The 57,671-nt window shown below is 37.2% G+C and carries 56 protein-coding genes, 5 pseudogenes, 1 riboswitch and 1 other annotated feature (1 of these 63 running past the window's edge); of the genes and pseudogenes, 49 read left to right on the top strand and 12 right to left on the bottom strand.

Annotated features, from left to right (window positions below; translation table 11 throughout):
- From glnA to HW423_RS02350, 7 genes are all read left to right on the top strand, one after another.
- Positions 1-1,279, top strand: partial view of a type I glutamate--ammonia ligase gene (glnA, locus tag HW423_RS02380; protein ID WP_218930352.1) — the 3' portion only. The gene continues 65 nt to the left of window position 1, outside the view; only the last 1,279 of its 1,344 coding nucleotides appear in the window; its start codon lies beyond the left edge, outside the window; the stop codon is at positions 1,277-1,279.
- Positions 1,280-1,388: 109 nt separating this feature from the next.
- A riboswitch (TPP riboswitch) is annotated at positions 1,389-1,485 on the top strand.
- Between the two features lie 108 nt (positions 1,486-1,593).
- Complete coding sequence (locus HW423_RS02375; RefSeq protein WP_218930351.1) at positions 1,594-1,890, top strand: thiamine-binding protein; 297 nt, start codon at positions 1,594-1,596, stop codon at positions 1,888-1,890.
- Positions 1,859-2,647 carry an ABC transporter permease gene (locus tag HW423_RS02370; protein WP_218930350.1) on the top strand — a complete coding sequence of 263 codons (789 nt, stop codon included), beginning with the start codon at positions 1,859-1,861 and terminating at the stop codon, positions 2,645-2,647. Before HW423_RS02375 ends, HW423_RS02370 begins: the two co-directional genes overlap by 32 nt.
- Position 2,648: 1 nt before the next feature.
- Positions 2,649-3,635, top strand: coding sequence for an ABC transporter substrate-binding protein (locus HW423_RS02365; protein WP_218930349.1), 987 nt, complete (start codon positions 2,649-2,651; stop codon positions 3,633-3,635).
- A gap of 1 nt (position 3,636) precedes the next feature.
- Positions 3,637-4,374 (top strand): ABC transporter ATP-binding protein, encoded by a 738-nt coding sequence (locus HW423_RS02360; protein WP_218930348.1) that lies wholly within the window; start codon positions 3,637-3,639, stop codon positions 4,372-4,374.
- Between the two features lie 66 nt (positions 4,375-4,440).
- A complete protein-coding gene (locus tag HW423_RS02355) occupies positions 4,441-4,989 on the top strand; it encodes a helix-turn-helix domain-containing protein (RefSeq protein WP_218930347.1) in 549 nt (182 codons plus the stop codon).
- Positions 4,990-5,036: 47 nt separating this feature from the next.
- Positions 5,037-5,390 carry an IS3 family transposase gene (locus HW423_RS02350; protein WP_218930346.1) on the top strand — a complete coding sequence of 118 codons (354 nt, stop codon included), beginning with the start codon at positions 5,037-5,039 and terminating at the stop codon, positions 5,388-5,390.
- Between the two features lie 393 nt (positions 5,391-5,783).
- On the opposite strand, the gene HW423_RS02345 is transcribed toward HW423_RS02350, so the two are convergent.
- Complete coding sequence (locus HW423_RS02345; RefSeq protein WP_218930345.1) at positions 5,784-6,890, bottom strand: IS4 family transposase; 1,107 nt, start codon at positions 6,888-6,890, stop codon at positions 5,784-5,786.
- Between the two features lie 301 nt (positions 6,891-7,191).
- Here HW423_RS02345 and HW423_RS02340 point away from each other — a divergent pair.
- The 3 genes and pseudogenes from HW423_RS02340 to HW423_RS02335 all read left to right on the top strand — a co-directional run.
- A pseudogene (locus HW423_RS02340) lies at positions 7,192-8,848 on the top strand (PTS transporter subunit IIBC); the annotation flags it as partial.
- Positions 8,849-8,868: 20 nt separating this feature from the next.
- Positions 8,869-9,375 (top strand): PTS sugar transporter subunit IIA, encoded by a 507-nt coding sequence (locus HW423_RS11510; protein WP_407109079.1) that lies wholly within the window; start codon positions 8,869-8,871, stop codon positions 9,373-9,375.
- A 14-nt stretch (positions 9,376-9,389) separates the two neighbouring features.
- Positions 9,390-10,229 carry an endonuclease/exonuclease/phosphatase family protein gene (locus tag HW423_RS02335; RefSeq protein WP_218930343.1) on the top strand — a complete coding sequence of 280 codons (840 nt, stop codon included), beginning with the start codon at positions 9,390-9,392 and terminating at the stop codon, positions 10,227-10,229.
- A gap of 321 nt (positions 10,230-10,550) precedes the next feature.
- Here the strand turns inward: HW423_RS02335 and HW423_RS02330 are convergent.
- Positions 10,551-10,931, bottom strand: a pseudogene (locus tag HW423_RS02330) (VOC family protein).
- 489 nt (positions 10,932-11,420) lie between these two features.
- Here HW423_RS02330 and HW423_RS11380 point away from each other — a divergent pair.
- The 4 genes from HW423_RS11380 to HW423_RS02315 all read left to right on the top strand — a co-directional run bounded on the left by HW423_RS11380 (position 11,421) and on the right by HW423_RS02315 (position 14,276).
- On the top strand, positions 11,421-11,933 hold the full coding sequence (locus tag HW423_RS11380; RefSeq protein ID WP_328803110.1) for a DEAD/DEAH box helicase: 513 nt from the start codon (positions 11,421-11,423) through the stop codon (positions 11,931-11,933).
- Between the two features lie 21 nt (positions 11,934-11,954).
- Positions 11,955-12,878, top strand: coding sequence for a helicase-related protein (locus HW423_RS11375; protein WP_328803109.1), 924 nt, complete (start codon positions 11,955-11,957; stop codon positions 12,876-12,878).
- Between the two features lie 120 nt (positions 12,879-12,998).
- Entirely contained in the window at positions 12,999-13,634 is a 636-nt protein-coding gene (locus tag HW423_RS02320) for a DUF937 domain-containing protein (RefSeq protein WP_218930342.1), read from the top strand.
- A gap of 108 nt (positions 13,635-13,742) precedes the next feature.
- Positions 13,743-14,276, top strand: a complete 534-nt coding sequence (locus HW423_RS02315; RefSeq protein WP_218930341.1) for a DUF421 domain-containing protein — start codon at positions 13,743-13,745, stop codon at positions 14,274-14,276.
- Positions 14,277-14,380: 104 nt separating this feature from the next.
- Here the strand turns inward: HW423_RS02315 and HW423_RS02310 are convergent, their stop codons facing one another.
- Together HW423_RS02310 and HW423_RS02305 are read right to left on the bottom strand one after the other, a co-directional pair.
- Positions 14,381-14,806 (bottom strand): PPC domain-containing DNA-binding protein, encoded by a 426-nt coding sequence (locus tag HW423_RS02310; protein ID WP_218930340.1) that lies wholly within the window; start codon positions 14,804-14,806, stop codon positions 14,381-14,383.
- Between the two features lie 73 nt (positions 14,807-14,879).
- Entirely contained in the window at positions 14,880-15,359 is a 480-nt protein-coding gene (locus HW423_RS02305) for a nucleoside deaminase (RefSeq protein ID WP_235956238.1), read from the bottom strand.
- Positions 15,360-15,497: 138 nt separating this feature from the next.
- Between HW423_RS02305 and HW423_RS02300 the strand changes: the two genes are divergently transcribed.
- From HW423_RS02300 to gltX, 5 genes are all read left to right on the top strand, one after another.
- Positions 15,498-16,982, top strand: coding sequence for an alpha-amylase (locus HW423_RS02300; RefSeq protein WP_218930339.1), 1,485 nt, complete (start codon positions 15,498-15,500; stop codon positions 16,980-16,982).
- Positions 16,983-17,279: 297 nt separating this feature from the next.
- Positions 17,280-17,840, top strand: a complete 561-nt coding sequence (locus HW423_RS02295) for a dCTP deaminase/dUTPase family protein (protein WP_218930338.1) — start codon at positions 17,280-17,282, stop codon at positions 17,838-17,840.
- A 35-nt stretch (positions 17,841-17,875) separates the two neighbouring features.
- On the top strand, positions 17,876-19,240 hold the full coding sequence (gene radA / locus HW423_RS02290) for a DNA repair protein RadA (protein ID WP_235956250.1): 1,365 nt from the start codon (positions 17,876-17,878) through the stop codon (positions 19,238-19,240).
- A 52-nt stretch (positions 19,241-19,292) separates the two neighbouring features.
- On the top strand, positions 19,293-20,411 hold the full coding sequence (locus tag HW423_RS02285) for a PIN/TRAM domain-containing protein (protein ID WP_218930336.1): 1,119 nt from the start codon (positions 19,293-19,295) through the stop codon (positions 20,409-20,411).
- Positions 20,412-20,444: 33 nt separating this feature from the next.
- Positions 20,445-21,923, top strand: a complete 1,479-nt coding sequence (gltX, locus tag HW423_RS02280) for a glutamate--tRNA ligase (protein WP_218930335.1) — start codon at positions 20,445-20,447, stop codon at positions 21,921-21,923.
- 516 nt (positions 21,924-22,439) lie between these two features.
- On the opposite strand, the gene HW423_RS02275 is transcribed toward gltX, so the two are convergent.
- From HW423_RS02275 to HW423_RS02265, 3 genes and pseudogenes are all read right to left on the bottom strand, one after another.
- Positions 22,440-23,252, bottom strand: coding sequence for an AAA family ATPase (locus tag HW423_RS02275; protein ID WP_218930334.1), 813 nt, complete (start codon positions 23,250-23,252; stop codon positions 22,440-22,442).
- Positions 23,245-24,588: a Mu transposase C-terminal domain-containing protein gene (locus tag HW423_RS02270; protein WP_235956236.1), complete on the bottom strand. Its 1,344-nt coding sequence runs from the start codon at positions 24,586-24,588 to the stop codon at positions 23,245-23,247. Before HW423_RS02270 ends, HW423_RS02275 begins: the two co-directional genes overlap by 8 nt.
- Before the next feature lie 142 nt (positions 24,589-24,730).
- Positions 24,731-25,294, bottom strand: a pseudogene (locus HW423_RS02265) (recombinase family protein).
- A 514-nt stretch (positions 25,295-25,808) separates the two neighbouring features.
- Between HW423_RS02265 and HW423_RS02260 the strand changes: the two are divergent.
- The 21 genes and pseudogenes from HW423_RS02260 to HW423_RS02160 all read left to right on the top strand — a co-directional run bounded on the left by HW423_RS02260 (position 25,809) and on the right by HW423_RS02160 (position 46,085).
- Entirely contained in the window at positions 25,809-26,150 is a 342-nt protein-coding gene (locus HW423_RS02260; RefSeq protein WP_218930333.1) for a YdhK family protein, read from the top strand.
- Between the two features lie 25 nt (positions 26,151-26,175).
- Positions 26,176-26,799, top strand: coding sequence for a reverse transcriptase domain-containing protein (locus HW423_RS02255; RefSeq protein ID WP_218930332.1), 624 nt, complete (start codon positions 26,176-26,178; stop codon positions 26,797-26,799).
- 728 nt (positions 26,800-27,527) lie between these two features.
- Positions 27,528-27,998, top strand: coding sequence for a DUF305 domain-containing protein (locus HW423_RS02250; RefSeq protein ID WP_218930331.1), 471 nt, complete (start codon positions 27,528-27,530; stop codon positions 27,996-27,998).
- Between the two features lie 155 nt (positions 27,999-28,153).
- Positions 28,154-28,747 carry a YdhK family protein gene (locus HW423_RS02245; RefSeq protein WP_218930330.1) on the top strand — a complete coding sequence of 198 codons (594 nt, stop codon included), beginning with the start codon at positions 28,154-28,156 and terminating at the stop codon, positions 28,745-28,747.
- Between the two features lie 401 nt (positions 28,748-29,148).
- Positions 29,149-29,604: a CopY/TcrY family copper transport repressor gene (locus tag HW423_RS02240; protein WP_218930329.1), complete on the top strand. Its 456-nt coding sequence runs from the start codon at positions 29,149-29,151 to the stop codon at positions 29,602-29,604.
- 12 nt (positions 29,605-29,616) lie between these two features.
- A complete protein-coding gene (locus tag HW423_RS02235; RefSeq protein ID WP_218930328.1) occupies positions 29,617-32,082 on the top strand; it encodes a heavy metal translocating P-type ATPase in 2,466 nt (821 codons plus the stop codon).
- An 84-nt stretch (positions 32,083-32,166) separates the two neighbouring features.
- Positions 32,167-32,373, top strand: coding sequence for a copper chaperone TcrZ (gene tcrZ / locus HW423_RS02230; RefSeq protein ID WP_218930327.1), 207 nt, complete (start codon positions 32,167-32,169; stop codon positions 32,371-32,373).
- 138 nt (positions 32,374-32,511) lie between these two features.
- Positions 32,512-34,644, top strand: a complete 2,133-nt coding sequence (gene tcrB, locus HW423_RS02225; RefSeq protein ID WP_218930326.1) for a copper-translocating P-type ATPase TcrB — start codon at positions 32,512-32,514, stop codon at positions 34,642-34,644.
- A 131-nt stretch (positions 34,645-34,775) separates the two neighbouring features.
- Positions 34,776-35,396 carry an adenylate kinase gene (locus HW423_RS02220; RefSeq protein WP_218930325.1) on the top strand — a complete coding sequence of 207 codons (621 nt, stop codon included), beginning with the start codon at positions 34,776-34,778 and terminating at the stop codon, positions 35,394-35,396.
- Between the two features lie 71 nt (positions 35,397-35,467).
- Positions 35,468-36,304 carry a prolipoprotein diacylglyceryl transferase gene (gene lgt, locus HW423_RS02215; protein WP_218930324.1) on the top strand — a complete coding sequence of 279 codons (837 nt, stop codon included), beginning with the start codon at positions 35,468-35,470 and terminating at the stop codon, positions 36,302-36,304.
- 44 nt (positions 36,305-36,348) lie between these two features.
- Positions 36,349-37,032: a NusG domain II-containing protein gene (locus HW423_RS11370; protein WP_328803108.1), complete on the top strand. Its 684-nt coding sequence runs from the start codon at positions 36,349-36,351 to the stop codon at positions 37,030-37,032.
- 216 nt (positions 37,033-37,248) lie between these two features.
- Entirely contained in the window at positions 37,249-38,136 is an 888-nt protein-coding gene (locus HW423_RS02205) for a multicopper oxidase domain-containing protein (protein ID WP_218930323.1), read from the top strand.
- Positions 38,137-38,229: 93 nt separating this feature from the next.
- The gene (locus tag HW423_RS02200) at positions 38,230-38,760 is read left to right on the top strand and encodes a multicopper oxidase domain-containing protein (protein WP_218930322.1); all 531 of its coding nucleotides are present in this window, start codon (positions 38,230-38,232) and stop codon (positions 38,758-38,760) included.
- A 199-nt stretch (positions 38,761-38,959) separates the two neighbouring features.
- A pseudogene (locus tag HW423_RS02195) lies at positions 38,960-39,331 on the top strand (mercury(II) reductase); the annotation flags it as partial.
- Positions 39,332-39,858: 527 nt separating this feature from the next.
- Positions 39,859-40,102: a binding site (T-box leader), on the top strand.
- Positions 40,103-40,182: 80 nt separating this feature from the next.
- Entirely contained in the window at positions 40,183-41,343 is a 1,161-nt protein-coding gene (locus HW423_RS02190) for a 5-methyltetrahydropteroyltriglutamate--homocysteine S-methyltransferase (protein ID WP_218930320.1), read from the top strand.
- Between the two features lie 2 nt (positions 41,344-41,345).
- Positions 41,346-42,086 carry a cyclase family protein gene (locus tag HW423_RS02185; RefSeq protein WP_218930319.1) on the top strand — a complete coding sequence of 247 codons (741 nt, stop codon included), beginning with the start codon at positions 41,346-41,348 and terminating at the stop codon, positions 42,084-42,086.
- A gap of 163 nt (positions 42,087-42,249) precedes the next feature.
- On the top strand, positions 42,250-43,671 hold the full coding sequence (cysS, locus tag HW423_RS02180; RefSeq protein WP_218930318.1) for a cysteine--tRNA ligase: 1,422 nt from the start codon (positions 42,250-42,252) through the stop codon (positions 43,669-43,671).
- A gap of 1 nt (position 43,672) precedes the next feature.
- Positions 43,673-44,077, top strand: coding sequence for a Mini-ribonuclease 3 (locus tag HW423_RS02175; RefSeq protein WP_218930317.1), 405 nt, complete (start codon positions 43,673-43,675; stop codon positions 44,075-44,077).
- Position 44,078: 1 nt separating this feature from the next.
- Positions 44,079-44,885 carry a 23S rRNA (guanosine(2251)-2'-O)-methyltransferase RlmB gene (rlmB, locus tag HW423_RS02170; RefSeq protein WP_218930316.1) on the top strand — a complete coding sequence of 269 codons (807 nt, stop codon included), beginning with the start codon at positions 44,079-44,081 and terminating at the stop codon, positions 44,883-44,885.
- Positions 44,886-44,896: 11 nt separating this feature from the next.
- Positions 44,897-45,430, top strand: coding sequence for an NYN domain-containing protein (locus tag HW423_RS02165; RefSeq protein ID WP_218930315.1), 534 nt, complete (start codon positions 44,897-44,899; stop codon positions 45,428-45,430).
- A gap of 61 nt (positions 45,431-45,491) precedes the next feature.
- Positions 45,492-46,085, top strand: coding sequence for a sigma-70 family RNA polymerase sigma factor (locus HW423_RS02160; protein ID WP_218930314.1), 594 nt, complete (start codon positions 45,492-45,494; stop codon positions 46,083-46,085).
- Positions 46,086-46,319: 234 nt separating this feature from the next.
- On the opposite strand, the gene HW423_RS02155 is transcribed toward HW423_RS02160, so the two are convergent.
- From HW423_RS02155 to HW423_RS02140, 4 genes are all read right to left on the bottom strand, one after another.
- Entirely contained in the window at positions 46,320-48,146 is a 1,827-nt protein-coding gene (locus HW423_RS02155; RefSeq protein ID WP_218930313.1) for an ABC transporter ATP-binding protein, read from the bottom strand.
- Entirely contained in the window at positions 48,146-49,969 is a 1,824-nt protein-coding gene (locus tag HW423_RS02150; RefSeq protein ID WP_218930312.1) for an ABC transporter ATP-binding protein, read from the bottom strand. Before HW423_RS02150 ends, HW423_RS02155 begins: the two co-directional genes overlap by 1 nt.
- A 74-nt stretch (positions 49,970-50,043) precedes the next feature.
- Positions 50,044-50,766, bottom strand: a complete 723-nt coding sequence (locus HW423_RS02145; protein ID WP_218930311.1) for a sensor histidine kinase — start codon at positions 50,764-50,766, stop codon at positions 50,044-50,046.
- Complete coding sequence (locus HW423_RS02140; protein ID WP_218930310.1) at positions 50,759-51,490, bottom strand: LytR/AlgR family response regulator transcription factor; 732 nt, start codon at positions 51,488-51,490, stop codon at positions 50,759-50,761. The genes HW423_RS02145 and HW423_RS02140 overlap by 8 nt, the downstream gene beginning before the upstream one ends.
- Positions 51,491-51,737: 247 nt before the next feature.
- Between HW423_RS02140 and HW423_RS11585 the strand changes: the two are divergent.
- The 9 genes and pseudogenes from HW423_RS11585 (at position 51,738) to rplA (ending at position 57,247) form a co-directional block, all read left to right on the top strand.
- A pseudogene (locus tag HW423_RS11585) lies at positions 51,738-52,817 on the top strand (IS30 family transposase).
- Between the two features lie 232 nt (positions 52,818-53,049).
- Positions 53,050-53,202, top strand: coding sequence for a 50S ribosomal protein L33 (gene rpmG / locus HW423_RS02130; protein WP_138404229.1), 153 nt, complete (start codon positions 53,050-53,052; stop codon positions 53,200-53,202).
- A gap of 14 nt (positions 53,203-53,216) precedes the next feature.
- Positions 53,217-53,390: a preprotein translocase subunit SecE gene (gene secE, locus HW423_RS02125; RefSeq protein ID WP_218930309.1), complete on the top strand. Its 174-nt coding sequence runs from the start codon at positions 53,217-53,219 to the stop codon at positions 53,388-53,390.
- A gap of 128 nt (positions 53,391-53,518) precedes the next feature.
- A complete protein-coding gene (gene nusG, locus HW423_RS02120) occupies positions 53,519-54,064 on the top strand; it encodes a transcription termination/antitermination protein NusG (protein ID WP_218930308.1) in 546 nt (181 codons plus the stop codon).
- A gap of 38 nt (positions 54,065-54,102) precedes the next feature.
- Positions 54,103-54,906 carry a hypothetical protein gene (locus HW423_RS02115; protein ID WP_218930307.1) on the top strand — a complete coding sequence of 268 codons (804 nt, stop codon included), beginning with the start codon at positions 54,103-54,105 and terminating at the stop codon, positions 54,904-54,906.
- 302 nt (positions 54,907-55,208) lie between these two features.
- Entirely contained in the window at positions 55,209-55,340 is a 132-nt protein-coding gene (locus HW423_RS11285; protein WP_268951456.1) for a hypothetical protein, read from the top strand.
- A 55-nt stretch (positions 55,341-55,395) separates the two neighbouring features.
- On the top strand, positions 55,396-55,722 hold the full coding sequence (locus HW423_RS02110) for a hypothetical protein (protein ID WP_218930306.1): 327 nt from the start codon (positions 55,396-55,398) through the stop codon (positions 55,720-55,722).
- Positions 55,723-56,047: 325 nt separating this feature from the next.
- Positions 56,048-56,473, top strand: coding sequence for a 50S ribosomal protein L11 (rplK, locus tag HW423_RS02105; protein ID WP_218930305.1), 426 nt, complete (start codon positions 56,048-56,050; stop codon positions 56,471-56,473).
- An 81-nt stretch (positions 56,474-56,554) separates the two neighbouring features.
- Positions 56,555-57,247 (top strand): 50S ribosomal protein L1, encoded by a 693-nt coding sequence (gene rplA / locus HW423_RS02100; RefSeq protein WP_218930304.1) that lies wholly within the window; start codon positions 56,555-56,557, stop codon positions 57,245-57,247.
- 145 nt (positions 57,248-57,392) lie between these two features.
- On the opposite strand, the gene HW423_RS02095 is transcribed toward rplA, so the two are convergent.
- Positions 57,393-57,671 (bottom strand): transposase (locus HW423_RS02095; RefSeq protein ID WP_218930303.1); only part of this gene is annotated, 279 nt, incomplete at its 5' end.

Here is a 57,671-nt window from a genome sequence, read left to right as displayed (position 1 = left end):
ATTAATGTTTACGGATATTAGAGGAACAATTAAGAATGTTGAAATTCCTTTAACACAGTTAGAAAAGGCATTAGAAAATAATATGACATTTGATGGTTCATCAATTGAAGGATTTGTACGTATTGAAGAAAGTGATATGTATTTAATTCCTGATTACGACTCTTGGATGATTTTTAACTGGGATGTTCCCTCAGATGGTGGACGCATTGCTTGTTTAATCTGTGATGTAGATACAACAAAACGAGAGCCTTTCTTAGGTGACCCTCGTGGGAATTTAAGACGAGTGTTAGATAAGATGGAAGATTTAGGTTTTTCTTCGTTCAACTTAGGCCCAGAACCTGAATTTTTCTTATTAAAACTGGATGAAGATGGTCGACCAACGATGGACTTAAATGATGATGGTGGCTACTTTGACTTTGCGCCAACGGATTTAGGTGAAAACTGTCGACGTGATATTGTGCTTGAATTAGAGCGTTTAGATTTTGAAATCGAAGCGAGTCATCACGAAGTTGCACCTGGGCAACATGAGATTGATTGGAAATATAATGATGCGATTCGCGCATGTGATAAAATTCAATTGTTTAAATTGATTGTTAAAACAGTGGCTCGTCGTCATAATTTATATGCGACGTTCATGCCTAAGCCTATTTATGGTGAGAGTGGTTCTGGAATGCACTTTAATGTATCTTTATTCGATAAAGATGGGAAGAATGCTTTCTATGATGAATCAACTCAAGATCAATTATCAAAGAATGCTCATTACTTTATCGGTGGTTTAATTAAGCATGCGAGTGCTTATACAGCTATTTGTAATCCATTAGTGAATTCTTACAAACGATTAGTTGAAGGATACGAAGCACCAGTATATATTGCTTGGAGTGAGAGAAATCGTTCTCCGCTTATTCGTATTCCATCATCTCGTGGTAATTCAACTCGGGTTGAGTTAAGAAGTGTGGATCCTTCTGCCAACCCATACTTAGCCCTAGCAGTTATCTTGCAAGCTGGTTTAGATGGGATTGAGAACAAGATTGAACCACCTATGCCAATTGACCGTAATATTTATACGATGACTCCAGAAGAGCGTATAGCTGAAGGTGTCTTTGACCTTCCATCATCACTTAGCGAAGCCATTGCTGAATTTGAAGCCAGCCCAATTATGAAAGATGCTCTAGGTCCACATATTTCAGATAACTTTATTGCTGAGAAAACAATGGAATTTGAGTCATATAAAAAACAAGTGACACAATGGGAATTAAATAAATATTTAATGATGTATTAAGCTGTTACAACCAGCTCGAAGATTACCATTTTATTGGGTTCTTCGAGCTTTTTTGATACAAAAATTTGAATCCTGTTGCACATTGCTTATGAATATGCTAAGCTTTCTACTATAACACAAGAGGTGCTTCGGCTGAGATGGGATTACCTGAACTCTATGAACCTGAATGAGTTAAGACTCGCGTAGGGATGTGAATAAGTAAAGTTTATGTATATTGGTGCAGTATGCTTTTTGTACGAATATACCTTTATCAATATCACTCAACCTACCTTGACTCAGACACTTTGTGTTGTGAATATGAGGGAGGTTTTTTTTTGGTTAATTGTAGTATTGCTTTACAAATTTTACCGCTAGGTGCAACACAAGAAGCGACACTTGAAGTGGTTGATTCTGTCATTGCTTTTATAGCATCAAAGACGGATAACTATGAAGTGGCGGCGTTTGAGACAACGATTCAAGGTGATTATGATACTTTGATGCCTATCTTAAAAGAGGCGATCGAAATCGCTTCTCAAACACACCACAAAATTTTTACTAACGTCAAAATTAGTTATGATGCGAAAGGGTCAGTGTTAACGATTGAAGATAAAACTACAAAACATCGCCACTAAATATGCTTCATGGATCCTAGGTCTGGGGCTATTACTGCTTTGGGAAGTGGCTGCTAGAGTTGGTTGGTTACCTGAGTTTATTATTCCCGCACCAAGTGATGTCCTAATCGCTTTGTGGCAAGACCGAGAGAATTTATGGATGAACAGCCGGGTGACGCTGATTCAAGCGTTTATTGGTCTCGCTATAGGAATTTTCCTCGCTTTCTTTTTAGCGATTATTATGGATGTGATTCCTTGGTTGAACCGAGCCTTATATCCAATGTTGGTGGTTACACAAACCATTCCAACTGTAGCAATTGCACCGATATTAGTGCTTTGGCTAGGTTATGACATGACACCAAAGATTGTTTTAGTCATTTTAACGACATTATTTCCCATTATTATTAGTATACTGAACGGCTTTGCTAACGCGGATAAGGATGCGATTCAATTACTCCAATTAATGGGAGCAAATCGTTGGCAGATATTACGTCATGTGAAGTTACCGTCGAGTATGTCATTTTTCTTAAGTGGCTTGAAGGTCAGTGTGTCTTACGCTTTTGTGAGTTCGGTTGTCGCTGAGTGGCTTGGTGGCTTTGAAGGTTTAGGGGTTTATATGATTCAAACCAAACGTGCCTTTAGCTATGACAAGATGTTTGCGGTCATCGTTTTAATTTCGTTATTAAGTCTGTTCTTTATGGGTGTTGTATCTTATATTGAAAAATATTTAACACCTTGGCGTTTTAATCAAAAAAAGAAAATCAGAGGAGAAGAATAATATGATGAATTATTTCAAGAAAATGCTTGTTGCTTTAATCGTCAGTATGTCAGTATTAATTCCTATGAGTGCATCGGCTCAAGCCAGTCAGATTGAGTTTATTTTAGATTGGGTACCGAATACAAATCATACCGGCTTATATGTTGCTTTAGAAAAAGGGTATTTTGAAGAAGCGGGCGTGGAAGTAACGATTCGCCGTCCACCAGAAGGCAGTACGACTGAATTAGTAGGTTTGGGTCAAGCTCAATTTGGCATTAGTTTCCAAGATTCTTTAGCTACACGTCTAGCAGGAGGTTTACCTGTTACAGCTGTCGCAACAATTATCGAACATAATACAAGTGGTATTATTGCTAGAGAAGACAGCCAAATTACAAAACCGGCGGAGATGGAAGGTCATACTTACGGAACATGGAATGATCCCATTGAACTGGGAATGTTAGAGCATATTATTAATAACGAAGGCGGCGATTATTCACAAATTGAATTAGTCCCTAATCAAGCAGATAATTCCATTGTTGGTTTAGCCAATTCGATGTTTGAATCAGCGTGGGTTTATTATGCTTGGGACGGTATAATGGCTGAGAGCCAGGGCGTTCCAACGAACTTCTTTTACTTCAGAGATTACGCAGAAGAATTAGATTTCTACTCACCAATAATTATTGCAAATAACGATTATTTAGCGAATAGTCCTGAAGAAGCGACGCAAGTAGTTCAAGCCATCAAACGAGGTTATCAATATGCAATCGAGAATCCAGAAGAAGCAACCGATATTCTCCTGAAACATGCACCGGAATTAGAAGGGCAACGTGATTTTGTTCTTGCTTCCCAAGAATGGATTAACGAAGCCTATACAAGTAAACCAGAGCAATGGGGTTATATCGATGAAGAGCGCTGGAATGCATTCTACACATGGTTATATGAAAGTAACTTAACGGAAGTTGACTTGACTGAAGGGACATACTTTACGAACGAATTTTTAGGAGAATAACATGTTATCAATTCAAGATGTTGGTTTTCGATACGGGAATCGTCAAGTACTAAAAAATATTAACATTCAACTTCAAAAAGGGGAGACTGTTGCCATTATTGGCCCGAGTGGGGTTGGGAAAACAACTCTTTTTAACCTTATTGCAGGAATCATCGATGTCCAAGAAGGTCAGATTGAGTTGAATGGAACCAAAGAAATCAAAGGTAAGTTAAGTTACATGCTTCAAAAAGATATGTTGTATCCGCATTATACTGTCATTGAAAATATTATGCTGCCGCGGATTATCCAGGGCGAAAGCAAGAAACATGCACGTGAGTATGCGTTAGGATTACTCGATATCTTTCAATTTAAAGAATGGGCGAATTATTATCCCCACGCCCTGAGTGGTGGGATGAGACAACGCGTGGCTTTTATGCGAACAGCTGCATTTGACAGATCGTGGCTATTATTAGATGAAGCTTTTAGTGCTCTTGACGCTATTACAAGACGTCAACTTCATCAATGGTTTATGAATTACCGCGAGAAGATGGGCTGGTCTTCATTAATCATTACCCATGATGTAGATGAAGCTTTAATCTTATCGGATCGGGTTTATATTATTAAAGGGCAACCAGGTGAAATTACATTTGAGTTGCCCGTCGACTTTAAAAGCTTTGATGTTGAGAAAATAATTTTTGAACCTGAGTTTATCGAAGCCAAACGTCAGTTACTTAATCAATTAAAAGAAGTATTAAAATAGCAAGGCAAGGATGAGGTGACCCCCGAAAGTTAGAGTTAAAAATCTAACTTTACGGGGGTCGTTTTTGTGTCACAAAAGTATTCATATGAATTCAAATTAAAGGTTGTCGAAGAGTATCTAAATGGGACATTAGGTTACACCTTACTCGCCAAGAAACATCATATTTCAACGACAAGTTTGATTGAAAAATGGGTTAACCAATTCAAAACCAATGGGAAAGAAGGCCTTAAAACCAAACGACGAAATGCAACCTATCCTTTAAATTTTAAGTTAAATGTTTTAAGATTTAAGCAAGATACGGGTGCGTCCTATATTGACACAGCGAATGCTTTTGGTATAAGTGAGCCATCCATCATAGCCAACTGGCATCGTCAATACGAAAGGTTTGGCACCCAAGGTCTGAATAAACCGCAAGGGAGTCCGCCAAAAATGCCTAAATCGAATCCGAATCAAAATAATAATAAAACGATTCACGATAACAATCATGATGAAATGAAGCAAGAGAACGAATTGTTAAAGAAAGAAAATGAGTATTTAAGGATTGAATTAGAATACTTAAAAAAGTTAAAAGCGCTGGGCTTAGAAGACCCACGCGCAAACAACAAACAGACATAGTCTATGATTTAACCCAAATAGGCTTTAAACTCAAAGATGTCTTATATGTGACAGAATTACCAGAGTCAACTTACCACTATCATATCGCGAAGAAAACCAACCCTCATAAAGATAAAGAGCTTGAAGACCTTATCCAAGCTATCTTTGAGGAACATAAAGAGCGATATGGCTATCGACGCATTACAATTGAATTAAGAGCCAGAGGCTATAAAGTCAATCATAAACGCGTTCTTCGTATTATGAGACAATTAGGGCTACAGTGTCTAAAGTTTACGAATCGATCTCGTCGATACAATTCTTACAAAGGACCTGGTATAGATCCTTTGTATTGGTCTTGGATAAGTCATCCAAGTACTAGTATAAAGGATTTTTTTATGCCATGGAACAGGTTAATATTTTAATGCAACACTAGTGAAATGATAGTTTCTTTATTAATTATACTGAGAAAGTATTTCTTAATGCACTGATTATGTCGCAGAATCTGAAAAAATATATTTAAAATAAATGCAACCGTTTTCGCTATTTTATAGGGTTTTAACTTACAAATACGAAAAATTGAAAGAGTATTTTTAAATTAACTTATTTTTTTAGTAGAATATTTATGTACTTCATGTTATATTTCACTAGTGTTGCATAAAACTGAAAATCACTGTTACTTGTTTATTGTTAATTAAATCACATGTAGTTTTCGTTAAAAATTTCAAAAAAGTCAAATGCTGGCGCAGCGGATGACTTTTCCCAGATTTTTTTTGACTTATTCAGTTGTAGATAAATCGATTTGCGGCTTCTTTCACTTAATCAGGTTCGAATATTTCCTTAAATAATTCGAACGGTTCATACTGTAACGCTCGTAAATGCCTTAAAACGTGGAAAACTGTTTGTTTTAAGTCTAATTCAAGCTTGATGAGTAAGGTCAGTAAGTAGACAATCAGTGCCAGTATGACTTGATTTTTCACACCTTCTTCTGACTTTGAAAAGTAGTTTTTAATCGTCATGTGTTGCTTGATATGCTTGAAAAAGAGCTCGATTTGCCATCGTGATTGATACATTTTACTAATCTCTTCAGCTGATACATCCATGCGGTTGGTGATAATTCTTAAATTGGCTTGCTGCTTTCTTTCTATCGTCACAAGTCGAAAGAGACTCGTCAAGTAGACTTGACTGCCCAATTGAACCAACTGGTCACTGATAATACCCGTTCCTTTAGGAACGTCTAGATGGCCTTGCACATGTACCTTCGTATTCTTCTTAATCCGAGAAACGAAGAAATACCCATCCCAATGCATTTGATCGAATTGAGCGAAATCAAGATACCCACGATCAAAAACGTATGTAGCCAATGGCTCATTGATAAAGACCTCTAAGTGCTCATGATCATGTTCAGAAGCAGGAGATACTTCAAATTGTTCAGGGTGCACCCAACGTTCATTCATGAAGCAGACTTTTAAATGTAACTTTATGCCAGCTTTTGTCGGTCTAAAATGCGCCCATGGATAGGATTTCTTGCTAAATGAAAAGGTTGTGGAATCAATCAGATAGAGTTTTTCTTTCGACTTTACCTTCGTCTTTTTATGCACAAGAGAAAGTAAATGATTAAAAACCTCCAGTAATACACTTGGTTCAAGTGCCCGTAGGGCACGAGAAAGCTGAGAGTAACTGATAGAGTCTATCCCCATCACTTTTTTCAAATTCGGATTGACAAGTTGTTGGTCTAGGTGTCGTAAACTTTCGGTTTCATCGTTAATGGCATACAGAAAGAGCTTTATTACTTTCTTAAATGTCAATTTCTTTGCATAACGATCAAATTGTTCGATGGCTTGACGAGAATCTAAGCTTAATTGTTCTAATTTAATATACGAAAACCATTTATTTATTGTCATTTTTGTTTTATACTTATCCATGCATAGATCCTTTGTATTGGTCTTGGATAAGTCATCCAAGTACTAGTATAAAGGATTATTTTATGCCATGGAACAGGTTAATATTTTAATGCAACACTAGTGAAGTTTTATATATTACTACTAAAATGAACTATTTTATGAAAGCGGTCTTCTAAAAAGTATAATAAATTGAAATCGTTTTTACTGTTTATAGTGTAGTAGTCATTATGATGGGAATAAATGAATAAGATGGAAGGTGACAATACCAGATTCACAATTTTTTTAGAAATATAAAAAATAAAAGAAGACAAGGAGAAGAAAGATGAAAAAAATATTTAATTTTGAATTTTGGCAAAAATTCGGGAAAGCCTTAATGGGCGTTATTGCTGTTATGCCAGCTGCAGGATTAATGATTAGTATTGGTGGATCACTTCCTCTAATTAATCCAGATATGCAAGCTTTGATTTCGATTGGTAGTGTGATTGAGAATATTGGTTGGGCAATTATTGGAAACTTACATATCTTATTTGCATTAGCAATCGGTGGAAGTTGGGCAAAAGATAGAGCTGGGGGTGCCTTTGCTGCCGGGATCAGTTTTATTCTAATTAACCGAATTACAGGAGCGATTTTTGGCGTAACCAGTGAAATGTTAGCTGACCCAAATGCAGTAACACAAACATTATTTGGAGCAGAAATACCAATTGATGGTTATTTTATTAGTGTTTTAGAGGCACCAGCTTTAAATATGGGGGTTTTCGTCGGTATTATTGCGGGATTTATGGGAGCGGTTGCTTACAATAAATATTATAATTTTAGAAAACTACCCGATGCCTTATCCTTCTTTAACGGAAAACGATTTGTACCATTTGTTGTTATCTTATGGTCTTTAATTGCTTCAATTGTATTAGCGATTGTTTGGCCATTTATTCAAAGTGGTATTAATAGTTTCGGTGTATGGATTGCTGGATCACAAGAATCAGCTCCAGTCTTAGCTCCATTCTTATTTGGTACATTAGAGCGTCTATTATTACCATTTGGTTTACACCACATGTTAACTATTCCAATTAACTACACACCTCTTGGAGGAACCTATGAAGTATTAACTGGTGCACAGCAGGGTACTATGGTATTCGGTCAAGACCCGCTATGGTTAGCATGGGTAAGAGATTTAATTAACTTAGATGCTGCTGGTGATACAGCAACTTATCAAGCATTATTTAATAATGTAGTCCCTGCTCGTTTTAAAGTCGGACAAATGATTGGATCATCAGGTATCTTAATGGGTCTATCTTATGCCATGTATAAAAATGTCGATAAAGACAAACGAAAAACACATAAATCAATGTATGTATCAGCTGCTTTAGCTGTATTTTTAACAGGTGTTACAGAACCACTTGAGTTTATGTTTATGTTCGCAGCTATGCCTTTGTATATCGTTTATGCGGTAATCCAAGGAGCAGCATTTGCGATGGCTGATATCGTAAACTTACGTGTTCACTCGTTTGGTAACATTGAATTGCTTACACGTACGCCATTAGCGATTCGTGCGGGACTAGGTATGGATTTAATTAACTTTGTTTGGGTAACCCTTCTATTCGGAATATTGACTTACTTTATTGCAAACTTCTTAATTAAGAAATTCAATTATGCAACACCAGGACGTAATGGAAATTACGAAGGTGGAGAAGTAGCATCTGAAAATGGAGAGCCTGTAGATGCTACACAACAAGTGTATGATATTATTCACTTATTAGGTGGTAAAGAAAACATTACAGATGTAGATGCTTGTATGACTCGTTTACGTGTTTCTGTTAATGATATTGATTCTGTTGGAGACGAAAACGCTTGGAAAAAAGCAGGCGCAATGGGTCTTGTGAAGAAAAATAAAGGAGTTCAAGCAGTTTATGGACCGAAAGCAGATGTCTTAAAATCTGATATTATGGATGTATTGAGCTCTAATGCACCTATTCCAGAATCTAAACTTGATGAAACACCTGAAATGGATGAAAAGGAAGTAGTGGCTACAGATTCAAAAGGACTCGCAACAGCAATTTTCCCTGTAGCAAAAGGTGACGTGCTTCCGATTACTGAAGTAAATGATGAAGTATTTGCTCAGAAAATGATGGGTGACGGCTATGCAGTGAACCCTTCATCAAATACAGTCGTCTCTCCAGTAGATGGTACAATTCAAAATGTCTTCCCAACCAAACATGCAATTGGTATTGAAACAGCAAGTGGAATTGAAGTACTTATTCATTTAGGAATAGATACAGTTGAATTAGAAGGTGAAGGTTTTGAAATCTTTGTTGAAGAAGGTCAAGAAGTCATTGCAGGAGATAAAATAGCTGAAATGGACTTGGCTTCGATTAAAAAAGCAGAAAAAGATACCACTATCATGGTTGTTTTTACGAACTTGACAGAAAATCAAGACTTTGAGTTCATTCAAACGAATGATATCTCCGAAGATACAGAGATTGGTCGAGTGAATGAAAGAAACATTGGTTAGAATGGAGAAATAAATTGAACGTTTTAACACTGAATACGCATTCATGGATGGAAGAGGATCCAGAATTAAAATTAAGACAAATCGTTGATTATATTGCCAAAGAAGATTTTCAAATTATCGCTCTTCAGGAAATTAATCAAACGATGGAAGCGAAAGAAATTGTGGACGATTTATTTATCCAAGCTTCTGGAGAAATGTATCCTGTTGCTATAAAGGAAGATAACTTTGCATATCTCATCGTTCAGTTGCTAAAAGAGCGTGGACTTCATTACTATTGGAGTTGGACAGCCAATCATATTGGCTATGATGTGTACGATGAAGGTGTGGCTATTTTATCCAAAACACCTTTCAGTCCAGAAAGTTTCTTAGTGTCTGAAATATCGGATTATGCGAATCACTACACCAGAAGAGTTCTAAAAGGTAATGTAAGCCTTGAAGGTAAAGAATGGGTAGTCTTTTCATGCCACTACTCTTGGTGGTTAGATCCATCAGGTGATCATTTATTCAAGTATGAATGGGATAATACGCTTCCTCATATTGAAAAAGAGAGTCAGAAGATTCATCTTTTTATGGGTGATTTTAATAACGAGGCGAGGCTTAGAGATGAAGGTTATGACTATATAAAAACGACGGCTCCTCAATTAAAAGATGCCTATGTTCAGGCAGAAGAAAAGATTGGATCTGCAACCGTTTTGAGTGCTATTGACGGATGGGAAGGCCATACGGATGAAAAAAGAATCGATTATATCTTTACGGATTACCCGGGAGAAGTTAAAAATTGCCGAGTTGTTTTTGATGGCAAAAAAGAACCCGTCGTGAGCGATCACTTTGGAGTAGCAGTTGAATTTAATTAAGTGTAATGAAGAAACCCGCCAGCAAATTTCTGCTAGCGGGTTTTTGAGTATCTATTAACTTCACTAGTTATTAAATATCTAGCCAGGCACCTATAAAGAAAGTAAGGATAAGTGGGATTGGTATTAAAATTGAGTTATTAATTATAGTTAAAAAAGTTATTTGTCATTTGTTTGATTTCACCTAATAATATATGTTTCATTGATAACGTATTGGGTTTTAAAATTTCCATAGAGTTTGTTTTAGTTTATGAAGAAATAGACAAACTAAAAAAGTAAGTCTGTTGGCTAGAGCCGACAGACTTACTTTTTAAAACAATTAACTTATTTTGCGCGTTTAACTTCAATTCGGTAACCATCTGGACCTGTTACGAAGAAGTAAGAAGGTGTGCCACCTGCTAGACCTCGTAAATCTCCTGTTTCGTAATCTGAAGCCTTACAAATTTCATGCATTTTTTCTAAATAATTCACTGTTACACCTAAGTGGCTAAAACCATCTCCAATTGTGTATGGTTCTGCATCGTAATTGTATGTTAACTCAATTTGTACAGATGACCCAGGAGAATTTAGATAAATTAAATCAAATTTATCTTCTGGAAATTCTCGACGACTAGCTATTTCAAAATCGAATAAATTCGTATAGAAGTCTTAAGTCGCATCGATATCTCTAACACGTAAACAAATCTCAACAAGTACTTGGTCCATAATATCATCCTCCAATGTATTCTTCTTATAGTCTAGCATAAATTGTACTTAGAGGCATTTTATGTAATCGGGAATTTGTCGGGAGCTAAGTGATTAATCATTTGAATCGATGTTTTTTAGAAAAAAGTTCTAAAAAAGGGTCTAGTCGAAATTAAAATTGCTTTTATTATGCGTAAGGGCAACAAAGAACCATGTAGACAAATAATATTTATCTAGAAGAGGAGTCGGAAGAATGAACTTAGATAATAGCAGATGGAAAGGACTAAATATGGTTATACTTTTTATAATCCTGAATAAAAGCCTATTCTCATTTAACTAATGTATAGTGCATTTTTAGCCAATTACGGATTAGAAGTACTGGAAGAGTTGTTATAGTCACTGAAGCCTCAAAGTTAAAACATAGACTTTGAGACTATTATTTTAGATGAAATTCAATTGGTATCTGTTATACTAGCCTATTGAAGAAAAAGAAAGCAGGAAAATATTACAATGACATCGTTTAAATCGTTTAAGCTTAACGCTGAAATTGAACAAGCACTAACAAGCCTTCGTTACTATAAGCCGACTCCAGTTCAAGAAAAAGTCATCCCCCTGGCATTAGCGAAGCAAGATATTATCGTCGAATCTCAAACAGGTAGTGGTAAAACCGTTGCTTTTGGAGTTCCGCTTTGTGAACTAGCAGAGTGGGAAGAGAATAAACCTCAAGCCCTTATTTTGGTACCTACCCGAGAACTGGCTCTTCAAGTGAAAGAAGATATTATGAATATTGGCCGATTAAAACGAATCAAGGTAACAGCAGTATTTGGAAAATCCTCTTTTAAAACACAACAATCCGAGTTGAAACAAAAAAGTCACCTGGTTGTTGGAACCCTAGGTCGTCTATTGGAACATTTAAGAGAAGGAACTTTAGTTGTCGATAAAATCCATCATCTGGTTTTAGATGAAGCGGATGAAATGTTGAATATGGGATTTATTGACCAAGTCCAGGAAGTAATGGATTAACTGCCAAAAGAATGCCAAACCATGCTGTTTTCTGCGACTATGCCTTCAGAAATTGTACGTTTAGTCAGTATGTATATGCGTTCCGATCGAACTTCTGTCCGAATGGAATCGTCAGTAGAAAACACACCTAAAATTTTACATTCATTTATTCATGTGGAAAGTTCTTCAAAAGAAAAATTATTACTCGACTTATTAACGATTGAAAATCCAGATGCCTGTATAATTTTTTGTAATACAAAAGATACGGTAGATTCGGTTGTTGATTATTTATTTAAAGCCGATTTACCTGTCGATAAATTACACGGGGGTATGGAACAAAATGACCGCTTAGCTGTCATGAATGAGTTCCGTTCTGGCAAACTGCGCTATTTAGTAGCGACTGATGTAGCTGCTCGAGGAATTAATATTGATCATGTGACACACGTGATAAACTATGATGTTCCCTTTGAAAAAGAAAGCTTTATACATCGATCAGGACGAACGGGTCGAGCTGGGAAAACAGGATTGGCTTTAACGATGGTAAGTAATCAAGATCAAAGACGTTGGGAAGAAATTTGTGACTATACCTTCGAAGGTAACTATGAGCTTACTGAAGTTTTTACACCTAACGAACGTGCGGTCAATCGAGCAAAATCGTCTTTTGAAAAGAAAATACAAACACGAGTCACACCAAAAGCCGCAAGAAATAAAGAATTAAATAAGAACATTACCAAGGTTTATTTCAATGGTGGCAAGAAGAAAAAATTACGAGCTATTGATTTTGTCGGCACTTTAACGAATATTAAAGGAATGACAGCTGAAGATATCGACATTATCACGATTCAGGAAAATGTGACTTATGTAGATATTTTAAATGGAAAGGGCCCTCATGTCATTTCTGAAATGCAAAACCGCACGATTAAAGGTAAAACATTGAAAGTTCGTAAAGCGCGCAAAAGAAGATAATGGATGAAAGTTCCTTTGTAACTCTTTTACTTAAGCATATGAGTTGAATTATGTCGTTCATTTTCTATACGATTTAGTTGACGAAAAAATAGAAAATAGAACAGAAAGAAGGAATACAAGATGTCATTATTTAACGATATAGGAAATTTAATGGGTACTTTAATGCAACCAGACCAACATGAAGAAGGAAAAAATTTAGCAAGTAAAGCTGGTGTAGATACGAATGATTTTGCTAAAATTGCCTCCATTGGATTGCCACTGCTTTTACAAGGAATGAATCGTAACAACCAACATCAACAAGGGTTAGAATCTTTTAACCAAGCGTTGAATCAACATCAAGAAAGAAACAACTATGAGTCATTCAATCAATTTTCAAAGAATGTTGATCCCCAAGATGGACAAAAAATTGTTGGGCACGTATTTAATAATGAGCAAGAAGAAGTAAATAATTCGTTGGCTGACCGCTTAGGTGTCAATCCCGATACGGTAAAAAGAACAATGGCTATTTTAGCACCTATAGCAATTAAATATTTAGCGGATCGTAAGAGACAGCAAAATTTAGATGCCCAAGGTGTACAAAAAGAAACTCAAAACTTAACGCGCGAAGCAGCTATGCGTGCTAGAGATTTCAATACAAATGACCAATCAAAATCAGGTGGTTTACTGGGTGATTTATTTAGCAACTTAACAGATTCTACTAACACCCAGAAAAATGACAGTGGATTGTTAGGCAGTTTATTTGATCTTTTTAAATAAATAATTTGTTAGATGATTAGTATCATAAATAACTCGCACCCTCAAAGAAGATATCAACAATAAACTTAGAGGGTGTTTTAATTTTTAAATGAAAGGATTGATGTATAGATGTTTCTAGGTGACACTTATTCATTCGCTCGCGTTTTAATTGTTGGAACCCTTGCTTATTTATTAGTTATTTTTGTTTTGAGAATAACAGGAAAACGTAGCTTATCAAAATTGAATTCTTTTGATTTTATTGTTACTGTAGCTCTAGGTTCTATTCTCGCTTCAATATTAACAGACGAAAACTTAGCACTGTTGGATGGGATTATGGCATTTTCACTCTTGTTATTCTTACAAATTATAACGAGTTGGTTGTCGGTTCGTTCAGATTTAGTTAATAGCTTAGTGAAGGCTACACCCAGATTACTATTTTATAATGGAAGATTCGATGAATGGGCATTAAAAAAGGAACGTGTGACCAAAAGTGAAATTTTACAGGTCGTTCGTTCAGATGGTCAAGCAATACTAGACGATGTCCAAGCAGTTGTTCTTGAAACGGACGGAACTTTTTCAGTCATCCCAAAGACAGATACTCTTAAAGCCAAGGATTCATTCACTAGTTTAGAAGATGTAGACTCCGATAGAGATCATTTCTAAATAAAAAGGAACATAGTATTGAGGTGACCCCCGAAAGTTAGAGTTAAAAATCTAACTTTACGGGGGTCACCTCACGCTCAAAAGAAGCAGCCTTGCTATTTTGTTTATTTATCAAAGTTTAATACGTTTAGACCCGTTTCGTCATCAACGGAACGTTCAACGGTGCCGTTAATAATATGGATAAAGATTTCGCCTGCAACACCAATAACGGCTTCATCTAAATCTCCAGCAAAAGCATCGCCTTTACTATTACCCACAATTGCATGGAAATGCCCATAATATTCGCCATCCATTTGAGTGACGTTACCTAACAAGGAAGTTAACTCTAAAAACTCATTAAACTCATTAATCTTATAATCCGAAGTGTCAAAATTATAAATGCCAATCGAAGCACTATCTAAGCCTCCGATACCATTCACTGTTGCGAGCGTTACATTTTCTTTTTCACAGACCGCTTGAATGGATTCTTTTACCTTTTCTCCGCGGTCTAAACGTAAAACGATGGTTTGATCAAAGCGTTTGTAATTCATAACTATCACTCCTCTTATCAACACGATAACGGAATTGAGTTTCAAACTCAATGAAAAGGGTTTCGTGAATGGGTTATTGGGAATGAAGTTGAATATGCAATTGACGAACAGTTTCAGCTAAGTCTGGATCAGGGCCATCAACATTTGCGTCGCGGATAACTTCTTCAATCGGTAGGTTATAAACAGGTGATGGGTCCACATTAAGTTCTTCTAGCCAGGTTGCAAGTTGCTTAGAAGAACTTGCATAGACAATCCGGTCCAAACCAACCCAAGCATGGGCAGCTGAACACATTGGACAATGCTCACCCGAAGTATAGACAATTGCTTTTGCTCTTTCTTCTGGTTTCATATTTTGCGCAGCCCAGCGTGCAATCGCAAATTCGGGATGTTGTGTATGGTCGCCGCCTGAGACATGATTATAATCTTCAAATAAAGTTTCCCCATCTTCAGAAACAAGGACCGAACCGAACGGTTCATCGCCTTTTTCTAAGGCTAATTGCGCTAATTCAACACAACGAGTTAAATATTTTTTATCATTTTCTGTAATCATCATACATCACTGCTCCTTTAATTGATTATACCAAAGAAAGGTAAATTACTTTCAATAATGCCTATTAATGTTTGCTTTTGGAATATTATGGTAAAATATATATATAAATTCAATAACAAATTAATAAAAGCGAGGTATACAATGAATAATGTAAACGGTGTAATAATGCAGTATTTTGAATGGTACTTACCAGATGACGGAAAACATTGGCAACGTTTAAAAGACGACGCAAAACACTTAGCTTCAATTGGGATTACGTCAGTTTGGATGCCGCCGGCCTTTAAAGCAACAGGGACAGATGATGCAGGTTATGGTGTCTATGATATTTTTGATTTAGGTGAATTTGACCAAAACGGAAGTGTACGAACTAAATACGGAACAAAAGATGAATATTTAGAAGCGATTAATGCTTTAAAAGAGAATGGTATCAAGCCAATTGCAGATATCGTATTGAATCATAAGGCAAATGGTGATAAAAAAGAGACCTTTACTGTAATGAAAATGGATCCAGAAAATCGCCAACAACCGATTTCTGAACCTTATGAAATTGAAGGCTACACGCATTTTAATTTCCCAGGACGAAATAAAAAATACAATGATTTTGAATGGCATTGGTATCATTTCTCAGGGATCGATTATGATGCGCGTAATGACGAGACAGGTATCTTCCAAATCCAAGGTGAGAATAAAGGTTGGGCTGACAATGAATATGTTGATGGCGAAAAAGGGAATTTTGACTTTTTAATGTTTTCTGACATTGATTTTGATCACCCTGAAGTCATCCAAAATGTCAAAGAATGGGCGAGTTGGTTCATTGAAACTACTGGTATATCTGGGTTCAGATTGGATGCGATTAAGCATATCAACAGAGAAGTTGTGGCAGATTTAGTATCTATCTTAACGGATGCAATGGGGGCAGAAAACTTCTATGTATTTGGTGAGTATTGGGTAGCCGACTATGACTCAAAAGTAGGCTATCTAGAGGATATCGAATATGGCTTTGATTTAGTAGATGTTAAACTTCATATGAACTTCTTTGATGCAAGTAAACAAGGGGAGGCCTATGATTTAAGCCAAATCTTTGATGGAACGCTGATGAAAGAAAATCCGTGGAATGCCGTAACCTTTGTTGAGAATCATGATACGCAACATGGGCAGTCATTAGAAAGCTTTGTTGAAGATTGGTTTAAACCGCTTGCTTATGGTATTATACTCCTAAGTGAATCCGGCTTACCTACGGTCTTCTATGGAGATTATTACGGTGTCGAAGGTGAGTTTGGTCAAACAAGTTTTCAAGAAATCATTGATAAATTATTATTTATTCGCCGAACGTTTGCGTACGGTGATCAATATGATTACTTTGATGATGCACATGTTGTCGGCTGGACTCGTCAAGGGAATGAAACTTTCCCAGATGGTTTAGCTACAGTTATTAGTAACAATAGCGGTGGAGAGAAACGTATGCAAGTGTCGACTGCCAAGCCAGGTGAAGTGTTTGTGGATTACTTAGGTCATCATGATGGTGAAGTAACCATTGAAGAAGACGGCTGGGGAACGTTCCCAGTAAATGGTGGCTCCATTTCAGTTTGGGCACCGCGAGATATTGAAGAACATCTAAATAAATAAAACTGACCAATTTAAAAGTCAATATAAAAACCAAAACCCAGTATGTTTGTTAGACAGATTAACGAATAATTTGTACCAGCTACATCTAACATACAAGCGGGTTTTTTGTTTTTATTTAGAGTGAGTAAATTTCACTTTAAATCGGATATAATGAAGTTCATAAATTGTTCAACATATTATGATACTTCATAAAGAGACATTCATAAATTAATCATAGAAAAAGAAATGCTTAGTCTCCATTTAAGAGCTAAAATTTGGTAGAATAGAAGATAAGAAACTGATAGAAAGAGGATGACTATGACAGAAGAAAAATTACGTGGCTTTGAAGTAGTCAAAGCGTATCATGATAAAGATATTCAAATCCCTCAACGATCAACAACACATGCGGCAGGATATGATATCGAATCAGCCGAGACAATTGTGATTCCAAGTATGGCGAAGCAATTACTCGGTTATTTTGCTGACGAATTCAGAAAAATCTTTAACATTGCACCAACGAAGCCAACTGAGACTGAGGAAAATTCAACTCTTTTGAAATCAACACTAGTGCCGACAGGACTTAAATCGTATATGCAAGAGGATGAGTACTTACAAATTGTGAACCGTTCAAGCAATCCTCTTAAACGCTTTTTAAGCTTACCAAATAGTATTGGAATCATTGATCAAGACTATTATAATAATGAGAAGAACGAAGGACATATTTATGTTCAACTCATTAACTATGGTTTAACAGATTTCACGATTAAAAAAGGTGATCGTATTGCTCAAGGAATCTTTACGAAGTTTTTAAAAACAGATGGCGATGAAGGTGGCTTAACTCAACGTACAGGTGGGTTTGGTTCTTCAGACACTGAATAAATAAAAGGAGGATCATCGTGGCTAAAAAGAAATTAATGTATGAATGTTTAGCTTGTGGTTATGAATCTCCTAAATGGCTAGGTAAGTGTCCAAGTTGTGGTGCATGGAATCAGATGGAAGAAAAACCAGCTGATATTGTTGCTGCAGAGGGTAAAGACCAAATAAATGTCCAAACATCGAAGCAACGCCAAGAAGGTAGCGCTTTAAAATTAGACGAAATTGAATATACTCAAGAAGATCGAATGAGTACTGACTTTCAAGAGTTTGACCGAGTCCTCGGTGGCGGGGTTGTTGAGGGTTCACTCGTATTAATTGGTGGAGATCCAGGAATTGGTAAATCAACACTTCTTTTACAAGTTGCGATGCAACTCGCTCAAAAGCAAAAGATTTTGTATGTGACAGGAGAGGAAAGTTTTTCTCAAATTAAGATACGTGCAGAACGTTTAGAATTAAATAACGATAATTTCTACTTGTTAGCTGATACGAATTTAGCTTTAATTGCCCGTGAAATCCAACGTTTAGAACCAGACATGGTCGTGGTTGACTCTATTCAGACAATGTCGATACCTGATCATACAGGAGTCGCTGGCTCTGTGTCACAAGTCCGTGAAGCGACCGCAATTTTAATGCGTATTGCTAAGTCAAACCGCATCGCAATTTTTATTGTCGGTCATGTAACTAAAGAAGGTAATATTGCTGGACCTCGTATGTTAGAACATATGGTAGATACGGTCTTATACTTTGAAGGTGAGAAGCATAACCGCTTTAGAGTCCTTAGAGCAGTAAAAAACCGTTTCGGATCAACAAATGAACTCGGTGTGTTTGAAATGTTAGACGTTGGATTGAAAGAAGTCGGTAATCCGTCACAACTCTTCTTGGAAGAACGAATTCTTGGAGCAACAGGATCAACGGTAGTTGCGGCCTTAGAAGGGACGCGGACCATCTTAGCTGAAGTTCAATCGCTCATGACACCGACTGTCTATGGGACTGCTAAGCGAACAGCGAGTGGGATTGATTATCAACGTATATCACTGTTACTTGCAGTGATGGAGAAGCATTGTGGTCTCTTAGTTCAAAACCAAGACGCCTTCTTTAAGATTACAGGTGGTATAAAATTAGACGAGCCCGCGATTGATTTAGCGATTGCGATGAGTATCGCTTCAAGCTATTGGAATAAGCCCACACAAGTGGATGATTGTTATATTGGTGAGATTGGCTTGACTGGAGAAATCCGCCGCGTGAGTCAAATCGAAGAACGTCTAAAAGAGACGGCTAAATTAGGTTTTAAACGGGTCTTTATTCCAAAGAATAATTACCAAGATTTAAAAGATGTATTTGACATTGAAATTGTTCCTGTCAAAACCATTCAAGAAGCTGTAAGAAAAGTATTTCCACGCTAGCTACGTGAAAGTAAGATTATTAAGAGTCAAAATATGATTAGGAGGTGACATAATGTATAAGAGAATTATTATATTTTTATCCATTATTATTGGATTAAGTTTTGGGGTATCTGTTGGTCCGCATTTGTGGGCAAATTTAAATATTCGTTTAAGTTACTTAAGTAATCCTTATATTAATGCTATTATTTTTGGCCTATTATTCATTCTATTGGGTACATTGACAGCCCCATTAATAGAGAAATCAGTGAAACGACTTATGGAAAAAATTAATCAATTATCAATTTCAAATCTAGTCTTAGGATTAATTGGGATTTTAATCGGTTTAATCTTAGGGTATTTAATTGCTTTGCCTTTTGCATCATTAAATATTCCTTTTGTTTCAGAAGTTTTACCTGTCGTATTATCAGTGACACTTGCCTTAGTAGGTTATAATACAGCAACTAGTCGTAAAGAAGAGTGGCAGAATTTCATTGGACAGTTTAGCAAGCCAGTAGGCGAAAAAGAGGAAAGTTCAGACAATCAAGTGTTAGAACGTAAGGCAGATGAGACGTTTAGAAAGTATAAATTACTCGATACGAGTGTTATTATTGATGGGCGGATTGCGGATATCGTTCACACAAACTTCTTAGAAGGTGTGTTAGTGATACCAAACTTTGTTCTTCAAGAGTTACAATATATTGCCGACTCTGCTGATTCATTAAAACGTGCCAAAGGACGCCGCGGACTTGACATATTGAATGAATTGCAGAAAAATGAAGTAGTACCGATTGAATTTTATGAGGGTGACTTCGAAGATATTGATGAAGTCGATAGTAAACTTGTTCGCTTAGCTAAATTAATTGATGCAGCGATTGTGACGAATGATTTCAACTTGAATAAAGTGGCTGAATTCCAAGCAATTCCAATATTTAATATTAATGAATTAGCGAATGCAGTTAAACCTGTATTAATCCCTGGTGAGGAACTAGATGTATTAGTGATTAAAGCGGGTACTGAACGTAAACAAGGAGTAGCCTATTTAGAAGATGGTACAATGATTGTTGTCGAAGAAGGACAGCACTTTATGAATGAACGTATTTCTGTTGTAGTCACAAGTACCATTCAAACAGCAGCAGGGCGTATGATTTTTGCAAAACCTACACATTCAAGTGGTAGAATTGAAAGTAAATAAAATTAAATTAAAGATAAAAGGAGTTTGAATCGAATGAGTTCTAAAATTCGTGTAAGATATGCACCAAGTCCAACAGGAGAATTACATATTGGGAATGCGCGTACAGCGTTATTCAATTATTTATTTGCTCGCCATAACGGGGGAGACTTTATAATTAGAACGGAAGATACAGATACTCGCCGTAACTTAGATTATGGTGAAGCGAGCCAGTTAGATAACTTAAGTTGGTTAGGTATTGATTGGGATGAATCCCCATTAAACCCGGGTGAATATGGTCCATACCGTCAATCTGAACGTCTAAGCATTTACCAACCATTAATCGATCAATTAATCGAAGAAGATAAAGCATACAAATGTTATATGACTGAAGAAGAGTTAGAAGCTGAGCGTGAAGCACAACGCGCACGCGGAGAAATGCCACACTATGGCGGACAACACTCTAATTTAACTCAAGAAGAGCGCGACGCATTTGAAGCGCAAGGACGTGTTCCAGCGATTCGCTTCCGTGTTCCTGAAGACGAAGTCTATGAATTTGAAGATATGGTTAAAGGGAAAGTAAGCTTTGAATCAAAAAATATCTCAGGTGACTGGGTTATTCAAAAGAAAGATGGTATGCCTACTTATAACTTTGCTGTTGCTGTGGATGACCACTTTATGGAAATTTCTCACGTTTTACGTGGTGACGACCATATTGCAAATACTCCAAAACAAATGATGATTTATGATGCGTTTGGATGGGAATATCCAAATTTTGGTCACATGACATTAATTGTTAACAGTGAAACGAACAAAAAATTAAGTAAACGTGACGGTGGAATTTTACAATTCATCGAACAGTACCGTCGTTTAGGTTACTTACCAGAAGCAATGTTTAACTTTATTACGTTATTAGGTTGGTCACCAAAAGGTGAAGATGAAATCTTCTCTAAAGAAGAATTTATCAAAATCTTTGATGTTGATCGTTTATCAACCTCTCCAGCCGCGTTTGACGCGAAGAAATTAGATTGGATTAACAATACTTACGTTAAAGCTGCAGGCTTAGATGAGATTGTTGATCTATCATTACCTCATTTACAAGAGGCTGGTTTGATTGACGATGAACCTGATAAGAAAGAAATTGAATGGGCGCGTAAATTAGTAAGCTTATATCACGACGAAATGTCATACGGTGCACAAATCGTTGATTTATCAAGTTTATTCTTCAATGATGATTTACATATTGATGAAGCTTCAAAAGAAGAGCTAAGCCAAGAGACAGCTTCTGTTGTTATCGACGCAATGGCTGAGAAATTAGAAGCTTTACCAGAAGCTGAATTTATTTCAGAAAACATTAAACCGTTAATGAAAGAGATTCAAAAAGAAACTGGCGTTAAAGGTCGCAAGTTATTCATGCCTATTCGTATCGCTGTCAGCGGACAAATGCATGGTCCAGACTTACCAAGCGTGATTGAAGTTTTAGGTAAAGAAAAAGCGTTAGATCACATTAAACAAGTGAAAACTCAAATGAATTAAGCATATTTTTAATACAAGGATCCGACGCTGTCGGGTCCTATTTATTTTGAAGTTATTTCATATATTCCAGTGAGAAGGGTTCGGTGACCGTAGTGGAACGTCTTCAGCTAATCCCGTCGACTTACGTCGAGGGATATATCTTCTGCCTCGCTGTACTACTGAACCCTTACTTCGCTCTGCTCTTACGGTTTCAAGTGCGGCTAGTCCTCCTGTTACTACGGTATCTCACTCTTTTCGCTTTCATAAACTAACTCTATCATAATAAATTTAAATAATATATTTCTCTAGATTACTACTCAGCATGTTGAAGCGACATCAGAGAATTCATGTGGCTTGCAAAGGACGAACTACCGCATTAGATTCTGTACGAACGAAGTGAGTTACAGAATCAATAGGTAGTCGGATCGTAAGCTCTTTTTGTAAATTTTGGTTTTATTTCGCACTAACTTCAAGCGCTATGTTGCACTAATAGAACAAAAAAACTATTTCGCTAAATGAAATAGTCCTTTTTGTTACTTATTTTACTCCAATGACTAAACTATCTCGTGCAGCTTCCACTACTTCTGTCGTGATAGTTTCAAGGTTATTGATTTCTAATATTCTTTCGATTTGGATGAAAAGTCTTTGGATAAGTCGAAAATTTCCACTGGTAATTTTAATAATACTAGTGACAGCTTCATAATTAGCAAAATGTTCCAGTTGGACAGATAATCCTAACTCATCCCATTTGTATTCCATAATATGGTGGATCTCGTATTTACTCAACCTGTCGAATTCATGGGCAAAATCTATTCTGAAGTAGAGTTGAGGATAACGAGCCAATCGCTTTTCAATGCCCGGCATTCCATTAAAGATTATAGCTAAATCGTTTTGGTCATAAATATTTCTTAGTTGTTCTAAATGCTGTACTTTTAATCGATCTATTTCGTCAATAATAATGAGATCAATCTCTTCATATACATTCGTTGAGTATTTTTCTTCTGCTCCTAGCTGAAGAACGCTATACATACTTTTAACCATATCCATTTTACCACCAATCATATCGATTTCATTCGTCATTTTAGTCGCCCGAATGGCTGGAACGGTGTAAAATATTGTTTTCGCTGCAAGGATTTTTTTATCTGTGTTCATTCCGATTTCGTCCGAATTTTTGTAATCAATTTGTTTTTCGACCCAATTCCAATTTGAATATTGCTTAGCGGATAAAGTTTTTCCAATTCCGGGTAATCCATAACAAATTCCGATATATTTGTATTTGATACATGCCTGACAAAATTCTACAAAGCGTTTAAATTCTTTTATTTCAATAAAGCAGGATGTTTTAATCATTGTAATACCTCTTAATTTTTGACTTCTTAGAATCTTTTTTGATTATAGGGTTGTCTAACTCTTTTTGCTTAGATGAAATAAGTTCTTCCGCAATATTATTTCCAGAATGGAGCTGATTTTCAAGGTTTTTCCGTGCTTTATTACGTGCCGCAACAATCTCTTTTAAATCGACTTCGTAATCAGAAATTTCAGGAGAAATTGCCGTACATAAATATTGGTCTTTGTAAAATACACGAATCTCAGCAATATCTCTTGGATCATATCGAATGATAACAGTTTCACCTACATAAGCTGCTAAATTGGTGTCAATATATCTTAAACCTTGGAAGTGAATTCCATCAGAATGAACTTTTCTTGGCTTTCCAACATTTAATAACAATAAATCTAAACTTTCTAGACTATTTGGTTGATGAGGAAGAAATCCTGAATTATTCCACATCTTTATAGGTTCCTGTTTTGTAGTGCCATGCACTCTATGGTGATAGTCATATATAATAAAATGCGCTAATTTCTCATCAAGCTCTTTTATCGTAAGAAGATTTAAAGTATTTTGATTCCCAATGTAACCTGGTAAATCTTGCAGAAACAATTGATTAATTGTTAAAAAGAAGCGTTCTATTTTCCCCCGTCCTCTTGGCATACTTACCGTAGAAAAAATAAGATTGATTTTTAAATCAATAGCAACTTGCTCCAAATGATTTGAAGTGAAATCACTTCCGTGATCGGTATAGAAAGTTTCAGGCATACCACATATTTGCCAATCAGAGTTGCTTTTTTTCCATATTGCTTGGTGTAAGACTAAAGAAGTTTGAATAGCAGAAGGGTCCTGAAAAATAAGGAAATAAACTGCAACTGCTCGGCTATAATCAACAAAAATAATTGTTAACCATGGCCTCTCTGGCTTTCCTTTTTCGTTTAAGACAAGGATATCCAAAGGAGTGTGGTCAGCCTGCCATATTTCATTGGAGTAATGAGATTCACGTCGATAAATCAAATCATAGTTATTTTGATAATCTTTTTTTCCTTTATGGGCTAATTCCTTTAATTGTGGCGATAGATTTTTCGAAATTGTATACACTTGAATGTAGCTAGGTTGCTCCCAATTCTTTATTTCGCAAATTATACAGATTTTTCGATGGATAGAAGTTAAGGCATTTTTTCTGTGTTTGAATATCAGGTTTTTGATTTCTTCTTGTACGTTTTCTTTCACTTTAAAGCTTCCAGAATCTGATCGTTTTTTTCGAACCAGTCCTTTTAGCCCCGATTGTCGGTATTGGTTTATCCAATGGTATAAGGTTCTTTTCGGGATACCTGATTCTTCGGTAATGTTTTTCAAACTTTACTCATGGTTTAGATAGGGTGCAATGACTCTGTATTTATCCATGGCTCTTTGTCTATGTTCTTCTGAATGTGAAGTTAATGGAGGCAGGTCTTTTTCCATGAAACATCTCCTTTTGCAAATAGAGGGGGTTAATAGTTTATTTTTTCTTCTTATTTAAATAACGATAAAGAGTGGCTTTACTTATTCCAGTCATTTCAACAATTTCTTTCACACTGTAATCCTGACTTTCGTACAATTTTATTGCTCGTTCAATATCTCGTTGGTTTACAGGCGGACGACCGCCTTTTCGCCCTCTCGCACGAGCACTTTTTAAACCTTCTTTTGTACGTTCAACAATTAAATCTTGCTCAAATTGGCTAAATGTTTGAAATACAGTCATCATAAGCCGACCATGTGGAGTGGCAGTATCAAAATTCTTTTTTAAGCTGGTCAACTTTATATTATGTTCTTCAAAGTAATTTACAAGTTCAATTAAATCTTTTGTACTGCGACCCAAACGAGAGAAGCTTTCCACGACAACTGTATCACCTGGACGCAATTTATCTTTCAGTCGATTTAATTGCGGACGGTTAGCTTTGGTTCCCGTCATCTTTTCGGTTAGTATCTCATTGCAATTTCGGTCATTGAGTCAGACCAATTGGCGATCCAATTCCTGTGAACGTGTACTTACTCTGGCATACCCATATACATACCCACTCATAATCCTCTTTCTTCTCTTTTTTATTTTCTCAATTGGATCACAAAGGGGGGATAAAGAAACGTAGATAAAGAGTAAAGTTTTGATGCTTGAAAAGGTCTCTTTTCAGCTGAAATTTTAGTTGTTTAGAATAGTCTCAAAATCGATTGTTTTTGAGACTATCTGTTTTATATATAAAAACATGCCCCTAAATTTTTAGAACTTTAGAGCCTTTACTAATTTGTAATCTAAGGACTAAAAAAATAAAAAATCTTAAATTTCAAGTTTAAGGTTTGACTATATATAAGAATGGTCATAAACTAGATGTACGTTCTATCGTCTACTTTTGTAGACATAAATAGATGGCTAAAAAGGAGAGAAATAAATTGAAAAAGACACGTGTAAATGGTCTCTTATCCGTTTCAGCTTAACACTGATAAGTTTTTATTCACCAGAGGTTAACGTTTCCGTTGCTACTCACAATGGATTAAATAATACTGAAGTTAGTTCGAAATTGCTAGCCAGTGAAACAAGCGATATGTCCCAAGATAGTAGCGATCAAGGTAGTCACGGAGGAATGATGCACGATGAATCTGGTGAGTTACCAGAAGGCTTAGAGTCAGCTGAAAACCAACTCTTTGAAGTAGGAGAAATGGTTACGATTCAACACGTCCATATGGCAGGCATGGAAGGTGCTATTGCTAAAGTAGTGGGAGCTTTCGATACAACTGCCTATGAGGTCACTTATCAACCTACTAATGGAGGAGAAGTTGTAGATAATCATAGATGGGTCATTCAAGAAGAAATTACCGAAGCTAAAGATCAGGTAGAACCGTTGGAAATCGGATCAGAAGTTACCTTGGAAGCAAAACATATGTAGGAGTGCGTAGGGGCGTAACACTGATATGAACAGACAAAATGATATCTCACTTATCGACCGAGTAGTCGATAAATACAACATGGAAAGAGCCATTGAAAAGGTTCGAAAGAACAAAAGGGCTCCCGGTGTCGATGGTATGACCGTCGATGAATTGGAAGAACACATGCAGACCTACGGGTCAGCGATTGTCCGGAAATTGAAGGACAGTACCTATCAACCGCAGCCGGTTAAACGGGTAGAAATACCCAAAGCAAACGGCGGTGTCCGTCGTTTAGGAATACCGACTGTCAGGGATCGTGTTGTCCAACAAGCGATTTTACAGGTCATTGACCCGATTATTGACCCACATTTCTCGGAATACAGTTATGGCTTCCGTAAAGGCCGGAATGCGCATCAAGCAATCGAGCACGTGATTGGCTACTATGAAGAAGGCTATCGAGTGGTGGTAGATTGTGATTTGAAGAATTATTTCGACACCATCAATCATCAGATTTTAAGAAATAATCTCGAATACTATATTCATGACAAAGTGATATTAAGAATTATCTGGAACTTTTTGAAGTCCGGTCTGCTTTGGGATCGGACTCCTGAATTTTTCCCATTTCCGTCCATACTTGGTCAAGAACTGTTCTTTATCCGTCTCTCTTAAAGATCTCCATAATTCGGGCAGTACATCGTCGAGCTGATGAATGATCGATTGGCATTGTCCAATTTTATTCAGGCTCTCCATGTCACGTTTTAATCTTTCAATGGTTCCTTCTCCGTAAGTGTGCCACATTTTTTTGAGCGCAATTCCATGCAGTTTCACTTCTTTCTTAGACCAGTCCACCATTGTTTCTAGAGGAATAAATCCATAGTATTTTACACAAGATTATGGGCTTGACTGAACTTGTAAAAGAAGCCCTCTAAAACAATTAAAATAAAACTTAGTGAGATTAATAAACGATTTAAAGACGATCTAACGAATAATTACTCTGTTTTTAATTTCTAGGACGGTCTACTTCTTTATTGTAGAACCGCTTCTCAACTATTGAAAAAATGGTAAACAGACATAAGTCTTTACTTGTAATTAATAAAAAAGTCGAAATCTTTGACAATGTAGATAGACAGCCATAAACTAAGAACATAGTGTATATCTATATCTGTAGACGAAACTTATTATTGGAGGAGATAAATTGCTGAGTCAATTGAAGTTAAACTGTAACAACGAATATTTATATGGTGGATTATCAGCCAACAGATGGGAGGAGGTCGCTCTTTATCATAAATGGTTTGTTGAGGAGGAATTAGTTCAATAATCACGATTGGTACATTAAAATACTTGTCGATTTAAAAATTTTTTAATAATAAAAAATTACTAAGAAAGGAAGTTTAACTGTGAATAAATATATACGTTTCGGATTAATGATTTTAACTTCTACTGTTGTGATGTACTTTCTAATGTTTGTGAATGTTAATGAATTTGCACATATTTACTTGAGTCAAATCCGTGTTTATATGGCTATTCTAATGGGGGCTGTCATGGCAATAATTATGATGGGTTTTATGTGGAAAATGTACGACAACAAAAAATTAAATACCGTCATAATGGGACTTTCGGTTTTACTCGTGGTGGGATCGTTTGGGCTTATTCAAAACCAAGTTGGCGTAGATGATACTGCTTGGATGAGAGCTATGATTCCACACCATTCTACTGCTATTATGACGAGTGAAAATGCCAATCTCACAGATTCACGGGTGCAGCAATTAAGCGAAGAAATTATCCAAGCCCAAGAAGAAGAAATTGCTGAAATGGAACAATTGATAGAAGACATAGAGGAAAATGGGAAGCAAACTCAAGATGATTAAACAGCATAGATTGTCAAACTAATCTAAACTGATTTCTGCGGTGGGAACGTAAAAGAATGTTCAAGTTACTATTAACCGACCCATTTTTATAATTGAATTTATAAAAGAATAACTTTAAATTTAGAGCTTTATTTTTTTTAATTCAGGAGGAAAAAATGAAACAGAATAAAAAATGGATAGGAACTATTTTACTGTCATCCGCCTTATTACTTGGAGCATGTGGCAGTGACGAGATAAATGAATCTACTGGAACAGATACAAATCAAACGACAACCGAAGAAACATCTTCAGAAAGTGGTGATCACGGCGGCATGGTGCACGATGAATCTGGTGAAATCCCAGCAGATTTGGAAGAAGCAGAAAACCCAACCTATCCTGTTGGCAGCGAAGTGATTATTCAAACCGATCACATGCCAGGGATGATGGGAGCCACAGGCGAGATTGTGGGCGCCTTTGATTCAATTGCTTATGAGATCACCTATACTGATACTGAAACAGGTGAAGAAATTTCCAATCATAAATGGGTCGTGCGCGAGGAAACTGAAAACGCCCAAGAAGAACCTTATCAAGCAGGTGATGAAGTAGTTCTAGAAGCTTATCACATGCCAGGTATGCAAGGAGCCACAGCTACTATTGATTCAGCAGAAGACACAACAGTCTATATGGTTACCTATACTGATACTGAAACTGGAGATACCGTCGCGAATCACAAATGGTTAACTGAAGATGAATTAGCACCGGCTGAATAAAACGTATGCTATCTCCATTGACGTAAACATATACTTTATCAAAAGGAGAGAATTAAGCTAAGTGTTCTCTCCTTTTTTATTATTCCTCTGGAGCAAATTTTGAATTAATTGATGAGAGGGTTTTTTATTATGCCAATTTTCGATTTTGATAATGCACTAACAATAATGCACTAACAGTAGATCAGACATTCAAATATATCTTTTTACAGTTCCCTAAAGTTTTCTGACGGGAAAGAAATTTTAAAAAATATCAGGTAGTGCAAAATTGCTCATAATAAAAAATGTATTAGAATATCCGTCCTCCTTTATTTTTAAGTAAATACTTGACAAAGAAGGTTTACAATGGTAGACTTTCTTCAAATACTTTAGTTTACATGTGTAAGCGAATAGGAGTGAAGAGAATGAGTACAATAGTTATAAACCCTCATATCACGGATGCTGAATGGGAGGTTATGCGTGTAGTCTGGGCGAATATCCGAGTGACTAGTAAAGAAGTCATTTCTATATTGGAAGAGAAAATGGACTGGAAACAAGCGACAACCAAAACGCTCTTAGGTCGACTCGTGGAAAAAGGCGCACTAAATACAGAGCAAGAAGGTAGAAAATATATTTATTCGGCAAATATCGAAGAGAAAGAAGCGGTAAGAAGTTTTACAAACGATATTTTCGATCGTATTTGTCGGAAGAATGTCGGGAATGTAATAGAGAGTATCATTAAGGATCATACTTTAAGTTTCGATGATATCCAACGGCTAGAAGAAATATTAGAGATGAAAAAAGCTTTTGCAGTAGAAGAAGTTGATTGTCAGTGTGCAGAAGGGCAATGCGATTGCCATTTACATCATCATAGAGAATAAGGAGCGAAAAAATTGGAGAATAAATCATTTGCCATAGAAGGTATGACCTGTGCGTCTTGTGCACAGACAGTAGAAAAAGCAGCAAAAAAGGTTCGTGGGGTCACACAGGCTTCCGTAAACCTAGCAACAGAGAAGTTAAGTATAGAGTACGATGAACCAACTTTTTCGGTAGAAAATCTACAAAAAGCAGTGGATAATTCAGGGTATGAACTGATTGCCCAAGAAGGAACGACGCAAACCTTTGCCATAGAAGGGATGACCTGTGCATCCTGTGCACAGACAATTGAAAAAGCTGTCGGAAAGTTGTCGGGCGTAGATAAAGCTTCAGTCAATTTAGCGACAGAAAAAATGCAAGTTTCCTATAACCCGTCAGCAATTTCAGTATCTGATGTGACTGGTGCTGTATCCAATAGTGGTTATGCAGCCGTATTAGAAACAACTGAGACTCAAGATAATTCACGAGCAGAGAAGCGTGAGAAAAAAGAGAAAAGAATGAAGCAACTTTCAAATCGTTTTGGGATATCCATTATATTTACAATCCCTTTATTAATTATATCCATGGGTCCAATGGTAGGGATGCCTCTACCAAATATCGTTGACCCAATGATAAATGCATTTAATTTTTCTCTTTTACAACTTATTCTGACTTTGCCGATAATGGTAGTAAGCTGGGAATATTTCCAGAAGGGATTCAAAACCTTATTTAAAGGTCACCCAAATATGGATTCCCTGATTGCGCTTGGTACGGCGTCTGCATTTGTTTACAGCCTTGCTGTGACAATCGGGACTGGCTTAGGTTACGGCAACTTTTCCGATTTACTTTATTATGAAGTAACTGGAGTTATCTTGACGCTCCATACATTAGGGCTATTTTTAGAAGAACGCTCAAAGGGGCAAATGTCCTCAGCGATTGAAAAATTAGTCAACTTGGTTCCTAAAACAGCTCGAGTGATACGTAATGGTGTGGAACAAGAGATTACTGTGGACGAAGTCGCTTTAGGAGATGTTATTCGAGTTCGTCCGGGAGAAAGTATGCCTGTAGATGGTGTTGTTGTTGAGGGACGCACTTCAGTCGATGAATCAATGCTGACAGGAGAAAGTATCCCCGTGGAAAAGGAAAGTGGAGACGAGGTTATTGGGGCTAGTATCAATAAAAATGGTTCCATTGATTACCGCGCGACTCGAGTGGGAAGTGATACAACTCTATCTCAAATCATAAAATTAGTAGAAGATGCTCAAGGGTCTAAAGCACCCATTGCTCGAATGGCCGATATCATTACCAGATATTTCGTACCGATTGTTATAGCATTAGCCGTTTTAGCAGGGATTGCTTGGTTAATTGCAGGTCAATCTGGAATATTTACTTTATCCGTTATCATAACAACCCTTGTCATTGCTTGTCCATGTGCCTTAGGTTTGGCGACTCCAACAAGTATTATGGTTGGAACCGGAAAAGGGGCAGAACATGGTGTCTTGATAAAAAGTGGTGAGGCGTTAGAAACCACTCATAATTTAGACACGATTGTATTTGATAAAACAGGGACACTGACAGAAGGTAAACCTATCGTGACGGATATTTTGGTAACTCCTCTTATTACTAAAGAAAATCTTTTATATTATGCAGCTTCCGGTGAAACAGGTTCTGAACACCCATTAGGCGAAGCCATCGTACAGAAATCAAAAGAAGAGAACATGACATTAGCTAAACCAGATCATTTTGAAGCGATTCCTGGACACGGGATTCGAGTTGAAATTGAGGGCAAAGATATGTACATTGGAAACCGTAAACTGATGCTAGAGCAAAAGATTGATTTATCAAGCATGGAAAAAGAATCCGATCGTTTAGCAGACGAAGGAAAAACACCGATGTATCTCTCTGTTGATGGAGAACTAGCTGGAATTATCGCAGTAGCTGACACACTCAAGGAAAATAGTATGAAGGCTGTTAAAGAACTTAGAAGACGCGGTGTTGAAGTAATCATGATTACTGGAGATAACAAACGAACAGCCAAAGCGATTGCTAAGCAAGTGGGTATAGACAGTGTATTAAGTGAAGTATTACCTGAAGATAAAGCAGAGGAAGTCAAAAAACTACAAGAGGCAGGCAAGAAGGTAGCGATGGTTGGAGACGGCATTAACGATGCACCCGCATTAGCTCAAGCAGATATCGGTATTGCAGTTGGATCAGGTACAGACGTGGCGATTGAATCGGCTGATATTGTCCTTATGCGTAATGATTTAACCGCTGTATTGACTGCGATTGATTTAAGTCATGCAACGCTACGAAACATTAAACAAAACTTGTTCTGGGCTTTTGCTTACAACCTTGTAGGTATTCCAGTTGCGATGGGTCTCTTGTATATTTTTGGCGGACCATTGATGAGTCCAATGTTTGCGGCAGTCGCCATGAGTTTCAGCTCCGTATCGGTCTTGCTCAATGCTTTACGGTTAAGACGATTCAAACCAGCAGTTGTTTAGAAAACACGTAGCTTATCTGGGATTTAAACTTCTTCCTATTCTATATAATAGGAGAAGATAAAAAAAAAAAAGGGGAATAAAATAATGAAAAAAGAAGTCTTATTAGATGGCGTAAAATGTGCAGGTTGTGCGAACACGGTACAAGAAAGATTTTCAGCTATTGAAGGGGTTGAATCTGTAGAGGTTGATTTAGCGACTAAAAAAGCAGTACTTGAAAGTCAAACAGAGATTGATACCGAAACGCTCAATGCTGCTTTAGCAGAAACTAACTATTCAATATTAAGTGCATAAAGTACGAATACCATTTATTCATAGATAGTAGATAGAGATAAAGTATAGAACCCTTTTCATGAGAATTATATGCAGTGTTAGATGAGAAAGTTCTAAAACTTTAAAATCAGTCTCTAATATAATAAGGAGGAATTAAAAATGAGGAATAACAAAAAACATTCGTCACATAGTCATCATAATCACGGCGACATGGATCACTCAAAACACGACCATAATGAAATGGAACATAGTCAGATGGATCACAGCAAGATGAATCATAGTGCGATGGATCACAGCAAGATGAATCATAGTGCGATGGATCACAGTGAAATGGATCATGGCGCAATGGGAGGGCATGCCCACCACCATCACGGTAGCTTTAAGGAGATTTTCTTGAAGTCACTCCCATTAGGAATTGCAATCTTACTCATTACTCCTATGATGGATATTCAGTTGCCTTTCCAAATTATCTTTCCTTATGCAGACGTTGTAGCAGCTGTATTGGCAACAATTCTATACATTTATGGCGGAAAACCATTCTACATGGGTGCGAAAGATGAGTTTAATTCAAAAGCTCCAGGCATGATGTCCTTGGTTACTTTGGGAATAACGGTTTCTTATGCCTATAGTGTTTACGCAGTGGCCGCTCGATATGTGACCGGAGAACATGTCATGGACTTCTTCTTTGAGTTTACAACGTTAATTTTAATCATGTTATTAGGACACTGGATTGAAATGAAGGCGTTGGGTGAAGCAGGGGACGCGCAAAAAGCATTGGCTGAGTTGGTGCCGAAAGATGCTCATGTTGTTTTAGAAGACGATTCGATTGAGACTCGTCCTGTGTCTGAACTTCAGGTTGGAGATGTTATCCGTGTTCAAGCCGGAGAAAATGTTCCAGCAGATGGAACGATCCAGCGTGGTGAATCACGTGTAAACGAATCGCTTGTGACTGGGGAATCGAAACCAATTGAAAAAAATCCCGGAGATGAGGTCATCGGTGGATCAACCAATGGTGGCGGAGTCCTCTATGTGGAAATAAAGCAGACGGGCGATAAGTCCTTCATTTCTCAGGTTCAGACATTAATCAGTCAAGCTCAAAGCCAAACTTCTCGCGCAGAAAATCTTGCACAAAAAGTTGCAGGATGGCTCTTTTATATTGCGGTTATTGTAGCTCTTATTGCCCTTGTCATATGGATGGTTATAGCTGATGTACCAACGGCAGTTATTTTTACAGTCACCACATTAGTTATTGCTTGTCCGCATGCCCTGGGTCTGGCTATTCCATTGGTGACTGCTCGTAGTACCAGCTTAGGGGCCAGTCGGGGATTATTAGTGAAAGACCGGGACGCTTTGGAGTTGACTACAAACGCAGATGTTATGGTTTTAGATAAAACTGGAACTTTAACAACTGGTGAGTTTAAAGTATTAGATGTTGAACTCTTTAATGATAAATATACGAAAGATGAAATCGTTGCCTTATTGTCAGGTATCGAAGGTGGATCTAGTCACCCTATCGCTCAGTCAATTATTAGTTACGCAGAACAGCAAGGTATACGTCCAGTAAGTTTTGATTCGATTGATGTTATTTCTGGCGCTGGTGTAGAAGGTCAAGCTAACGGACATCGTTATCAATTAATCAGTCAAAAAGCATACGGACGTAATCTAGATATGGATATTCCAAAAGGAGCAACCCTCAGTGTCTTAGTAGAAAACGACGAAGCAATCGGTGCTGTAGCTTTAGGGGATGAATTAAAACCAACAAGTAAAGAATTAATACAAGCCCTTAAAAAGAATAACATTCAACCCATTATGGCTACGGGTGACAATGAAAAAGCAGCTCAAGGAGCGGCAGAAATTTTAGGTATTGATTATTTGGCTAATCAATCTCCTCAAGATAAATATGAATTAGTTGAAAAACTTAAAGCAGAAGAAAAGAAAGTTATCATGGTCGGTGATGGGGTCAACGACGCACCTTCTCTTGCATTGGCAGACGTTGGTATAGCTGTTGGTGCGGGAACTCAAGTGGCATTGGATTCAGCCGATGTCATCTTGACACAGTCAGACCCTGGCGACATTGAATCCTTTATCGAGTTGGCTCAGAAGACCACACGTAAGATGAAAGAAAATCTTGTTTGGGGAGCAGGGTATAACTTTATCGCGATCCCAATAGCTGCAGGAATACTAGCACCAATTGGCATAACATTAAGTCCAGCAGTCGGTGCCGTCTTGATGTCACTTTCGACTGTAATTGTTGCCATCAATGCTATGACATTGAAATTAGAGCCAAAATAAACAGTTATTTGGCACATGAAATAATTGAATGACCTTATCGTGTAAAAATACAATAGTTTCACAGGAAAGGAAGAGATGGAATGATTTAAAAAATCATCTCTTCCTTTTTTAGTTTATAAGGAGGAAAAATTATGAGGCTGGTCCTTTTAGGGTTACCTGGTGCTGGGAAAGGCACCCAAGCTAAAAGAATCGCAGAGGAGTACCATCTGACGGCTATTTCAACTGGTGAAATGTTACGAGAAGCAACCAAGGAGAAAGATACATTCGGACTCAGAGTGCAAGAATATATGAATAAAGGAGAGCTAGTTCCAGATGAGTGGATAAACTCATTGGTTAAGAGTCGCTTACAAGCAAAAGATGTTGAAAATGGCTTTGTTCTGGATGGTTACCCACGTACCCTACAGCAAGCAAAAATGCTCGAAGCTTACCTACAAAATCAGAATCAGAATTTAGACGCTGTTTTCTTTTTAGATGTAAGTCAGGATACGTTAAGACATCGGTTAGCGCAACGAGGGAATCTTCGTTCAAAAGAAAAACAAGGAAATTCCCAAATCGAAGCAAAAAGGGAAAAAATTCGACTGGATGACAAACCAGAAGTGATTGAAAATAGGCTACACATTAATAAGGAATTAATGGAATCACTTATTCACTTCTACAAGGAGCGAAATCTGCTTTACGTTATCAATGGTGAAGGGGATTATGACAATGTGTTTGACAATATAAATGAGGGTTTATTGTCTGTAAACACATAACTACACAAATTGAACTTAAATTATGTGATTTAAAACAATTAACTAATGTAAGCTATGAAGGGGATTGAAGAATGAATGTTTTACTTAGTGTAATCGATCCAGTTGCTATTTCAATTGGCCCGATAAAGATTTATTGGTACGGAATTATTATTGCTCTAGCGATGCTGATCGGCATTTCATTAGCTACAAAGGAAGCTCAAAAACTGGGACTTGAAGAAGATACCGTGGTAGATATGGCATTATGGGCCATACCAATTGGCTTTATCGGTGCCCGACTTTATTACGTTTTATTCAAATGGGACTACTATATACAGAATCCGAGTGAAATCATCGCAATCTGGAATGGTGGAATTGCCATTTATGGGGGGCTAATTGCGGGTGGTCTCGCAGTATACTGGTTTGCAAAAAGAAAGAAAATGACGCTAACTCTTTTACTAGACATACTGGCCCCTAGTGTCCTCCTAGCTCAATCGATTGGTCGCTGGGGAAATTTCATCAATCAAGAGGCCCACGGTGGAGCAGTGAGTCGCCAATTTTTAGAAACTCTTTATTTACCAGAGTTTATTATTGAACAGATGAACATAAATGGTACCTATTACCACCCGACATTTTTGTATGAATCGTTATGGAGTTTATTAGGTTTTATCCTTCTTATTATCCTAAGGAATCAGAAAGGCCTATTACGTCGAGGAGAAGTTGCCCTCAGCTATGTCATTTGGTATTCATCTGGACGTTTTTTTATAGAAGGTATGCGCACCGATAGTTTATGGATTGGGGATATTATGCGAGTTTCACAAATGCTATCACTCGTGCTGTTTATTAGCGCAATCATTCTTTTGGTTTATCGTAGGAGAGATTACCCATCAAAACCCTTTTACTCAGAAAGCTTAAAACTGTCTAAAAAGTAAAAAGTTCAAATATAAGTATTTAATTAGTCAGGAGGAAATAACGGTTGAGTCATTGTTTTAATTGGTTGAATCAACTTGGGATTAGTTCATTTCTATTAGAGGGGCTATTTTGGATAGGGCTGGTTATTGTGGCTGTCTATTTGATTGGTCGATGGTTGTCTAGCTTTACTTATTCAGATTATCGCGAAACACCGTTAGAAATCCTTCAAAAAGAGTTCGCTAGAGGCAATATAACAGAAGAATATTTAATAAGAAAAAAAATATCTTTAGTGATTAAAAAAGCGCTGAAAACTAAAAAAAGAAAAGGGGGGATTGTAATCAAAAATTTGTTAAAAATGATGAAGCCCTTTGATATTATTATTATTTTTCTGTTGGTGGCTCTTTCTTTTAGTCCGATGGCTATCTATTCTGTTCAGAATTCTCAAAATGAAGGCGATAAGATATACGCAGTTATATCGATCGATGGCGAAGAAGTCGATCGTTTCCTTTTAACAGGAAACAAAGAGAACAAACTAATCACTTATTACCCTGCTCCTGGTAAATATAATATCATAGAAATTGATGGAGAAAGAATTCGAAACAAGGAAGACAATAGCCCTCAACAAATTTCCGTTCAAACTGGCTGGATACAGAATCCTGGAGAGACGAGTTTGAATATTCCACATCGACTGTTAATTGAGATTAACTCTGAAAACCCTGAAGATACAGAGATAGATGTTATATCCTGACGGAAGTAATTTTTTAAAATGAATTAGAAATGTTTTAAGTACAAATGGTTGACGCTGCTTGCTGATGAGTATAAAATAACTATGTGATAAATGATTTACGCTTGTAAACTACTATTAGGGGTTACTTTTAAGTTGATAGAAGTATAAAGAGTATTGCCTTAACCTTCTGACAGAACCCATGAAAATAGAATTCTCGTGGAGAGAAGGATAATTTATATGAATAAAAAACGCTTGGTTCCATTATTGTTTTTCTTGGGAATCGCCTTGCTTGTGCTCGTTTTTCTTTTTTTTATGTTCTTCCCGTTTAACTTCGGTCCCTCTTTTGAACTTAATGACAATCCAATGGGAAATATGATGGGCGGCAGAAACGGCATGAATAGGGAAACAAACACAGTAGAATTAAAGGCACCCGAGCAGCCGTCTATCAAATTACACTTACCCACTCTCCTTAAGAGCGATTATGAGACCGATACGGAAGTTTCCTATACCGTAGTAGCCGATGAAGGTCAGACTTCCTTCCGTGAAGGACCACTCACAGAGACGTACGGATATAATGGTTCTTATTTGGGGCCTGTTTTACAAGTGCGAAGAGGTCAGCAGGTTCATATCAATCTTCAAAATAAATTGGAAGAGGAGACCACTTTTCACTGGTATGGACTGAAGATCCCTTCTGATGTAGATGGAGGCCCTCACCATGCGATTGAAGCAGAAGGTAGCGCAGAGGTAGATTTTACAGTGGATCAGGAAGCGGCGACCCTTTGGTTCCATTCGCATGCACACCAAAAATCTGCTGAACAGGTCTATAATGGTCTCTCTGGATTGATTTTTGTGGAAGATGAGCATTCGGACTCTTTGGATCTCCCGAAAGAGTATGGAGTCAATGACTTTCCCCTCATTCTACAAGAACGATTTTTTGATGAGGATAACCAGTTTAATTATGATACGGTCTATAATTTTGATGGGACCACGGGAGACATCCCATTGGTAAATGGGACGATTCGTCCCTATATCGAAGTAGGACAGGAATGGGTTCGCTTGCGTGTCGTCAATGGTTCCAATGCTCGAAACTATCAATTGCGTCTTTCTGATGAATCTTTCTTTTAACAGACCGCTACAGATGGCGGTTTCCTAGAAACACCTGTAGAAAGAAAAGAGTTCCTTCTCTCACCGGGGGAACGGGCAGAAATTGTAGTGGACATGAGTAAGTATAAAGTGGGAGAGGAAGTTTCCCTTGTTGACATCTCGACAACAGAAATCCTAGCACTTCAAATAACAGGAGATAAGTCAGGAAGTCTTAAGCCTTTACCAGAAAAACTCAATGATTTACCGCCAGTGGAAGCTGACTCCTTACCAGATCGACAAATTGAGATGAGTGGAATGGGACACATGGTGACACTAAACGGAAGAAAATTTGATTTGGAACGCATTGACTTTACCGTTGAACAAGGTAAAAAGGAAGTCTGGGACATTGCAATGCCGAATACCTCTATGATGATGGTGGACATGCCCCACCCATTTCATGTCCACGGTGTCCAATTTCGTATACTTTCTCGGAACGGAAGTCCTCCAGAAGCCTATGAATCAGGGTGGAAAGATACTTTCCTCGTTTCTCCGGGGGAAGTTGTCAAAATTGAAATCGAATTCTCTCAACCGGGAATCTTTATGATGCATTGTCATATCTTGGAACATGAGGACAATGGAATGATGGGGCAGATATTAGTGAAGTAACGATATTTTGTTAAGATACTGCAAATGAATTTCAGTCCTATTAATGAATTTAAATAGATGTTTTCTAATGATAGCTTGAAAAAGTGCATAAAAAAATGAATTTAAATAGATGTTTTCTAATGATAGCTCGAAAAAGTGCATAAAAAAAAGAAGTCGGAAACAAATTGAGGGAGCCCCTCTAATTTGTTTCCGACTTTTTATATCTCTATCCGTTGTTCCTGGAGTAGGTACAGTTGGCTTAACAGAAGAACAAGCAAATGATAAGGCAATAGATGTTAAAACGTCAATCCTAGATTTAGATAATGTACCAAGGGCACTAGTTAATTATGATGCAACTGGGTTAATCAAGCTTGTTATCAACGCTCAAAATCAACAAATAATAGGTGTTCATATTGTTGCTGAAAATGCAGGCGAAGTCATTTATGCAGGGACTTTAGATATTAAATTTGGTTTAACAGTCGAGGATTTAACGGACACAATGGCTCCCTATTTAACGATGACAGAAGGATTGAAACTTGTAGCACTCGGGTATAATAACGATGTTTCAAAGTTATCTTGTTGTGCAGGATAATATACAGAAATGGGCGGCAGTTCCTCAAATGAACTGCACCCATTTTAAATAATCTATGATCAATAGATACACTCTTCTATAAATAAATAATGGATTAACTAATTTTTAAAAGAATTTTCATACGAGGATATTAATTATTTCAATAATCACACATTTAAGATTTACTAAGAAAAAGTAAATATTTGTTACTTTGGAGTTTCCGAGCAATTAAAAACTACTATTTCTTATAAGTAAACTTTCAATAACAAACATGGAAAAAAGACTATTTTCCCCAGAAATAGTCTTTTTTATTTTATTAGTGCAAAGCACCTCTTAAATTTAATGCAAAATAAAATTACAATTTACATCTTTTATAAAAAGTTTTCAAAAAATCTATAGAGGTTCTCATGGCATCAATGAATTCACTGATGAAGTGAAAAGATGTGTTTTACAAAACTTTTATAAATAATATGAGATAACGGAAAGATTTCACTTGACTTATTCTTATTTAGGAGTTAAATTATAATCAAACATTAATCAAAGTTTAAAGAAACACATCGAAGAGAAGAGTACTTATTGAAGACATGTAAAGAGAGCCCGGTTGGTGAGAAAGGGTCTAGTTAAAGGTAAGGAAGATGAGCTCTAAGTGGCTAGCATGGTTAACGCTATCTAGACGGGTGCAACCGTTATATTGCCGAATCTCAGATAGAGTTAGTTTATCTGGCATTGTTGAGGCAATCGTTGTAAAACGATTGTAAATTAGGGTGGTAACACGGATAATCCGTCCCTTTGTTTTTATAATAAAGGGACGGATTTTTTTATTACCATAAATTCTTTGATTAAATTATTTTAAAATATTAGGAGGAACACACATGACTACATTTACAAAACGCACACGTTCACCATTTCGCTATGATGTTGTAGGAAGTTACTTAAGACCAAAGGAGTTAAAAGCAGCTAGAGCAAAGTTTGCTGAAGGAGAAATTACACAAGCAGAGTTAAAAGACGTTGAAGATAAATTCATTATTAAATTAATCAAAAAACAAGAAGAAGTTGGACTTAAAGCAGTGACAGATGGTGAGTTTCGCCGTAGTTGGTGGCATCTTGATTTCTTTTGGGGCTTAAACGGGGTTGAAAAAGTTAACGACGGTGGTTATCAATTCCATGGTGTGTATACTCGTGCCGAAACAGCTCGATTATCAGGGCCAGTTTCAGGTGAAAATCATCCGTTTGTTGAGGATTTTAAGTTTGTTCGTGATCATGTGTCCGAAGGTATTGAAGCAAAACAAACTTTCCCAGCACCAGCTCAATTACTTGCTGAATTATATCGCCCAGAAAACATCGAAGCCACTCAAGCAGTATATTCTAGTGAAGAAGCATTAGTTAACGATGTAGCAAAAGCATACCAACAAGTTATTCGTGATTTATATGACGCTGGAGCTCGTACAATCCAATTAGATGACTGTACATGGGGGATGATTGTGTCAGAGAACCCTGAAGGCGTATCTACTAAATTTCAGTTAAACTCAGATAATATAGAAGAAAGAGAAAAAGCTGAAACTCGTCAAAAATTAAAAGAACTTTATATCACTGCCAATAATAAAGCTTTAGAAGGTGCACCGGAAGATTTAGTTATTAATACCCATGTATGTCGAGGAAATTATAATTCAACATGGGCAACAGAAGGCGGGTATAATGAAGTTGCACAACCTTTATTTGACCGAGGGAATTACGACGCATACTTCTTAGAATACGATACGGATCGTGCGGGCGGATTTGAACCATTACAATATGTTTCTGATGATAAATACGTTGTTCTAGGTTTAGTAACATCAAAAGATGGTGAGTTAGAAGATCGGGAAACATTAATTAAACGCATTCATCAAGCGGCGGAATTTGTTCCGTTAGAACGCTTATGTCTAAGTCCACAATGTGGCTTTGCTTCAACTGAAGAAGGCAATATCTTAACAGAAGAACAACAATGGGATAAGATCCGTTTAGTTCAATCAGTTGCTGAAGAAGTGTGGGGATAGATATGACTCAAACTGATTTCGCTCAACTATTATTAAGTGCTAAGCGAGTTGATTTAAGTCATCCAGTTTCTGATGAGATTCCAAAGTTTTCAGCTTTAGAAATTTTAACAGAGAAAGTGATCTTTAACATTGATTTAGATGGATTTTATGCTAAAGAATTTACACTGCCGAGCCAATACGGTACCCATATTGATGCACCGATTCATTTCGCAACGGGTAAACGTACTTTAGACGAGTTAACTTTAGATGAGTTAATTCTTCCGTTGTATGTACTGCATTTTGAAGAGAAAGTGGAATTAAATTCTGATTTCACAGTCAGTGTGTCAGATATTCAAGCGTATGAAGAAGAGAATGGAAAGATTCCAGCTGGAAGTTTCGTTGCTTTTTCAAGCGGATGGTCTAGACGTTGGGAAGATCACGATGCCTTTTATAATAAAGATGAGTCAGGTGTGAGTCACACGCCAGGTTGGTCAGTCGAGGCATTAGAATATTTACATAAGGAGCGTCAAGTGACTGCCATTGGACATGAGACTTTAGATACGGATAGTGGTGTCGATTACACTCGCACAGGGTCCCTTGCTGCTGAGTATTACTGGTTAGCTTTAGATAAATATCAAGTCGAAGTGATGAAGAATCTAGAGCAATTACCCACTCAAGGAGCTGTAATTATTGTCGCACCAGTGAATATTGTTGGGTCACCAGGGTTTAGTGTTCGTGCTTTTGCTTTAGTCCCAAATGAATAGGTATAACTAATAATCATTAAACCATCACTTAGCGCAGGCGTTTAGGTGGTGGTTTTTCTTTATATTGGAATAATGAATAGAAGAATCTTACCCATTCTCTCCATAGGTAAACGGCGGTAATTATGATAAGATATGAATACATTAAATAAAGGAGTCAATAACAATGAGTATCCAATTATATAATACATTAACTAGACAAAAAGAATTTTTTACACCACAAAAAGAGAATGAAGTGACTTTTTATGTTTGTGGACCCACTGTATATAATTATATTCATATTGGGAATGCTAGAAGTAGTGTGGCATTCGATACAATTCGTCGCTATTTAGAGTACCGTGGCTTTACTGTTAACTATGTATCAAATTTTACCGACGTTGATGATAAGATTATTAAAGCAGCTAAAGAAGAAGGATTAACGCCTAAAGAGGTGGCAGATAAATATATTGAAGCATTTATGGAAGATACAGGTGCTTTGAATATTAAACCTGCGAATAAATATCCACGCGTCATGGATCATATTGAAGATATTGTGGCATTTAATGAGCGTTTAATTGAAAAAGGTCACGCGTATGAAGCAGATGGGGATGTGTATTTTAGAACAGACTCCTTTGAAAAATACGGTGAACTGTCTCATATGTCTTTAGATGAATTGCGTGTTGGGGCAAGTGAGCGTACAAATGATGAAGAACTTGCACGTAAAGAGAATCCAATTGATTTTGCTTTATGGAAAAAGGCTAAAGACGGTGAGATTAGTTGGCCATCTCCATGGGGAGAAGGACGTCCGGGTTGGCATATTGAATGTTCAGTGATGGCAACGAAACATTTAGGTCATACATTAGACATTCATGCAGGTGGGCAAGACTTAGAGTTCCCTCATCATGAGAATGAAATTGCGCAATCAGAAAGTCATTATGACCAGACTTTTGCAAATTACTGGCTACATAATGGGTTTGTGACATTTGGACAAGATGAAGAGAAGATGAGTAAATCTTTAGGGAATTTTGTTCTATTGAGAGATTTAATTGAGGCGGTAGATCCAATGGTTGTCCGCTATCTTCTAGGAACAGTTCACTACCGTCGTCCGTTGAAATATGATGATGCGGCTTTAGAGGATGCGCGAAATAATATTGCTCGTTTAAGGGAAGTATTACGCCGTACAAATTACCGTATTGACCAAACGGAAGAGACAACCGAAGTGCAAGATTCTGACTGGTTAGACCGAATAAATGAGATCGAAACATCGTTTAAAGTCGCCATGGATGACGATTTCAATGCAGCAAACGGTATGACAGCAGTGTTTGAACTGGTTAAAGTGATGAATCACTATCTTGAAGAAGAAACAGTTGAAAAAGCTGTTTTAATTGAAATGAAACAAAAATTAAATGAATTATTAAGTATTTTCGGCTTAGTCCTTGAGAAAGAAGACTTAGTTGACGAGACAATCCAGGCTTTAATCGATGAACGTAACCAAGCACGCGCTGATCGTAATTTCCAACGTGCCGATGAAATTCGCGATGAGTTAAAAGCCCAAGGAATACTACTAGACGATACGCCACACGGAACACAATGGAAACGAGAGAATTAATATGAATGAAAAAGCAAACTTACTCAACGGCGCAGCCTTAGCCTATATTGGAGACGCTGTTTATGAAGTCTTTGTCCGTGATTATGTCTTAAGTAAAGGCGAAACAAGCCCCAATAAATTACATAAAGCAGCGGTAAAATACGTTGAAGCACGCGGACAAGCAAGAGTGATGCAACATTGGCTATCTTTTGATGACTACTTAACTCAAGAAGAGATTACAATGTACAAACGCGGTCGAAATAATAAAGCCAATACAAAAGCTAAAAATGCATCGATCGGAGATTACCGCCAAGCGACTGGCTTTGAGTCACTCGTTGGTTGGTTACATATGAGCCGCAAATTTGAGCGCCTACAAGAACTTCTACAGGCAGCCGTTGATTATATCGATGAGAATCAGGAGGGATAATATGTCTGCGAAGCCAAATAGAAAAAATAACGACCCCAAAAAATCAAAGAATAACGAAGAAATATCGCAGGATTCCGAATTTCAGTACGGAAAACACGTTATAATCAATTTATTGGAGTCAAAATCACAAATAAATAAACTATTTCTACAAAAGGGAATTTCAGGTCCATCAATTACTGATATATTGAATCTAGTGAAGCAACAAGGCATTGTATTCCAAGAGGTTCCAAAATCGAAACTCGATGATATGACAGATAATGCAAATCACCAAGGTGTTGTTGCTACTGTGCCACCATTTGAATATTCTACATTGAATGATGCGTTTGACTTAGCTGATTCCCAAGGAGTCCCGCCTTTCTTTCTCATTTTAGATGGGATAGAAGACCCGCATAACTTAGGGTCAATTATTAGAACGGCTGATGCCGTTGGTGTTCATGGAATTATTATTCCAAAACGCCGCGCCGTAGGACTAACTGGGGTCGTTGCAAAAACATCAACCGGAGCGATTGAACATGTGCCGGTGATTCGCGTAACGAACCTTTCTCAAACAATCACTGAGTTAAAAGAACGCGGTATTTGGATCTTTGCGACAGCTATGGAAGGCGAAGATATGCGAACTTGGAACAGTGAAGGCGCGATTGCACTTGTTATTGGTAATGAAGGGCAAGGCGTATCACAAAATATTCTAAAAAATGCCGATGGTACAGTAACTATCCCGATGATTGGACATGTGCAAAGTTTAAATGCAAGTGTAGCTACTGCAATCCTTGCTTATGAAGTTGCCAGACATCGTATTCCAAAGATGTAAGGAGCGATAAAATGCGCAGAAAAGAAGTTCTCTTCGTGGATGGATATAACATGATTGGTGCTTGGCCTGAATTAGAGCAGTTAAAGAAACGTGACGAAATTCAAGGAGCCAGAGATTTGCTATTATTTGAACTTTCAAACTATCGAAAGTATCGAGATATTGAGGTCATTGTGGTGTTTGATGCACAATTTGTCCCAGGAATTACCTCAACTTTTGAGGAGTTTAATGTCACTGTTGTCTTCACACAAGAAGGGGAAACAGCAGATAGTTATATTGAACGGACAGTCAAACAGCATATAAATGCCCTGACTCGAGTCGTGGTCGCAACGAGCGATGCAGCCGAGCAGTGGATGGTCTTTCAACAAGGTGCTCTAAGACAATCAGCTAATGAGTTACTAATGGAAGTAAATTACGCCAAGTCACAAATTAGAAGCGATGTAAGTACTTTTTATGACTCTCGCATTCGAAGGCGAAGTCCTTGGGACGTCACTCATTTAGAGAAATTGGACCGCTTACGAGAAGAGATTGAAAGGCAAAACGACTAATACCCCTAAGACATAACTTAAACTGTTTCATCCTATTTTAAAACAGGAAGGATACAGAGCGATGAAGACAATGACCATTGAAGCGTTGGTTGTAGGATTAAAGAAAGAATTTAATACAGATGTTTTTGAACATATAGTGAATAGATATGTACCTTTATATAAAAAATGTTTTAATCAGATCAAAGTTCCTAATTATGATTTAGAAGATTATTACCAAGAAGCGCAAATTATTATGTTAGAAGCCATCGATATGTATGATCCAGAAAAACAACACCGATTTTCAGGCTTCTTTAAATTATTATATAAGAACCGAATCATTAATCTTTGTCGTGCTGACCAGGCTTATAAGCGTGGTGGAGGTATTAAAGAGTTGCCACTTGAATATCATAGTAATAAAAATCAAAGTGAAATCAATCTGTTAGATCAGATTGAAAATCATTATCATATGTCAGCTCAAGATATGATTGAATTGAAAGAAGTCCATAACTTATTTATTGATTCATTGTCATCTCTAGAACGTAAAGTGTTCTTCAATTATCAAAAAGGTGACAGCGTTAGAGAAATAGCGAAACAATTGGTCATTAGCGAAACCCAAGTGCAAAGTGCCTATGATCGATGTAGGAAGAAGTTAAAGGACTCATTCTCTCTTGAATAACTTTTGAAATTATAAATTGGTGTGTTGTAAGATGAAATGCAACACACCAAATTCTTATTAAATATTTCTGCTTTAAGTTGAGTTTAGTAGATTATTATTTGCTGAACTTCACTTTCAAACAGAAATGTTGAGTTCAGCTTTGACATTTACCAATGAACTGCATTTTTAACGAAAAAAATGGAGTTCATGTCAACAAAAAACGCTAAACTTCAATTCTCTCACTTTCACTCTTACTTACTGATAATACTGTGCCTGTGCACTCCATAACTCCTGGTACTTTCCTTTTTCATTCACCAGTTCTTTGTGTGTGCCTCTTTGTACGATCTCCCCTTGATCAAAGACGAGTATTTCATCGCAGAATTTGGAGCTTGAGAGTCTATGGGAAATATAAAAAACTGTTTTATCTTTTACTAAGTTATCAAAGTTTTGATATATTTCAAATTCAGTCATTGGGTCCAGTGCAGCGGTCGGCTCATCTAAAATCATAACTGGCGCATCCTTATATAAAGACCGAGCGATGGCTATTTTCTGTTCTTGGCCCCCAGAGACACTGACGCCTGATTCTTCAAATTCTGTTCCCAGGTAGGTTTCTTCCTGATTGGGTAGATTTCTAACGAAGTCGCCTAACTCGACTTTATCTAAGGTAGACAACACTCTCTTTCTATCAAAAGAGGGTTTTACAGAAACGTTTTGTCCCAATGAAAATCCGACTAGATGGTAGTCCTGGAAGACAACGCCAAACAGATTGAAGTATTCTCTTAAATCATACTTATGGGCATCGATTTTATTCATTTTTATTGTCCCTTCACTCGGTTCATATAAACGAGTCAGTAGCTTAATAAACGTTGTTTTACCTGAGCCATTTTCTCCAACTATGGCATACTTTTTACCGACTTCAAACTTTTCAGTGATGTTCTTTAGGACTGTTTCATCTGAGCCGGGATAAGAAAAACTCATATTCTCTATTGCGAAATGATAGTCATTATCTAACCTTTTTTCTACAGGTAAACTGCCGACGACCTCTTCATCAGGCAAGTCCATGAATGCATAATACTGCTCTAATTCACCTGGTGAAGAAATCATCATCATGCCGTGCTGGATAACATCTGGTAAAGCAGAGACCATTTGACTGAGTGCGCTGGAAAGTTGAATAATCAAAGCAACAGGTAAAGCTCCGATTAAAACAAGCAAGCCGACATAGGCATAGGTCAAATAGGTCATCACCTGAAATAAGCCGGTAGTAGGGATCATCATGGATCGAAAGCGTTTATAGTTTTCAGACAGTAATCTCCCTGTCTGTTCAGACTCAGCTCTTTTATTTTCGATCATTTTTTCAGTTAAATTGTAGAGGCGCATTTCTTTTCCGGACTTAAAGTCCTGAAGAATCCCATCTTCATAGAAAAATCGGGCATTAGATTCTTTCAATTCCGCAAGAAGCGCTTTTAGCCGTTCACCTGATTTTTTGGATGACGCGATTTGAATCCATACACTGATTCCAATTAGTAGAAGAAAGACACTGATAACAAGACTTGGGTGCATCCACCAAAAGTCGTCTGGTAGTAAGCCGGTGTCTACTCTAAATAACGGAGTGAGTAAAATAACCCCCCATATAATACTGACCAATCCAGGCATCATTTCTTTTATACGGACATTGATCATCGGAAGAGAAGATTGGCTGCTCATCATATTTCGGTTGATGATTTCTAATTCTTCTCTTACTTCTGAACTTTCCGCATAATGGTAATGCATAGTTAACATCTTTTTATTTGGTTCAGCAAAGAGTTTTCTTAAAAACAGAGAATCCTCATGAGTGATTAGCGGGTCTATCCATCCAGAAATCAGTTGCAACACCAACAAGATGACCAAATACTGCATGATTAAAGAAGGGATGCGTGTCATGTCATCTCTTGTTAAGGCATCCACAATTTGGGTCATATAGATGTAGCCGATAAAAGGCAAACTGTATCTCGCCAATGATTGGACAAAGAACAGAACATAGTAAGTTTTGCCAACTCTAAACAAATCTTTAAAGGCACGTTTATACACGGTCAGCTTTTCCATTAAATCACCCCTCCTGTTACGACTGGCTCGTCTTCTTCCTCTTTTTCTTCCTTATCATGTTTATAGTAATAGGCTTGTGCTTCGTAAAGCTTAAAGTAATCTTTTTGCTCAGCCATTAATTCTTCGTGCGTTCCGACTTCTGTTATATCTCCATTTTTGATGTAAATAATGCGATCACAAAAACGGGTAGACGAAAGTCGGTGAGATATAAAAATAGATAATTTATCTTTAGAAAACTGGAAGTAATCCTGATAAATCTGATGTTCGGCGATCGGATCCAAAGCCGCAGTCGGTTCATCCAGTAAGAGAACGGGTGCGTCTTTATATAAGGCTTGAGCTAGTTTCAATTTTTGTAACTGCCCTCCCGACAAATTCACTCCATCTGGATAAACAGCGCGCACAATTTTTGTCTCGTCTCTTGACTTGAACTTTGAAATGATGTCAGTCAAGCCACTTTGTTTCAAGACACGATTATACTTTAATTCATCAAAGGGCAAGCCTTGAATGACCGTCTCTTTAATGGAATAGGTCAATAAAAATTTCTCCTGAAATACAGGCGCAAATAAAGCATAATAGTCTGAAATGTTAAACTCACTCTGAGCTACTCCGTTAATATAAATTTCTCCAGTATCTGGTTTAAGTAAACCGGCAATTAAATTAGTCAGTGTCGATTTCCCAGCCCCGTTTTCTCCTACTATAGCTAAATTTTCGTATGGTTTAATGGTTAAAGATACATTGTTTATCGTTGATGTATCATTATTTGGATAAGTATAGGTCACGTTTTTTAATTCAATCGACAGAGGTTCTTTTGGCAAAGGTCTGCCTTCTCCATGGTTAAATATTTGACCTTGAGACATAAAGTCATCATATTTTTTTGTCTCGTTTAAACTCGTATTCATTTTGCCTATAGCGTTGACTAAAGTCATGATGGTTTGAGCTAAGATCGTGACAGACCCGGCAAAGATGACAAAGCTAGAAACCGGAATCGCTCCTGCCGCAATCAATTGAACACTTCTAATATAAGATAAGGCAGATAGACCGATAATCCCTATATTTACCAGAGTACTTTCTGTCCATGTCAACTTTACTTTCGGTTTGATAAGCCGGTGGTATTCCGCAATTGTTTTATCTTCAATCTGCTTGAACCAGTCTTTCATCTGGAAAATACGTACATCTTTAGTGATACGGGATTCCCCATACACTTTTCTCAAGTAACGTAATTTTTGAGAATTGGCTGCTTTCGCTTGAAATAATTTCCGGTCCATCTTCACTTGCCATACGTTAAAGATGACAACGATGAGCAGAAACACACCCACTAAAACAAGAAACAGAGATTCTAATTGACTTAATATATTGATATACAAAACAACCCCTAGAAATGAACTGCATAATTCAATAATTTCTGTTACTAATCGGCCAAAAAGGGTCGTGTTGTTATCGGTCAATTCACTGGCATTGTTGTATCTCTCCTGCGCTTCTTTTCCTATAATGAGCGGATAATCCAGCTTCAAATACTTCGTTTCAATTTTATTTCTCATGAAATCTCTAAAATGGTTCATATTCTCTTCTTGGTAGAGCATAAAATAGTAGTTACCCATTTGAGCGATGCCAATAAGAGCAATAAATACGAGTAATCTTAGTAGGTATTCTCTAATCGCTACCCCTTCCATTAACCACTGAATCACAAAAGCAGATAAAAGCAATCGGAGTAAGGGTAAGGCCGCGCTAATAAGGGTAGCTAATAGAATGGCTATAAATACTGTCGGTTTGAATGCATATAATTCCTTCAATAGAATTTTTGTATACTTCACTTTTTCTTTCATCTTCATCACCTCAATCGTATCTTACCAAAAAAATACACTCCCTATTCAGAAGTGTATGAATGGTTAGTATTTGGTTACGAACGGTTTTTAAGCGGCAATGTCACTTCTGTCGCAAACACGCCATCTTCCCATTTACGGTTGACCATGCCTTGATACCTCTCCACTGCCTGGTCAATTCGGTACAAGCCATAGCCTCTTCTGTTGATGCTTTTTAATGAAAACAGAGAAGGTTTTGGATTCTCTGTCATCGTGTTCGTCACATTAATATATAACGTGTTTTTCATTGGTGCTATGTATAAACGAATAAAACGTTCATCAGAAGAACTGGATTCTTTCTCAGTCGCTTCTATAGCATTAGTCAGCAAGTTACCCAATATAATTGCTAAATCGACATGCTCTACACCCAGTTCATTTGGAGCAATGGCTGTCGCATAGAGGGAAATCCCTTTTTGTTTAGCAGCTGTCAACTTTGTATTAACGATGGCATCTATCATCGTATTTCCTGTTTGAATGATCGTATCGACTTGATTCAATTCATTGGTCAGCTGTTTAATATATGCATCCAGTTCATCCAGACGGTGGTCATTCATTAAGGTGTGCATCACCTGTAAATGATTGCGATAGTCATGACGAATGCCTCTCATCTGTCTATAAATCGTTTCGACTTCTACACTGTATTGGTCGAGTTCCTTTTCTTGTATTTTATAAAAATCAATGCTCTTTTTTTGCCTAACTATAACTATCCCTGCACTGAGAAGGATAATAAGTACGACGGTTAGTCCTATCCAATCAGTCATTGTAAAACACCGCTCCTTTATTAAAGGCAATAAATTTTTCTTGAACTGTTTTAGCGAGACGCCTAGAAACAGGGACGGTTTGTCCGTTGGATAATTCAACATCTGTTTTTAATAGGCGATGGATGTGAGCGACATTGACTAAGTAACTTCGGTGAGTCTGGATAAAGTCAGCGTTAAGCTTGTCCTCCAATTCTTTTAAAGGACGAGTGACGGTTATCACTTGATTGTTTAAATGAATCTCACATTCACGTTTAATGACTTCAATGTACAGAATATCATCCAGTAGAAGTTTATGCATCTCACCTTTTGCTTCCAGTGTTAAGGTTTCTTTCACTAAGGGTTTTTTATCGAGATGTCTTTGAATGACTTGCTTAATTTTGTCTCTTTCAATGGGTTTGAGTAGGTAATCCAGTGCCTGGACTTCATAACCTTGAACGGCATGTTCGGCGAATGCGGTCGCAAAGACGAGCGTCACTTCATGGTCTATTTCTCTTATTTTCTTAGCCACTTCCAACCCATTAATCTGCTTCATCTCGATGTCCAAGAATACAATATCTAAGCCCTTGTTGTCTTCTAACTCAAAAAGAAAGGCTTCTCCACTTGAATAGGAGGATACTTTTGCGTGTAGACCCATTTCTTTGATTGTTTGATTGATTAGTGACTTCATCGCATCGAGTTGAATGTTTTCATCATCTACTATCGCTATGTGTAATTCTTTTGACATTCAAAGACCTCCTCTTCTCCAATACTCATACTATCCGTTCCACTTGATTTTTCCTAATTATCGTCGTTAGACATAATATAACATAAATGATTGATGGCAATAACAAACAATTAGTGGTTGGTCGTTTTTTTAAGCATTATGGTGTTTATTATTATGGTGTGTTGTAAGATGAAACGCAACACTAAAAAAAGACATGAAGATTCGTTATACTTAAGTCACCACAACATAGTATAAGGAGAGAATCTTCATGTCACACACTCATTTTAACACAAAGAAATCTAAAGGGCATTTGAAATTCACGGAACGTGAACTGATCGAACAATGGCTAAAAGAAGACAAAAAGCAAGTTGAGATTGCCCGTTTGCTTGGCCGAAATAAATCAACTATTTCACGTGAAATCAAACGGGGTACCGTCGTCCAAATTAGTCAAGGTAAAAAAGTCGAGAAGTATCTAGCTGACTTTGGTGAAGTCACTTATTTAAAGAATAGACAACGCAGTCAATCAAAAGGTATGCAAGCTTACTCTGGACGCTTTTGGTATAAATTAAAGAAAGCTCACCACAATGGTGTTTTCAAAGGAAAAGAGCGAACTCACAATATTAAAACATTTGTGATGTCCTATGCTTTAAAACATCCTAAGGAAAGAGTGCCTTGTTTCAAAACCGTCTAAAGAGTGCCTTGTTTCAAAACCGTCTATCGCTACATTCGACAAAATGCGCTGTGTATCAAGCCCCATGATTTACCTATGATGTATCGTTTGAAACCAAGAAAAAATAAGCACAGTCGTCCAAAGGGACGAAATAAGAAAGTTCTGGGTACCAGTATTTCGGACCGAGCATCAAGTGTGTTAGACCGCTCGGAATTTGGTCATTGGGAAGCTGACTTAGTAAAGGGAAAACGCCATAAAGAAGAGCCGGCAGCCATTACATTAGTCGAACGGAAAACACGCTTCGCTATAGCAATGAAGATTGAGGATTATAAAAGCGAGACTGTATTAACGGCTTTTCAAACACTTGTAGAAAACAGCCCTCATCAGTTTAAAACTATTACATTTGATAATGGATCTGAGTTTGCGAAAGTATCTGAGCTTGAAAACGATGATTTATCTATTTAATTTTGTCATGCTTACGCATCATGGGAACGGGGGTCTAACGAGAATTTCAATAAACTCTTAAGAGAGTTTATACCGAAAGGTAAATCGTTACATCATTTTACTTCTGACTATATATCAGAAGCAGCTGGTAAGATAAATAAACGCATACGATCCATACTCGGTTTAATGTCCGCTCAAGAAGCCTACCAGACCGAATTGTCTTTAATGGAATAAAGACTTGAGTTATAAAAGAATCGAAAAGCGACATTTCCCCCATGGGGGAAACCCTATACCTAAAAGTCTAATGGGGTATGTCTTTTGAATAACAATAGTGTTGCATTTGATTTGACAACAGAGGGAAATTATAAATTAGATAACTTATGCAATCAATGCTTGACAATTGTAGGTACTTTTCATTATGATTTATTGAGATGTAAAGATGAATCTATAATAGGAGGGGTTGCATATGGCACAGAGAAAAGCAGCTTTGGCATGTACAGAGTGTGGCCAACGCAATTACCAAATGACACCGACACAAACGGGTCAATCTGTTCGTCTAGAACTTAAAAAGTTCTGTCGATACTGTAATAAGCACACAATACATAAAGAAACTAAGTAGATAGGTGGATAAGAATGAACTACATTAAATCAGTCGGAAATGAAATGGAAAAGGTAAATTGGCCATCAGTTAAAGAAGTCAATCGCTTTACTTGGATTGTTGTTATCTTTGTCGTTATTTTCGCATCTTATTTTGCATTAACCGATGAAGTATTCTCGTCACTAATGGATTGGTTATTTAATGTCTAATAAAAAAGAGCGTGATTTCTAGTTTTTTTATAGTAATCATTGAAGGATTAATGGTATAATTGACGCAAGGAACGAACCTACTGTTTTGTAGGTTTTTTATTTTGAGAATTTTTTGAAAGGAGTTCAATATGGAATCAAATAAAGCATGGTATGTTCTACATACTTATTCAGGATATGAAAACAAAGTTAAAGAAAATATTGATTTACGTAAAGATAGTATGGCAATGGGGGAGAATATCTTCCGTGTGGTTGTCCCTACACAAGATGTTACAGAAGTGAAAGACGGCGAACCAAAAACTAAAACACAAAAAACTTTCCCAGGTTATGTTTTAGTTGAGATGGTTATGTCAGATGATGCATGGTTTATCGTTCGTAATACACCTGGGGTAACAGGTTTCGTTGGCTCGCATGGTGCCGGAAGTAAACCAGCACCACTTTTAGATGAAGAAATTGCCTATATTCTAGGTGACGGTGAACTACCGAAAGAAATTATCGACTTAAATATCAATACGGGTGATCGTGTTGAAATTACAGATGGTGCCTTCTCAGGTCTTGCAGGTGTTGTTGAAGAAGTGAATGAAGAACATCAGAAAGTTAAAGTTCTTATTGAAATGTTCGGTCGTGAAACAGTGGCTGAATTAGAATTCAACCAAATCAAAGAAGAAGAACTGTAATAAGCAACTAAATCACGATAGTTAGGAGTACAAACTATATGAACTCATTTCATAAATATTATCGTCGGGCTGTGCCAGTATTCTTCGTATTTTTACTGTTATTGAACTATTTGAGTGCGGCAGGGATTATCTTACCAGCAACTCAAGCAGAAGTTTCAGATAAATATGTGAATTTATTTGCACCAGCAGGTATTACTTTTTCAATTTGGGCTGTGATTTATATCGGAATGGCATTGACAATTAGTATTGATTTTATCCGTCCAAAAGGAGATCGTTTCGGTGCGCTTTACCGTCAATTGATTTTACCGCGAATGATAGAATGGATTGCTTTAAACATTGTCTGGATTATTTGTTGGAGTAATGAATGGTTACTTGCTTCACTGATCGTTATTTTATTATACACAACTAGAATTATGAAAAGTGTTGAAACTATTAGTGCTACACCCACATTAAGAGAAAACCCTTGGCTTTTAAAATACTCAATGGGTCTACATTTTGGGTGGTTATTAGTGGCGAGTATGGCTAACTTAACTACTTATACTGTGAGTCAAGGTGTTGATTTAACCGGTACAATAGGTATTATTTGGACGGTTGCGTTAATGATTGTTGTGGTAGCACTTTCAGCTTATTACTATACAAAGTTAGGTAATGAGATGATTATGCCAGTAGCATTATGGGCTATCCTAGGAATATTTATTAAACATAGTCCATTTTCATCCTTTGAATATAAAAGTAATATCGTTATGTATGTAGCCGCAGTTCTTTTTGTTATAAGTGCCGTTGGCTTCGTTCAACTGTTCCGACTACAAAAAGAACAACGAGCTAAAAGAGCGAATAAATAAGTTATAAGGTGAATCTAATTTAGGTTCATCTTTTTTTGTGCTCCTTCGGATGCACTTTCATTTAGGTAAAATGACTATAACAAGCCCACTGAGTTTTCTTAAGAGAGAGTAGGAGACACATCATGAGACTCATCTTAAAAGTTTTACTCCGGATTGTAGTGATTGCTATTCTAATCACGGTGATTATCTTCGGAATAGGTTAGGTTCAAACAAAGCGGTATAGTGAGTATTTGGCAACGGATGAAGAAAGTGTCTATGTCGAGCCAGCCAATTTAACATTGTATGAGACAGAATAAGACAATATGACAGTTGAAACTATCGAAGAAGGCTATGTTAATGGTTTCCATCTTGTTCCAGATGGCAATTTAGCTGAGGGAGCGATCTTCACCTTTGGGGGCGCCGAAGGTTCACCTAACTATGAGTTAGCTGTCTAGTTGGCAAGCGAAGGGTACGAAGTCTACCGTTTATGAAGAGATTGATTAGATTGTATTGTATGCTCCGTCTGCTTATAATTTCTTCTCATTAGACCAACAAAATGCAGATACCAGTTCATGGTCCTTTGAAGGTGAGCCTCTTGCGCACTTGAGCAATCGATCAGGCAGTATAATAGAAACTATGCAAATGATCTCAGGCTTTATAACCTATACCCCTGTTTCATATCAACCTATTTATGACAGTGTGATTGAAGGAAGTGAAGCAGACAGTCTAGAAGCGGCAAGCATTAAAGTCAAAGATATTACAGGCGAAAGGATTATGTTTGCCGGTGGCGATGATTTAATGAGGAATTCCAGTCAGATGGGTGAGGATATTTATTGAACATACCAACCGAATTGAATGATACAATTATCCAGAGGCAGGTCACTTATTTTCAAATAAAAGGTACTTAGGAGACTCAGCCGTGTTAATTGCATTAGGTGGGAATGATGAAGCGAATCAAACTGCTTTAGAAGAAAGTCATACCATTTTGTTAGAAAGTTTAACTAAACGGCAGGATAAATAATAAAAAATGTAGAATAGCACTTGCAATATGGAATAAACGTGATATAATATTTCGGTGCGCAAGAACGCACACTGAGTGGGAGGAGTGAAGCTCACTCCGTAAACCACATCACGAAAAAAATTTTACAAGGAGGAATGTTTCGTGGCTAAAAAAGTCGTAACACAAGTCAAATTACAAATTCCAGCGGGACAAGCAAGTCCAGCTCCGCCAGTTGGTCCAGCATTAGGTCAAGCGGGAGTTAACATTATGGCGTTTACTAAAGAGTTTAACGCTCAAACACAAGATCAAAATGGGATGATTATTCCAGTTGTTATCGATGTGTATGAAGACCGTTCATTTAGTTTTATTACTAAAACTCCACCAGCTCCAATCTTACTTAAGAAAGCTGCTGGACTTAACAAAGCTTCAGGTGAACCTAACAAGAATAAAGTTGGTTCAGTAACAAAAGCACAAGTTCAAGAAATTGCTGAAATTAAAATGAAAGACTTAAACGCAGCAGATGTAGAAGCTGCTATGCGCATGATTGAAGGAACAGCTCGCTCAATGGGTATCACTGTAGAGGGCTAAGCATAACGCAGCTTCCAGCCCGTATTCTATCGGGTGTGGGAGGTATTACCGTTAATACCACAAATATAGGAGGAATAAAAAATGGCTAAGAAAAGCAAAAAATTTCAAGCGGCTCTTGAAAAAGTAGACCGTAACAAATTCTATAGCGCAGACGAAGCAATTGCATTAGCGAAAGAAATCGACTTTGCAAATTTTGACGCAACTATGGAAGTATCTTACAACTTAAATATTGATGTTAAAAAAGCTGATCAACAGATCCGTGGAGCAATGGTATTGCCACATGGTACTGGTAAAACACAAACAGTTGTAGTTATCGCAACTGGAGATAAAGCTAAAGAAGCAGAAGCAGCAGGTGCTGATTTTGTTGGTGAAGCAGACCTCATCGAAAAAATCAACGGTGGTTGGTTAGACTTCGACGTAATGGTAGCAACACCTGACATGATGGGACAAGTTGGTCGTCTAGGACGCGTATTAGGGCCAAAAGGCCTAATGCCTAACCCTAAAACTGGTACAGTAACACAAGATGTTACTAAAGCAGTTAACGACATCAAAGCAGGTCAAGTTACTTACCGTGCTGACAAAGCAGGAATTGTTAATGTTCCAATCGGTAAAGTGTCATTTGATGATGCTAAATTAAAAGAAAACTTTAACGCATTACACGAACAAATCGTTCGTTTAAAACCAGCTTCAGCTAAAGGTACTTACATGACAAGTTTAACATTGTCTACTACTTTTGGACCTGGTATCAAAATTGACGCTCCAGGAATGGAATAATCAATTTTAACTTAAATAATTACGAGCTTAGAATTTGGGTTCTTTGTCAAATAGTGTTGGTGAATATTTAAGGCGATAGATTTAGTTCTATCGTCTTTTTTTGATGTAAGTATATTAGTCATCTGTTGGATTAGAGTATATTCGTCTATAGAGCCGCTTCGTCACAAAAATACAATGGGCGTACAGGTTCAGCATTAAGTTGTTGAAGCTGGGTTGAGATTAAAATCCGACACCTTAAGTGACCGTAATTGCGATAACCATAGCCAGATCGTTTGATCATCTTGATTTTGTTTACGGTGCCTTCCACAACGCCATTCGAGAGTGTATAAGTTAAGCTGTTTTCAATATCCAACGCGTAGGAAGTTAATGTTCGAAACGCTGTTCTCACCTTGTGTGGGAAGACATATTTTTTACTTTCCATTAA

It is taken from the genome of Ruoffia halotolerans, from assembly GCF_014049385.1.
Taxonomy (GTDB): domain Bacteria; phylum Bacillota; class Bacilli; order Lactobacillales; family Aerococcaceae; genus Ruoffia; species Ruoffia halotolerans.
This window is presented reverse-complemented; position numbering and strand designations above follow the sequence as displayed.

Bases quoted from the DNA above. Each gene is read 5' to 3' on its own strand.
- HW423_RS02365 (WP_218930349.1), top strand. From the start codon at position 2,649: ATGATGAATTATTTCAAGAAAATGCTTGTTGCTTTAATCGTCAGTATG.
- HW423_RS02360 (WP_218930348.1), top strand. From the start codon at position 3,637: ATGTTATCAATTCAAGATGTTGGTTTTCGATACGGGAATCGTCAAGTA.
- HW423_RS02345 (WP_218930345.1), bottom strand. From the start codon at position 6,890: ATGGATAAGTATAAAACAAAAATGACAATAAATAAATGGTTTTCGTAT.
- HW423_RS11510 (WP_407109079.1), top strand. From the start codon at position 8,869: ATGGATGAAAAGGAAGTAGTGGCTACAGATTCAAAAGGACTCGCAACA.
- HW423_RS11380 (WP_328803110.1), top strand. From the start codon at position 11,421: ATGACATCGTTTAAATCGTTTAAGCTTAACGCTGAAATTGAACAAGCA.
- HW423_RS11375 (WP_328803109.1), top strand. From the start codon at position 11,955: ATGCTGTTTTCTGCGACTATGCCTTCAGAAATTGTACGTTTAGTCAGT.
- HW423_RS02320 (WP_218930342.1), top strand. From the start codon at position 12,999: ATGTCATTATTTAACGATATAGGAAATTTAATGGGTACTTTAATGCAA.
- HW423_RS02315 (WP_218930341.1), top strand. From the start codon at position 13,743: ATGTTTCTAGGTGACACTTATTCATTCGCTCGCGTTTTAATTGTTGGA.
- HW423_RS02310 (WP_218930340.1), bottom strand. From the start codon at position 14,806: ATGAATTACAAACGCTTTGATCAAACCATCGTTTTACGTTTAGACCGC.
- HW423_RS02305 (WP_235956238.1), bottom strand. From the start codon at position 15,359: ATGATGATTACAGAAAATGATAAAAAATATTTAACTCGTTGTGTTGAA.
- HW423_RS02300 (WP_218930339.1), top strand. From the start codon at position 15,498: ATGAATAATGTAAACGGTGTAATAATGCAGTATTTTGAATGGTACTTA.
- HW423_RS02295 (WP_218930338.1), top strand. From the start codon at position 17,280: ATGACAGAAGAAAAATTACGTGGCTTTGAAGTAGTCAAAGCGTATCAT.
- radA (WP_235956250.1), top strand. From the start codon at position 17,876: ATGTATGAATGTTTAGCTTGTGGTTATGAATCTCCTAAATGGCTAGGT.
- HW423_RS02285 (WP_218930336.1), top strand. From the start codon at position 19,293: ATGTATAAGAGAATTATTATATTTTTATCCATTATTATTGGATTAAGT.
- gltX (WP_218930335.1), top strand. From the start codon at position 20,445: ATGAGTTCTAAAATTCGTGTAAGATATGCACCAAGTCCAACAGGAGAA.
- HW423_RS02275 (WP_218930334.1), bottom strand. From the start codon at position 23,252: ATGATTAAAACATCCTGCTTTATTGAAATAAAAGAATTTAAACGCTTT.
- HW423_RS02260 (WP_218930333.1), top strand. From the start codon at position 25,809: ATGTCCCAAGATAGTAGCGATCAAGGTAGTCACGGAGGAATGATGCAC.
- HW423_RS02255 (WP_218930332.1), top strand. From the start codon at position 26,176: ATGAACAGACAAAATGATATCTCACTTATCGACCGAGTAGTCGATAAA.
- HW423_RS02245 (WP_218930330.1), top strand. From the start codon at position 28,154: ATGAAACAGAATAAAAAATGGATAGGAACTATTTTACTGTCATCCGCC.
- HW423_RS02240 (WP_218930329.1), top strand. From the start codon at position 29,149: ATGAGTACAATAGTTATAAACCCTCATATCACGGATGCTGAATGGGAG.
- tcrZ (WP_218930327.1), top strand. From the start codon at position 32,167: ATGAAAAAAGAAGTCTTATTAGATGGCGTAAAATGTGCAGGTTGTGCG.
- tcrB (WP_218930326.1), top strand. From the start codon at position 32,512: ATGAGGAATAACAAAAAACATTCGTCACATAGTCATCATAATCACGGC.
- HW423_RS02220 (WP_218930325.1), top strand. From the start codon at position 34,776: ATGAGGCTGGTCCTTTTAGGGTTACCTGGTGCTGGGAAAGGCACCCAA.
- lgt (WP_218930324.1), top strand. From the start codon at position 35,468: ATGAATGTTTTACTTAGTGTAATCGATCCAGTTGCTATTTCAATTGGC.
- HW423_RS02205 (WP_218930323.1), top strand. From the start codon at position 37,249: ATGAATAAAAAACGCTTGGTTCCATTATTGTTTTTCTTGGGAATCGCC.
- HW423_RS02200 (WP_218930322.1), top strand. From the start codon at position 38,230: ATGAGTAAGTATAAAGTGGGAGAGGAAGTTTCCCTTGTTGACATCTCG.
- HW423_RS02190 (WP_218930320.1), top strand. From the start codon at position 40,183: ATGACTACATTTACAAAACGCACACGTTCACCATTTCGCTATGATGTT.
- HW423_RS02185 (WP_218930319.1), top strand. From the start codon at position 41,346: ATGACTCAAACTGATTTCGCTCAACTATTATTAAGTGCTAAGCGAGTT.
- cysS (WP_218930318.1), top strand. From the start codon at position 42,250: ATGAGTATCCAATTATATAATACATTAACTAGACAAAAAGAATTTTTT.
- HW423_RS02175 (WP_218930317.1), top strand. From the start codon at position 43,673: ATGAATGAAAAAGCAAACTTACTCAACGGCGCAGCCTTAGCCTATATT.
- rlmB (WP_218930316.1), top strand. From the start codon at position 44,079: ATGTCTGCGAAGCCAAATAGAAAAAATAACGACCCCAAAAAATCAAAG.
- HW423_RS02165 (WP_218930315.1), top strand. From the start codon at position 44,897: ATGCGCAGAAAAGAAGTTCTCTTCGTGGATGGATATAACATGATTGGT.
- HW423_RS02160 (WP_218930314.1), top strand. From the start codon at position 45,492: ATGAAGACAATGACCATTGAAGCGTTGGTTGTAGGATTAAAGAAAGAA.
- HW423_RS02155 (WP_218930313.1), bottom strand. From the start codon at position 48,146: ATGGAAAAGCTGACCGTGTATAAACGTGCCTTTAAAGATTTGTTTAGA.
- HW423_RS02150 (WP_218930312.1), bottom strand. From the start codon at position 49,969: ATGAAAGAAAAAGTGAAGTATACAAAAATTCTATTGAAGGAATTATAT.
- HW423_RS02145 (WP_218930311.1), bottom strand. From the start codon at position 50,766: ATGACTGATTGGATAGGACTAACCGTCGTACTTATTATCCTTCTCAGT.
- HW423_RS02140 (WP_218930310.1), bottom strand. From the start codon at position 51,490: ATGTCAAAAGAATTACACATAGCGATAGTAGATGATGAAAACATTCAA.
- rpmG (WP_138404229.1), top strand. From the start codon at position 53,050: ATGGCACAGAGAAAAGCAGCTTTGGCATGTACAGAGTGTGGCCAACGC.
- secE (WP_218930309.1), top strand. From the start codon at position 53,217: ATGAACTACATTAAATCAGTCGGAAATGAAATGGAAAAGGTAAATTGG.
- nusG (WP_218930308.1), top strand. From the start codon at position 53,519: ATGGAATCAAATAAAGCATGGTATGTTCTACATACTTATTCAGGATAT.
- HW423_RS02115 (WP_218930307.1), top strand. From the start codon at position 54,103: ATGAACTCATTTCATAAATATTATCGTCGGGCTGTGCCAGTATTCTTC.
- HW423_RS11285 (WP_268951456.1), top strand. From the start codon at position 55,209: ATGACAGTTGAAACTATCGAAGAAGGCTATGTTAATGGTTTCCATCTT.
- rplA (WP_218930304.1), top strand. From the start codon at position 56,555: ATGGCTAAGAAAAGCAAAAAATTTCAAGCGGCTCTTGAAAAAGTAGAC.